46 protein-coding genes and 1 other annotated feature (1 of these 47 only partly in view) are annotated in these 57,335 nt (G+C 54.9%); of the genes, 34 read left to right on the top strand and 12 right to left on the bottom strand.

What is annotated here, in order from left to right:
• Positions 1-16: 16 nt before the first annotated feature.
• From KXG62_RS19880 to KXG62_RS19860, 5 genes are all read left to right on the top strand, one after another.
• Positions 17-889 (top strand): decaprenyl-phosphate phosphoribosyltransferase, encoded by an 873-nt coding sequence (locus tag KXG62_RS19880; protein WP_218093759.1) that lies wholly within the window; start codon positions 17-19, stop codon positions 887-889.
• Positions 890-895: 6 nt separating this feature from the next.
• Complete coding sequence (locus KXG62_RS19875; protein WP_218093750.1) at positions 896-1,252, top strand: SMR family transporter; 357 nt, start codon at positions 896-898, stop codon at positions 1,250-1,252.
• Between the two features lie 24 nt (positions 1,253-1,276).
• Positions 1,277-1,735 carry a divergent PAP2 family protein gene (locus tag KXG62_RS19870; protein ID WP_218093749.1) on the top strand — a complete coding sequence of 153 codons (459 nt, stop codon included), beginning with the start codon at positions 1,277-1,279 and terminating at the stop codon, positions 1,733-1,735.
• Positions 1,736-1,882: 147 nt separating this feature from the next.
• The gene (locus tag KXG62_RS19865; protein WP_218093748.1) at positions 1,883-3,571 is read left to right on the top strand and encodes a hypothetical protein; all 1,689 of its coding nucleotides are present in this window, start codon (positions 1,883-1,885) and stop codon (positions 3,569-3,571) included.
• Between the two features lie 10 nt (positions 3,572-3,581).
• A complete protein-coding gene (locus KXG62_RS19860) occupies positions 3,582-5,855 on the top strand; it encodes a hypothetical protein (RefSeq protein ID WP_218093747.1) in 2,274 nt (757 codons plus the stop codon).
• 2 nt (positions 5,856-5,857) lie between these two features.
• On the opposite strand, the gene KXG62_RS19855 is transcribed toward KXG62_RS19860, so the two are convergent.
• A complete protein-coding gene (locus tag KXG62_RS19855) occupies positions 5,858-6,778 on the bottom strand; it encodes a hypothetical protein (protein WP_218093746.1) in 921 nt (306 codons plus the stop codon).
• Positions 6,779-6,958: 180 nt separating this feature from the next.
• On the opposite strand from KXG62_RS19855, the gene KXG62_RS19850 reads away from it, so the two are divergent.
• The 6 genes from KXG62_RS19850 to KXG62_RS19825 all read left to right on the top strand — a co-directional run bounded on the left by KXG62_RS19850 (position 6,959) and on the right by KXG62_RS19825 (position 15,797).
• Positions 6,959-8,059: a glycoside hydrolase family 88/105 protein gene (locus KXG62_RS19850; RefSeq protein WP_218093758.1), complete on the top strand. Its 1,101-nt coding sequence runs from the start codon at positions 6,959-6,961 to the stop codon at positions 8,057-8,059.
• A gap of 131 nt (positions 8,060-8,190) precedes the next feature.
• The gene (locus KXG62_RS19845) at positions 8,191-10,509 is read left to right on the top strand and encodes a helix-turn-helix domain-containing protein (protein WP_218093745.1); all 2,319 of its coding nucleotides are present in this window, start codon (positions 8,191-8,193) and stop codon (positions 10,507-10,509) included.
• Positions 10,510-10,967: 458 nt separating this feature from the next.
• Complete coding sequence (locus KXG62_RS19840; protein ID WP_246627543.1) at positions 10,968-11,861, top strand: ABC transporter permease; 894 nt, start codon at positions 10,968-10,970, stop codon at positions 11,859-11,861.
• A 117-nt stretch (positions 11,862-11,978) separates the two neighbouring features.
• Positions 11,979-12,851 carry a carbohydrate ABC transporter permease gene (locus KXG62_RS19835; protein WP_218093757.1) on the top strand — a complete coding sequence of 291 codons (873 nt, stop codon included), beginning with the start codon at positions 11,979-11,981 and terminating at the stop codon, positions 12,849-12,851.
• A 59-nt stretch (positions 12,852-12,910) separates the two neighbouring features.
• A complete protein-coding gene (locus KXG62_RS19830) occupies positions 12,911-14,422 on the top strand; it encodes an extracellular solute-binding protein (protein WP_218093743.1) in 1,512 nt (503 codons plus the stop codon).
• 64 nt (positions 14,423-14,486) lie between these two features.
• Entirely contained in the window at positions 14,487-15,797 is a 1,311-nt protein-coding gene (locus KXG62_RS19825) for a Gfo/Idh/MocA family protein (protein WP_218093742.1), read from the top strand.
• 441 nt (positions 15,798-16,238) lie between these two features.
• Here the strand turns inward: KXG62_RS19825 and KXG62_RS19820 are convergent, their stop codons facing one another.
• Positions 16,239-16,739, bottom strand: coding sequence for a CBO0543 family protein (locus tag KXG62_RS19820; RefSeq protein WP_218093741.1), 501 nt, complete (start codon positions 16,737-16,739; stop codon positions 16,239-16,241).
• A 146-nt stretch (positions 16,740-16,885) separates the two neighbouring features.
• On the bottom strand, positions 16,886-18,337 hold the full coding sequence (locus KXG62_RS19815; protein ID WP_218093740.1) for a CapA family protein: 1,452 nt from the start codon (positions 18,335-18,337) through the stop codon (positions 16,886-16,888).
• Positions 18,338-18,434: 97 nt separating this feature from the next.
• On the opposite strand from KXG62_RS19815, the gene KXG62_RS19810 reads away from it, so the two are divergent.
• Positions 18,435-18,998 (top strand): hypothetical protein, encoded by a 564-nt coding sequence (locus KXG62_RS19810; RefSeq protein ID WP_246627539.1) that lies wholly within the window; start codon positions 18,435-18,437, stop codon positions 18,996-18,998.
• A 208-nt stretch (positions 18,999-19,206) separates the two neighbouring features.
• Here KXG62_RS19810 and KXG62_RS19805 read toward each other — a convergent pair whose 3' ends face one another.
• The 3 genes from KXG62_RS19805 to KXG62_RS19795 all read right to left on the bottom strand — a co-directional run bounded on the left by KXG62_RS19805 (position 19,207) and on the right by KXG62_RS19795 (position 22,386).
• Positions 19,207-20,157, bottom strand: a complete 951-nt coding sequence (locus tag KXG62_RS19805; protein WP_218093739.1) for an aldose 1-epimerase — start codon at positions 20,155-20,157, stop codon at positions 19,207-19,209.
• Positions 20,158-20,282: 125 nt separating this feature from the next.
• Positions 20,283-21,221 (bottom strand): TIGR03943 family putative permease subunit, encoded by a 939-nt coding sequence (locus tag KXG62_RS19800; protein ID WP_218093738.1) that lies wholly within the window; start codon positions 21,219-21,221, stop codon positions 20,283-20,285.
• A gap of 22 nt (positions 21,222-21,243) precedes the next feature.
• A complete protein-coding gene (locus tag KXG62_RS19795) occupies positions 21,244-22,386 on the bottom strand; it encodes a permease (RefSeq protein ID WP_425517362.1) in 1,143 nt (380 codons plus the stop codon).
• Positions 22,387-22,566: 180 nt separating this feature from the next.
• Positions 22,567-22,823, top strand: a binding site (T-box leader).
• Positions 22,824-22,901: 78 nt separating this feature from the next.
• Between KXG62_RS19795 and trpS the strand changes: the two genes are divergently transcribed.
• On the top strand, positions 22,902-23,891 hold the full coding sequence (trpS, locus tag KXG62_RS19790; RefSeq protein WP_218093736.1) for a tryptophan--tRNA ligase: 990 nt from the start codon (positions 22,902-22,904) through the stop codon (positions 23,889-23,891).
• 226 nt (positions 23,892-24,117) lie between these two features.
• Here the strand turns inward: trpS and KXG62_RS19785 are convergent, their stop codons facing one another.
• Positions 24,118-24,294 (bottom strand): DUF5325 family protein, encoded by a 177-nt coding sequence (locus tag KXG62_RS19785; RefSeq protein ID WP_218093735.1) that lies wholly within the window; start codon positions 24,292-24,294, stop codon positions 24,118-24,120.
• A 149-nt stretch (positions 24,295-24,443) separates the two neighbouring features.
• On the opposite strand from KXG62_RS19785, the gene KXG62_RS19780 reads away from it, so the two are divergent.
• Positions 24,444-24,671 (top strand): alpha/beta-type small acid-soluble spore protein, encoded by a 228-nt coding sequence (locus KXG62_RS19780; RefSeq protein ID WP_218093734.1) that lies wholly within the window; start codon positions 24,444-24,446, stop codon positions 24,669-24,671.
• Between the two features lie 211 nt (positions 24,672-24,882).
• On the opposite strand, the gene KXG62_RS19775 is transcribed toward KXG62_RS19780, so the two are convergent.
• Positions 24,883-25,866 (bottom strand): metal-dependent hydrolase, encoded by a 984-nt coding sequence (locus KXG62_RS19775; protein WP_218093733.1) that lies wholly within the window; start codon positions 25,864-25,866, stop codon positions 24,883-24,885.
• Here KXG62_RS19775 and KXG62_RS19770 point away from each other — a divergent pair.
• The 3 genes from KXG62_RS19770 (at position 25,859) to KXG62_RS19760 (ending at position 30,281) form a co-directional block, all read left to right on the top strand.
• Positions 25,859-26,266, top strand: coding sequence for a hypothetical protein (locus KXG62_RS19770; protein ID WP_218093732.1), 408 nt, complete (start codon positions 25,859-25,861; stop codon positions 26,264-26,266). The two genes, KXG62_RS19775 and KXG62_RS19770, sit on opposite strands and share 8 nt — an antisense overlap.
• Positions 26,267-26,358: 92 nt before the next feature.
• Positions 26,359-28,167: an ABC transporter ATP-binding protein gene (locus tag KXG62_RS19765; protein WP_218093731.1), complete on the top strand. Its 1,809-nt coding sequence runs from the start codon at positions 26,359-26,361 to the stop codon at positions 28,165-28,167.
• Positions 28,164-30,281: an ABC transporter ATP-binding protein gene (locus tag KXG62_RS19760; protein ID WP_218093730.1), complete on the top strand. Its 2,118-nt coding sequence runs from the start codon at positions 28,164-28,166 to the stop codon at positions 30,279-30,281. The genes KXG62_RS19765 and KXG62_RS19760 overlap by 4 nt, the downstream gene beginning before the upstream one ends.
• Before the next feature lie 621 nt (positions 30,282-30,902).
• On the opposite strand, the gene KXG62_RS19755 is transcribed toward KXG62_RS19760, so the two are convergent.
• A complete protein-coding gene (locus KXG62_RS19755; RefSeq protein WP_218093729.1) occupies positions 30,903-31,418 on the bottom strand; it encodes a GNAT family N-acetyltransferase in 516 nt (171 codons plus the stop codon).
• A gap of 10 nt (positions 31,419-31,428) precedes the next feature.
• Positions 31,429-31,599 (bottom strand): hypothetical protein, encoded by a 171-nt coding sequence (locus tag KXG62_RS19750; RefSeq protein ID WP_218093728.1) that lies wholly within the window; start codon positions 31,597-31,599, stop codon positions 31,429-31,431.
• 1,139 nt (positions 31,600-32,738) lie between these two features.
• Here KXG62_RS19750 and KXG62_RS19745 point away from each other — a divergent pair.
• Positions 32,739-36,317 carry an InlB B-repeat-containing protein gene (locus KXG62_RS19745; protein WP_218093727.1) on the top strand — a complete coding sequence of 1,193 codons (3,579 nt, stop codon included), beginning with the start codon at positions 32,739-32,741 and terminating at the stop codon, positions 36,315-36,317.
• A 676-nt stretch (positions 36,318-36,993) separates the two neighbouring features.
• Here the strand turns inward: KXG62_RS19745 and KXG62_RS19740 are convergent.
• Together KXG62_RS19740 and KXG62_RS19735 are read right to left on the bottom strand one after the other, a co-directional pair.
• On the bottom strand, positions 36,994-38,079 hold the full coding sequence (locus tag KXG62_RS19740) for a glycosyltransferase (RefSeq protein ID WP_218093726.1): 1,086 nt from the start codon (positions 38,077-38,079) through the stop codon (positions 36,994-36,996).
• A gap of 2 nt (positions 38,080-38,081) precedes the next feature.
• On the bottom strand, positions 38,082-39,215 hold the full coding sequence (locus tag KXG62_RS19735) for a glycosyltransferase family 4 protein (RefSeq protein ID WP_246627542.1): 1,134 nt from the start codon (positions 39,213-39,215) through the stop codon (positions 38,082-38,084).
• Between the two features lie 354 nt (positions 39,216-39,569).
• Between KXG62_RS19735 and KXG62_RS19730 the strand changes: the two genes are divergently transcribed.
• The 16 genes from KXG62_RS19730 to KXG62_RS19660 all read left to right on the top strand — a co-directional run.
• Positions 39,570-40,022, top strand: a complete 453-nt coding sequence (locus KXG62_RS19730) for a flavodoxin (RefSeq protein WP_218093724.1) — start codon at positions 39,570-39,572, stop codon at positions 40,020-40,022.
• Between the two features lie 540 nt (positions 40,023-40,562).
• A complete protein-coding gene (locus KXG62_RS19725; RefSeq protein WP_218093723.1) occupies positions 40,563-41,870 on the top strand; it encodes a sensor histidine kinase in 1,308 nt (435 codons plus the stop codon).
• On the top strand, positions 41,842-42,468 hold the full coding sequence (locus KXG62_RS19720) for a response regulator transcription factor (RefSeq protein ID WP_218093722.1): 627 nt from the start codon (positions 41,842-41,844) through the stop codon (positions 42,466-42,468). Before KXG62_RS19725 ends, KXG62_RS19720 begins: the two co-directional genes overlap by 29 nt.
• Positions 42,469-42,813: 345 nt before the next feature.
• Complete coding sequence (locus KXG62_RS19715; RefSeq protein ID WP_218093721.1) at positions 42,814-44,289, top strand: hypothetical protein; 1,476 nt, start codon at positions 42,814-42,816, stop codon at positions 44,287-44,289.
• A 202-nt stretch (positions 44,290-44,491) separates the two neighbouring features.
• Positions 44,492-44,869: a YbjN domain-containing protein gene (locus KXG62_RS19710; protein ID WP_218093720.1), complete on the top strand. Its 378-nt coding sequence runs from the start codon at positions 44,492-44,494 to the stop codon at positions 44,867-44,869.
• Between the two features lie 40 nt (positions 44,870-44,909).
• A complete protein-coding gene (locus tag KXG62_RS19705) occupies positions 44,910-47,126 on the top strand; it encodes an AAA family ATPase (RefSeq protein WP_218093719.1) in 2,217 nt (738 codons plus the stop codon).
• Between the two features lie 4 nt (positions 47,127-47,130).
• Complete coding sequence (locus tag KXG62_RS19700) at positions 47,131-47,694, top strand: Pvc16 family protein (protein WP_218093718.1); 564 nt, start codon at positions 47,131-47,133, stop codon at positions 47,692-47,694.
• A gap of 133 nt (positions 47,695-47,827) precedes the next feature.
• Complete coding sequence (locus KXG62_RS19695) at positions 47,828-49,513, top strand: phage tail sheath family protein (protein WP_218093755.1); 1,686 nt, start codon at positions 47,828-47,830, stop codon at positions 49,511-49,513.
• A gap of 40 nt (positions 49,514-49,553) precedes the next feature.
• Positions 49,554-49,991: a phage tail protein gene (locus tag KXG62_RS19690; protein WP_218093717.1), complete on the top strand. Its 438-nt coding sequence runs from the start codon at positions 49,554-49,556 to the stop codon at positions 49,989-49,991.
• Positions 49,992-50,086: 95 nt separating this feature from the next.
• Positions 50,087-50,464 (top strand): phage tail assembly protein, encoded by a 378-nt coding sequence (locus KXG62_RS19685; protein WP_218093716.1) that lies wholly within the window; start codon positions 50,087-50,089, stop codon positions 50,462-50,464.
• Positions 50,443-50,658, top strand: a complete 216-nt coding sequence (locus KXG62_RS34530) for a DUF6760 family protein (RefSeq protein WP_343223500.1) — start codon at positions 50,443-50,445, stop codon at positions 50,656-50,658. Before KXG62_RS19685 ends, KXG62_RS34530 begins: the two co-directional genes overlap by 22 nt.
• Before the next feature lie 5 nt (positions 50,659-50,663).
• The gene (locus KXG62_RS19680; protein WP_246627537.1) at positions 50,664-51,116 is read left to right on the top strand and encodes a phage tail protein; all 453 of its coding nucleotides are present in this window, start codon (positions 50,664-50,666) and stop codon (positions 51,114-51,116) included.
• 183 nt (positions 51,117-51,299) lie between these two features.
• Positions 51,300-55,253: a hypothetical protein gene (locus tag KXG62_RS19675; RefSeq protein WP_218093715.1), complete on the top strand. Its 3,954-nt coding sequence runs from the start codon at positions 51,300-51,302 to the stop codon at positions 55,251-55,253.
• 38 nt (positions 55,254-55,291) lie between these two features.
• Entirely contained in the window at positions 55,292-55,921 is a 630-nt protein-coding gene (locus KXG62_RS19670) for a CIS tube protein (protein ID WP_218093714.1), read from the top strand.
• 13 nt (positions 55,922-55,934) lie between these two features.
• A complete protein-coding gene (locus KXG62_RS19665) occupies positions 55,935-57,035 on the top strand; it encodes a phage late control D family protein (RefSeq protein ID WP_218093713.1) in 1,101 nt (366 codons plus the stop codon).
• Between the two features lie 2 nt (positions 57,036-57,037).
• Positions 57,038-57,335, top strand: the beginning of a protein-coding gene (locus KXG62_RS19660; RefSeq protein ID WP_246627536.1) for a phage baseplate assembly protein V. The gene runs 428 nt beyond the window's last position; 298 of the gene's 726 nt are visible here — the first part of the coding sequence; its start codon is at positions 57,038-57,040; its stop codon lies beyond the right edge, outside the window.

Below are 57,335 nucleotides of genomic sequence, written 5' to 3'. Positions count from 1 at the left end.
GTGGGAAGGGCGGGCGATGCCGATCCGCTATCTCGCTCTGATGCGACCGAGACAATGGACCAAAAACTTGCTGGTGTTCGCCGCGCTCATTTTTTCGGTCAAACAGGCCGAACCGGTGATGCTGCTGCAAGCCGCAATCGGCTTCGTGCTGTTCTGTCTCGTTTCCAGCTGCGTGTACATTTTGAACGATTACGTGGATCGGGAGCGGGACAGGCTGCATCCGGAGAAAAAACACCGGCCGCTCGCTTCCGGAGCGATTCACCCGCAAACGGCGCTGCTGTTCGGACTCGCGCTGCTTGCCGTCTGCCTGACGGCCGCTTTCCGCTTCCATGCGCTGTTCGGCGCGGTGCTTACCGCTTATTTTTGCATGAATGTGCTGTATTCGTTCCGATTGAAGCATGTCGTCATTATGGATTTGCTGGTGGTCGCGGCGGGCTTCGTGCTAAGGGCCGTCGGCGGAGGTCTGGTGATCGACCGGCCCGTAACGCCGTGGTTTTTGATCTGCACGCTGCTGCTGGCCTTGTTCCTTGCCATTGGCAAACGGCGTCACGAGCTGTTCTTGCTCCAGAGCGGCAAGGGCGCGCACCGGAAAGTGCTCGAATCGTATTCGATGGAGATGCTCAATCAGATGTCGGGTATTGTCACGACGGCGACGATGATGAGCTACGCGCTGTTTACCTTTACATCGGGGCACACGATTCATCTCATGTGGACGCTCATCTTCGTGCTCTATGGAATGTTCCGCTATTTGTACCTGATTCATATCGAAGGCAAGGGAGGCCGGCCGGAGAAGCTGCTGCTGGAGGACAAGCATATTTTGCTGACGGTCGTGCTGTACGGTTTTTCCGTCGTTTGTATTTTGCTGTTTACCGGCAATGGAGGAGCGTGAAGAGAGGTGTGGACGAAGTACATATGGCTCATCGCTTCGGTGCTGCTCGGCGCAGCCGGGCAAGTGCTAATGAAATGGGGCGTTAGTATGCCCCGGCCGGATGGCGCCGGCTTGTTCTCGTGGAAAGGGTTGACGACCGCCTGGCCGGTGACCGCGGGAATTGCGTGCTACGGCTTCAGCTCGATCTTTTGGCTGCTTGCACTCAAACAATTCCCGCTCAGCACCGCTTACCCGATGGTCAGTCTGGGATACATTCTCGTCATGGTGCTCGGCTACGCGTTGTTTCAAGAATCGCTTACGCTGCAAAAATGGTGCGGCGCCGCTTTTATTTCGGCCGGCGTGCTGCTCATTGCGCGAGCTTGACGGATCGAGAGGGGGATTGCATCCATGGAGTTAGTGGAGTGGGACTTGTATTCGGGCTTGCTGTATCCCGCTCTTCCTTTTATCGCCTGGCTCGTTTCCGGCACGTTGAAGTACGCCGTCAACCGGATCCGCCACGGCCGTGAGGCCCGGCGCTTGATCGGCAACGGCGGGTTTCCGAGCACGCATACGTCGGTCGTATCGTCGGTGGCGATGCTGATCGGCTTCGACCAGGGCTGGGTGACGCCGCTATTCGGCTTGGCCGTCGCTGTAACGTATATCGTGATCATCGATGCGCTCGGCATCCGCCGGGCGCTTGGCGAGCACGCGCGGCGCATTAACGCAATGCTCGAAGAAAGCGGAAACGGAAGCCGGAGCGAAGGCGGGCGGCTGCGGGAGCGTCAGGGCCACACCCGGGCGGAAGTGCTCGGCGGTCTGGCCGTGGGCACGCTGCTCGGCTGGGCGGCGTCCGTCGTGATGGGATAACAAGTAAGGGGATAAAAGCAGGCCGTCGGCTTCACGTTCACGGAACAGTGGACTGAACTGCGGACTGCGGACGAAGATCGTTCCGAGAAGAGATGGTTAACGAAAGAAAATATAAATGATGCAAATGATTCGGGGGAGAGACATGTGATGAGAAAACGTCTAGCTTCCATAAGTCAGGTTACCGGACTGATGCTGCTGATGACGGCGGTCGCCGCTTTCGCGGTTCCGTCGCTGTTCTTTGTGTTTGGGCTGCCGGTTCAAAAAGCTTGGTTCTGGATCGCGCTGCTGCTTGCGCTTGGAAGCGGCTGGCTCGCGTCACGGCGGGAAGAAGAGGAACGCCCTGTACGGCTGTTTGTGATTTCCGCTGCTTGCTCGGCGCTGGTCTTCGCCGTCAGCTTCCTGCTCAGCGGCTACTTTTACGACTTGTCCTACGACGGGCAGGCGTATCATCAGGAGACGATGATTCATTTGGCCGGCGGCTGGAATCCGGTGTATGACGAGCCGCTCTCCGTACCGACGGGGCACAGCCTATGGATGAATCACTATGCGCGCGCTTCGGAGATCGCCGCGACCGCTTTTTACAAGGCGACGGGACTGCTGGAGCACAGCAAGCTGTTCAATGCGCTGCTGCTCGTCGCTTCCGGCTGCTTGAGCTTCTCGGCCTTGTCGGCGCTGCGGCCCGGCAATTCGGCCGTCGTCTCGGCTGCGGTCGCCGTCTTGCTCGCGCTGAACCCGGTCAGCGTCTACCAGGTGTTCTCCTTCTACGTCGATGGGATGCTGGCTTCGCTGCTGCTGTGCCTGCTCGCGTTGGGCGCCCTGCTCTTCGTCCGGGGAGGCTGGCTGCCGGTAACGGCGTATACGCTCGCGCTCATGATGACGATCAATATCAAATTTACCGCGATCGGCTATGCCGGCGTACTGACGGCGGGGCTGATCGTGGCGCTGTACATGAGCGAGCAGTTCGGGAAGCTGAAACGCGTATTCACGGTCGCATTGGCGGGCACGATCATCGGCGTCGTCTTGATCGGCTATAACCCTTATGTGACGAACACGTTGCGTTTCGGCCATCCGTTCTATCCGGTGGCCGGGGAAGAGAAGATCGACGTCGTCAAAAATTTTACGCCGCGCAATCTGGAGCAGATGAACCCGCTGGAACAAATCGGGGCCTCTTATTTCGCGGTGACGACCGGCAACAGCACCGAGAAGAAGCCGACGAAATTCAAAATGCCGTTCACCTTCAGCGGGAACGAGCTGACCGCGTTCGCCGAGCCGGACGTCGCCGTCTCCGGCTTCGGGCCGCTGTTCAGCGGCGTGCTGCTGCTGTCGCTGATCGTGCTGGTGCTCGCCTTCCGCAGCCGCAGCGGACCTGCGCTGGCGGCCACCGCGGTGATCGCCCTGCTGATCGTGTCGGCGGTGATCAATCCGGCGGCCTGGTGGGCTCGCTACGTGCCGCAATTATGGGCGGTGCCGCTCATTTGCGTATGGCTGGCGCTCAGCCTGCAAGGCTATCGCATGCTCCGCGCGGCCGGCTGGACGCTGGCGGCGGTCATTGCCGTCAACAGCCTGCTGGTGACCGGCGTATACGCGGACAAGCAGGCCGGGTGGAGCAACGAGCTGCGGGCACAGCTGCAGCAGCTGCAAGCGATGGGGCAGCCGGTCGGCGCGGACTTCGGCTACAGCTGGTCGAACCGGGAGCGGCTGAAGTCGCTTGGCATCGCCTTCGAAGATATGAGCCCGGATGCATGCACCGGCGAGAAGCTGACATTAGTCAAGTCCGGCACGACCGTCTGCCTGAGCGGAAACGGTGCGCCGGGTCAGGCGACGGCATCCAAATAAGGGGGATCTTATGTACGTTACAATGAAGCGGCGAATGCTGCTCGGGCTTGCGGCGCTCGTGCTGCTCGGGGGAGCGGCGGTGTATTGGTCGCTGGGCGGCGGTGCGGGCTGGCTAAGCTCCGGCGCGCGAGAGCTTCCGCCTCCGGCGGTGCCGGTCTATACCGAGCAGGGGATCAAACAGACGACGGCGGTCAAGGACGGCCGTCTCCAGGTGTACGATGGGACGGGCTGGAAGCCGGAATTTTGGACCGGCGTCAATATGGGGGCGACGACGCCGGGTCATGCGCCCGGCGAGCTGGCGCCGACCCAAGCGGACTATCTTCGCTGGTTCGCGCAAATCAAGGACATGAACGCGGATGTGGTCCGCGTCTATACGATATTGCCGCCGTTTTTCTACGAGGCATTGGCCGAATTCAATGCCGGCCGGAAGGACCCGCTTTATATTTTGCAAGGCGTGTGGTCGCCGGAGGAGCATTTGATCGGCGCGGATGGCGGGGGGCAGGATGCGTTTCAGGAAGACGCCGTCGCCGTGTTTCAGCAGGAAATTCAAGACGCCGTCGGCGCGGTGCACGGGAAGCTGAAGCGCAAGGCAAAGGCCGGTCATGCTTCCGGCAAATATACGGCGGACGTATCGCCGTATGTGCTCGGCTGGGTCGTCGGCACGGAATGGGAGCCTTACGCGGTGCAGGCGACCAATGACGCGCACCCGGGCATGCCGCCGTTTCAAGGCGAATATTTCCAGGCGTCTGCGGGGGCATCGCCATTCGAAAGCTGGCTCGCGCAAATGCTCGATACGCTGGCCAAGGAAGAGAGCAAGCACGGCTGGCAGCACCCGGTTTCGTTTACGAACTGGGTTACGACCGATCCGCTTCGGCATCCGAACGAGCCGGCGGAGAATGAAGACCTGGTGTCCGTCGACCCGATGCATATCAAGCCGAAGGACAACTGGAAGGCGGGTTATTTTGCCTCCTACCATATTTATCCGTATTATCCCGATTTGCTGCGGTACGAGGAGAAGTATCAGACATACCGCGACAGCCGCGGCGAGGTGAACCCATATGCCGGCTACTTGCGCGACTTGCGGCAGCATCATCAAGGCATCCCGCTCATTGTGGCGGAATACGGCGTGCCCAGCTCGCGGGGGATGGCCCATTACGGCCCACTCGGCCGCAATCAAGGGCTGCATACCGAGCGGGAGCAGGGGGAGATCGATGCGGATTTGTACCGCAGCATTTATGACGAGAACTATGACGGCGCCATGCTGTTCGCTTGGCAGGACGAATGGTTCAAGATCACCTGGAACACGATGGAGCTCGATGCACCGATCGGCCGCCGGCCGTATTGGCGCAATATGCTGACGAACGAAGAGCATTTCGGCGTGCTCGCCGTCGAAGCGGGAGCGTCACCGGAGGACCAGATCGTGCTCGACGGCAAGACGGACGACTGGGAGCGCCGCAAGGGCACGAAGACGCAATCATACCCGGGCTTTGACATGACCGTCTCGCATGATGAAGCGTATGTATATTTGCTGCTGCGAAAGAAGGAAGGCGCGTGGAAGCCGGGGGATGAGACGGTGTACGTCGGCTTCGATACGCTGGAGGGAGGCAGCGCCAAGGCGGACCAGGCTCCCGGCGTCACGTTCGGCGGCGGACAGGAGTTCGTGCTGAAGCTGCAAGGGGAGGAGGATTCGGCGATCTACGTCAACAGCGCCTATGATATTCACACGTGGCAGTACGGCTTCATGGGCAAAATGATGCCATGGCAGGAGGCGTGGAAGCAGGCGGAGAACGGCTTGTTCCTGCCGTACCGGCTGCCGGTCAGCAAGCCGCAAGTGCTGCCGCAAACCGGAGAAAAGCTGCCGTTCGAGGACGTGGAGCTGGGCGCGCTGCATCACGGCACGACCGATCCGAACCGCGCCGATTTCAACAATTTGGCCGATTGGTACGCCTCCGGTCCGGTCATGGAAGTTCGCCTGCCGTGGATGCTGCTCGGCTTCACCGATCCGAGCACGAAGAAGGCGTGGCGATACCCGTACGAAGCGGGCGCGCTCAAGTCCGAGGAAGTGAAGGCGATCCGGGTCGAACCGCATGTGAGCGGCCCTGCGGCGGGCACGGGCGCTTCTGCGCCGATGGCCTACAAGTGGGACGCTTGGAACAAGCCCGCTTACCATGAGCGGCTGAAGCAAAGCTACCCGATCTTGCAGGAGGCGTTCGGCGAGCTGCAGAACCAGCCGCCCAAAGGAACGGCAGCCGGCGCAGACCGGCCCGCAGCCGGCAGCCCTTAAGTCTAACGCAGGCTGCGCCAGCCGCTGTAATCGTGGACGCAGATGCCCGCATACGACGAGCGAGCTTTCAAGAGCTTGTCGATGCGGGCTATTTCCCGTGTCAGCTCCATTTTGCCGGCGTCGTAGAACGAGATGAACGGCGTATCGGGGATCCGGTTCGTCTCCAGGCCGATCCACACTTGCTTCTCGTATTTGTCGCCAAGGTCAAGCTCCTCTTGAACGAGGCTCACCGCTTCTTCTCCGACGCTCCGGTACGACATCAGCGCCACTTCATCCAGCTTGCCGATCATCGCTTCCGCTAAAGAGTTCTCGCCATCTGCCGTCACGGCGTCCAGCCAGAACGGCAGCGCCGCGGAGGTTGCCAAGGCGGCCGACTGCTTCGTCTCGTCGTGGAAGTAGGCCATCGCCTCCAGCCAGTGCCGCGCCGTCGCCTCTTGATCCGTATTCCATGCAGGAAGGAGATAAGGCTCGACGTCGAGCTGGATGCCTGCAAAGCGCTCGTTCGGATCGACCGAACTGTTATAAGCGTTCACCCAACGGATCAAATCACCGATGCGCTGGCGATGCTCCGGCAAAGCCCATTCCGGCGCGCCGTCCAGCGCATAGATTTCCACATTGTAATCGGCCGCCGTAATGATGAAGCTGCGGTAGTCGCTTGGATCGATGTCCGTATCGATCTGCAGGAAGATGCGGGAAATCCGCTCGTCCGATACGAATTCGAAGATTTGATTGCGCCCGAAGCTAGTGCCGATCAGCGACGTATCCCACAGCCAGGTGGCTTTGGCTTTCGGCGGCTGCGGCGCCGCAGCCGAGGAGTCCCATGCGGCCGCTATCGTTCCTGTCAGCCATACGAATGCGGCGAGCAGCGCACCAGGCCATCTTTTGCGTAGATGATGTCCCTTTCCTTTGGAGTAAATTCCCATATCGCTTGGCCCCCTTCTCATGATGTCAGACGTTCGTTTTGCCGAAAATGATGCGTTTCCTATGAATTATGGTTTAGGCTCTATCGAAAAAGTTAAATCCGGACTATAGCCTGTAACCGGTTTATGCGCCATCATAGGCGGGTAGACCCTTCATGGAAAGGAAGATTAGACGTGAACACGATGGCAAACACCGCTCCGCTGACGGCATCGGATTCGCCGCTCGCCTGGGCGCGCCGCTCCTGCGACACGATCATGGCACGCTATGCGCCTTCGGAGCTTCCTCCTGCCGGACGCTGGCACTACCACCAAGGCGTATTTTTGCAAGGAATGGAAAAGCTGTGGCGAGCTACGGGCGAATCTGCCTATTACAACTATATTAAACATTATGTCGACTTGTACATCCCGGAGGACGGTCGCATTCAAGTGAAGGACCATCTGGACGATATCATGCCCGGCCAGCTGCTGCTCATGCTGCATGCGGCATCGGGGGATGCGAAGTATCACCGGGGCGCGGCGTTTTTGCGCGGCTTGCTGGATACATGGAAGACGACGCTGGACGGCGGCTTCTGGCATAAGGACATTTATCCGAATCAAATGTGGCTGGACGGCATTTATATGGAAGGGCCGTTCGCCGTCAAATATGCGCGGCAGTATGATGAGCCGGCGCTGTACGACGTGGTCGTGAAGCAGGCGCTGCTCATGTACAGCCGCATGAAGGACGAGCAGACGGGGCTGCTGTATCATGCGTGGGACGCCAGCGGCCAAGCCCCTTGGGCGAATCCTGTTACCGGGTGCTCGCCGGAATTTTGGGGCCGCTCGGTCGGCTGGTACGGCTTCGCGCTGTGCGAAATCATCGAATATTTGCCCGCCGATCATCCTGAGCGCGCAGCATTGATCCGCATCGTCGGTGAGCTGGCAGACAGCATCCGCCGGTTCCAGGACCCGGCGACAGGGCTGTGGTATCAGGTGGTCGACAAGGGAGAGCGGCCGGACAACTGGCTGGAGCTTTCCTGTTCGACGCTGTTCGTCTTCACGTTGTCCCGAGCGGCGCGAGAAGGCTATGCGGACCGTTCGCTGCTGGAGTCGGCGCGCAGAGGCTATGAAGGGGTCTTGACCCGCGTGAGCTTCGATGCGGCCGGCGGCATTGTCGTCCCCGATATTTGCATCGGCACCGGCGTTGGCGATTATGCGCATTATGCGGCACGGGAGCGCAAAACGAATGATCTGCACGGGATGGCGACGTTTGTCCATATGTGCATGGAGCTTGCGGAGCCGCGCTGACGGCAGGCTGCGGCTGCCCGGACTACTCCGCCCGGCATCCCATATTGCTCCAGTGGCTCAGGGCATGAAATGGGCCCTGACGTATGGTATGATGTATGGTGCAACATGTTACGAGGAGGGGAGTCATCCAGATGCCTAAGTACTTACAGCGCCTCTTATTGTTCAGCTTGCTGCTTGGAGCGATTCCCGTCATCTCACTCGGTGTCATTTCATACTACATCGCCAAGGGCGATATTGAAACGAAGGTCAAGGAAGGCAATATGCAGGTGCTGCTGCAGACGCAGATGCGCGTCGAGCAAGTGATGAAAACGCTTGAATTGACGTCCATCCAATATGTCAATTCGGCGCTTGTCACTTCTTCGATCGCTGAGCAGCTGACGATCGACGACTTTCCGAAAATTCGCGATTTGTCCAAAGGCTTATATAATTTGCAAACGGTTGCGGGAATTAGCGACGCGTATTTGATCAGCTTCGACAAAGACTGGGCCGTCAGCTTCAAGACGTTCGGCACGCTGACCGGCTCTGCCGAAGCGAGCACGTTCCAATCGTACGCCAAGCATCAGAACAGCTTGTTCTGGGTTACGAGCGGCGCGAACGCCAAGCCGTCCCCGGCCGAATCGACCGCTGCGGAGCCGGCTTCCGAGGAATCGCCGGTCACGCCCCAGAATACGACCCGGATGGTGTACAAAATACCGGTCGTGCCGACAACAAGCCAGCCGAAAGGGCTGCTCGTCGTCGAGATGCAAAATAACCAAATCAGCAATCTGCTGACGCAAAACAACAATCTCGGGGACAGCTATGTGCTGGACCGCAAAGGCAGCAACTTTTTGTCCAACGCTTCGGCGGACAAATACGGCGAGATCAACGCCATGGTGATGGAGCGCGTGAAGCAGGAGCCTCAATCGTCGGGTTTCTTCAACGCCTACGCCGGGAAAAAAGAGTTCGGCGTTACGTACAAGCAGGCGTACAACGGGTGGATGTACATCTCCGTCGTGTCGATCGGGGACATTACCGCCCAATCGCGCAAAATCGCATGGATTACGTTTATTGTGTGCAGCGTCATCTTCATCTTTGTCGGCTTGGCCGCCTTTTACGGGAGCCGCCGCATGTATTCGCCGATCAAACGGCTGTTCGAATTTACGAAGGACATTGAAGTGGAAGGCGCAAGCAGCAAGGATGAGTTCAGTTCGATCGAGCAGCGGTTCCGTACGCTGTTCAGCACGGAGAAGCAGCTCCAGCAGCAGGTCAAAGGGCATTTCGTGCAGCTCAAGGAATTTTTTATGCTCAAGCTGTTTACAGGGCAAGTCTCGGATGCGGAATTTGCGAGAAGGTCCGACATCTTCGGGTTCCCTTCCGAATGGAAGCATCTGGGCGTGCTGACGCTGCAGATCGACTCGCTGCACGGCACGCGCTACCGGGAGCACGACCGCGAGCTGCTGCTCTTCGCGATCAATAACATCGTCGGCGAGCTCATTCCGGCGGAACGCCGGTTCAGCCCGCTGCTGCACGATCAGTCGCAGGTTACGCTGTTGATCAGCGAGTCGGAGAGCGAGGCGGACGTGAAGAGGGAGCTGTACGAAGCGGCGGAGAGCATCAAGCGGAAAGTATACGAATTTCTGCAGCTGCCCGTCAGCCTTGGCATCAGCCGGCCGTTCGCGAAGCTCGGAGAAGCCGTTCGCGCGCACGGCGAAGGGCTGGAAGCGCTCAAGAGCCGGATTAACCTCGGCAGCGAAATTATCGTGCACTACGACGATATCGAGGCTGGGAAAAAAGGGCTGGAAGCGGCGGTGTACATGCAGCTCAAAATGCACGAAGACCAGGTTGTGGGCGCGATGAAGCTCGGCGATATGAACCGGGTGAACGAGCAGTTCGACAAATATATGGCCGCCATCGTCGCCAAAGAGGTGCACGCCAACGATTATCCGGTGCTGATGATGCAGCTCATCTCGAAAATCATGCAGCTGGTGCAGGAGCAGGGCGGCCAAGTGAAAACGGTGCTCGGCGACCGGGCGACGATGGAGCATTTCATGAAGCTGGGGACGATGGAAGACATTGCGGACTGGTTCCGCAATGATTTGTTCAAGCCGGTGAATGCGTTCCTGAACACCCAGGCGGAATCGCAGTATATCGATATCGCGGGCCAAATGGTCAAGCTGATTCACGAGCGCTTCGATCAGGACATTTCGCTGGAGTCTTGCGCGCAGACGCTGAACTTCCATCCGGTTTACTTGAGCCGCGTGTTCAAGAAAGAGATCGGCATCAATTTCAGCGAATATTTGGCCGATTACCGGATGAACACGGCGAAGCAGTGGCTGGAGAATACGAGCTGGAAAATTTCCGAAATCGCCGAGAAGCTCAGCTATACGAACACGACGGCGTTTATCCGGACGTTTCGTAAAATCGTCGGAACGACCCCCGGCCAATACCGGGAAGATCATAAGAGACAGTAGCGCTTGGGCATAGCGCAGAGAAGGGCAGGACACCGTTTCATGAGGCGGGTCCTGTTTTTTTGTGCATTCGCTCGGCTTTGGTCCGATCATTGCGAACTGCGCCGCCGAACCGTTCATTCGCCCCGCTAATCATTGGTCACCTTCATCATTTACCGCCTTAACCATCGTCTGCGGAGCAGGTTAAATTCAAGCGATGCCAAGTTAAATCGCGCGTATTGCGCCCGCAAAGCCGCGCCGCACAACGATTCGTGCGGGAACAAGTTGAAATCGGGCTATAGCTTGTTCCAGCGCGGCCGCTGATAATGAAGGCAACCAAGTTGATCGACGGCTGAGCATCTGCAGCCCGTTCAATGGATTCAAGAGAGGGTGGACGACAGCTTATGACGACGCAGACCGAGACGCAGACACTACAGTCCAAAGCGAAGCCCCGGGCATCGTTTCTTCGCCGGGAAGGGCTCATGAAAGATTTGATCCGCGACCGGTGGCTGTACTTGATGCTGCTGCCGGGTGTGCTTTATTTCGTAATTTTCAAATACGTGCCGATGTACGGGCTGGTGATGGCGTTTCAGGATTACAAGCCGCATCTGGGCATCATGAACAGTCCGTGGGTCGGACTGAAGCATTTCAACCGGTTTTTCACCGAGCCGCAGTTTTGGCAGCTGTTCAGCAATACAGCGCTGCTGGCTGTGTACAATCTGGTGTTTTTCTTCCCGCTGCCGATCGTGCTGGCGCTGATGATGAACGAGGTGCGCCGCGAAAGATTCAAGCGCTTCGTGCAGACGCTCGTCTATGTGCCGCACTTTGTATCCTGGGTTGTCGTCGTCGGTGTGTTCTATATGCTGTTTACGACCGAAGGCGGCGCCGTCAACGAGCTGTTGTACGCGCTTACCGGGCATAAAATCGCGTTCCTGCTCGAGCCGGAATGGTTCCGGACGATGATCGTCACGCAGTCCATCTGGAAGGAAGTCGGCTGGGGCACGATCATTTTCCTCGCCGCCTTGTCGGGTGTCGACCTCCAGCTCTACGAAGCCGCGCGCATGGACGGCGCGAACCGCTGGAGACAGCTGTGGCATATTACGCTGCCCGCGATTCGCAGCACCATTATCATCCTGCTCATTCTTCGCTTGGGGAACTTCCTGGACTCCGGCTTCGAGCATATCTTCCTGATGCTGACCCCGACGAACCGGGATGTCGGCGAAGTATTCGATACGTATGTGTACGTCAAAGGCTTGACGCAATCGCAATTCAGCTACAGCGCCGCTGTCGGTCTGTTCAAGTCGGCGGTCGGGCTCGTGCTGGTGCTTGGCTCGAATTGGCTGGCGAAGCGTTTCGGCCAGGAAGGCGTCTATTGATCCGCCGTGATTTGCTTTGACTCATGTTGATTCGCATTGATTTGCTTTGATCGTTATGACCTGCAGGCATTCATTATGTATTTCGAATCATGAACCGATAAGGAGGCCCCGATGGCCATGCATCAAGATAAAACGATCAGCAACAAAATTTTTGACGGCGTTAACTATACGCTGCTGACCCTCATCGCCGCGATCACCGTCATTCCGTTCATCTATATATTGGCCGTATCCTTTACGAGCCCGCATGAAGTCGCCAAAGGCGGATTCATCCTGTTCCCCAAAGAGTTTTCTTTGTCCGCTTACAAGTACATTTTATCGACCGGCACGCTGACGCACAGCTTGCTCGTCTCCATCTACGTCACGGCGATCGGCACGCTGATCAACCTGTTGTTCACCTCGCTGATGGCGTATCCGCTGGCCAAGGCGACGCTCCGCGGCCGCCAGACGATTCTGCTCGGCGTGCTGTTCACAATGCTGTTCAGCGGCGGAATGATTCCGACGTACTTCGTCGTCAAGGCGATGGGCCTCACGAATACACTCTGGTCGCTCATGATTCCAAGCGCGATCAGCGCTTTTAACCTGATCGTCCTGAAAAACTTTTTCCAGCAAATACCCGACGGACTCGAAGACTCGGCCAAAATCGATGGCTGCGGCGACGTAGGTGTGCTGTTCAAGATCGTGCTTCCGCTGTCCATGCCGGCGATGGCAACCTTCGGTTTGTTTTACGCGGTCGGGCATTGGAACCAATTTTTCAACGCCGTCATGTACATCAACGACAATACGAAGTGGCCGATTCAGGTGCTGCTGCGCGAAATCGTCATTTTGGCGCAAAGCCGCATCGGCGACACTGGCTTCGACGAGACGGAAATTCAGCCGCTCACGATCCGGATGGCGGCGATCGTGTTCGCAACCATCCCGATCCTGCTTGTTTATCCGTTCCTGCAAAAGCATTTTGCCAAAGGCGTCATGCTCGGCTCGGTGAAAGGGTAATCCAGATTCGCTCTATATAAAAAAAGAGAACCCATACGTAAATTAGGAGGAATTACATCATGGTCCCTAACAAAAAAACGACGGTTATATTGGCGGCAACGCTGGCCGCGGCGGCATCAGTTGCAGGCTGCGGCGCCAAACCGCAGGATTCGGCGACGGGCGGGGCGCAGTCCACCGGACCGCTCAACATAAGCATGGCGGTAACGCAGGTCGGCGATATTCCGGCGAAGGACAGCCCCGTTCAGCAAATGATCGAGAAATACACGAACGCGAAGCTCGACATTCAGTGGATTCCGAACTCGGCTTACAACGATAAGATCAACGTTATGATCGCCTCCAGCGACATGCCGAAAATGGTCAAGGTGCAGTACAACCCGAATATCGTCAGCTCGCTGCGTTCCGATCTGTTCTGGGAAGTTGGCCCGTACTTGAAGGAATTCAAAAACTTGTCTGCGCAAAACCCGATCTTCTTCAATAACATTTCCGTGGACGGCAAAATTTACGGGGTACCGAATTTCAGCGACATCGGGCGCGCGTCCGTCGTGTTCCGCAAGGACTGGCTGGACAGCCTCGGCCTGAAGCTGCCGACGACCGTCGACGAGTGGTACAACGTGACGAAGGCGATGACGCTGAACGATCCGGACAAGAACGGTAAAAACGATACGTACGGCTTGATGCTGTTCAAAAAATACAACGAAGGCCAATATTCGCTCACAACGCGTCTGGCTACGTCGCTCGGCGCTCCGAACAAATGGAGTGTCGACAAGGACGGCAACTTTACGCCGGAGTTTATGACCAAAGAGTACAGCGATACGCTCAAGCTGCTGAAGCGGTTGTACGACGAGAAGCTCATTAACCAGGATTTCGCCGTATTCGATTCAACCGAAGCGGAGAAAATGTTCGATTCCGGCCGCGCCGGCCTGAAAATCGCCGTCGCGCAAACGGGCAAAAGCCAGGCGGACCGCTTGTCCAAAAACGATCCGAAAGCGGTCGTCGATGTCGAGCCGCTCAAAGGACCGCAAGGCATTCGGGTTTCTGGCGAGCCGGGCAACAGCGGATTCTTCGTCTTCCCGAAATCGTCGGTCAAGAATGAAGCGGAGCTCAAGCAGTACCTCGGTTTCCTCAACAAGCTGATGGACCCCGAGATGGCTACACTGCTCATGCGCGGCGTCGAGAACACGCATTTCGCCAAAGCCGGGGACAAGGTTGAATTTAAGGATTTCTCCGCATTCCAGCGCGAAGTGAAGCCGTACCGCGACAACTTGCCGTATGTAGAAGGGTATAACGTCGCTCCGCTCAAGGATACGCCGATCGGCGAAAAGGGCGTCACGATCGCGAAGGAGAACATGAAATATGCCGTGCCGAATCCGGCGCTGACGCTGAATTCTCCGACGTATACGGAACGCGGCGCGGAGCTGGATCAGATGGTCGCGGATGCGCAAACGAAATACATTATGGGGAAACTCGATGACGCGGGCTTGCAGGCGGAATACGACCGGTGGAAAAAAGCCGGCGGCGGCAAAGTGATGAATGAGTATAAAGCGGACTATTTGAAAACGCAAAAGAAATAAGGGAAGTCTCGGACTGGAGCAATCCGTACATCAGGTGAAGCGAAGAGAGGAATGGGGAGCCCCTATGAAAAGAAAATACGCCGTATGCGGCGTCAGCAACCGGGCGATCGGCATGTTTATCGGACCGATGCTGGAGACGTTCGCAGGACAATGTGACATTGTCGGCCTGCTCGATATCGATGCGCGCCGGCACGAGGTTTGCAAGAGCCGCTATCCGCAGCTGGCGGACGTGCCGCAATACGGCGCGGACGACTTCGACCGGATGGTCGCCGAGACGAAGCCGGATGTCATTCTGGCGACCGGCCGCGACGACACGCATGCCGTGTACATCATCAAGGCGCTCGAGAAAGATCTCGACGTGCTGACGGAGAAGCCGATGGCGACAACGGGCGAGGATTGCCGCCGCATCATGGACGCCGAAGCGCGCAGCAAAGGGAAAGTGACGGTCACGTTCAACTATCGTTACGCTCCGATTCATACGAAAATCAAGGAAATGATTCTCGAGGGCAAGATCGGACGCGTCACTTCGATCGATCTGAACTGGTACATCGATACGTATCACGGCTCCAGCTATTTCAAACGCTGGAACCGGATTCGCGAAATATCCGGCGGGCTGTCCATCCATAAGAGCTCGCATCACTTCGATTTGGTCAACTGGTGGATCGGTCAGAAGCCGGTGGAAGCGTTCGCCTACGGCGCGCTCAACTATTACGGGCCGGAAGGGGAGCTCAATCCCCGCAAGGAAGACGGCAGGCACTGCGGCACCTGTGACGTGAAGCAGGACTGTGCGTACTATACACGCTGGTCGACGCGCAGCCGGGATATGGCCGTCAAGGACGATCATCTCGGCACGGTCAAAGGGGAAGGCGGCAAGGCGGATTATACGAGCTACCGCCCGGATGCCTGTATATACGACTCCGAGATCAACATCGAGGACACGTATGCAGCAACTGTTAAATATGACGGCGGCGCGCTGCTGAGCTACTCGGTCAACTTCTCGATGCCGTACGAAGGCTACCGTCTGGCCATTAACGGGACAAAGGGCCGCATCGAAACGATTGAGTATCATGCGCCGTCCCGGACGCCGTTCCCGACGGACGTGCAGACGATCGATTATTTCCCGCTGTTCGGCTCGAAGGAGACGATCCACGTCGTGCACCGCGAAGGCGGGCATGGCGGCGGCGACCCGGTGCTGCTCGAGGACCTGTTCCTCGGTCCGGACCCGGCGCGCGGCTACGAGATTTTGTCCGGCAGCGAAGACGGCGCCTACTCGATCGGCACCGGCGAAGCGGTGTGGCGCTCCGTGCTGGAGCACCGGCCCGTTCGCCTGGATGAGGTGCTCCGCGCCCCTACGGCCACGGCCGCCGCGCGATAATCGCGGCGAAGCGGGCGCTGAGGCAGCGCAGCGGGGTCAAAGCGGCCTGTGCGCTGGCATCGTGGGCTGATGAGGGGCATAGTAATATGCTGCGCGCGCTGCATGAGCTGACGCAGCAAGAGTGTATACTGCCTGCGCGCTCGCACGATGACCGATCCCAAAGTAGTTGGGCAAATCCAACTACTCGTTGGCCAAAACCAATTCATTTTGCCTGAAAATTTAAGAATGCACAGTATAGTGGGCCAAATCGAACAGTTCAAAGGATCACCCCTTTGAATAGTTTGATTTGGCCATTATTTGCGCGATAACGATACTTTTCGCAGAAAATTGCGGGGCTAGGGCTACTGTTAGTTCAGATTGACTTAATAATGTTAGTTTTGTCCACTACCGACTACACCAGCATCCTTTCAACGTCAACAAATCACGGACGAAGCGTATAGTCTATCGTACCGGTATATCGTAGAGATAAATATATGCAGCAGCAAGAAGAACCGATATTCCATAAGCTAACAGTGGTTTCTTATGGTGCAAACGAAGCATGGGGAACATCATGAGGCAAAAAAACAAGGAATCGACGAGTGACCATTCGTTCTTGTAAGCGAAAGTGCCTGTGCGAAGAAGAAGAGCTTCATTCGCAGTAAACAGCCCGATCCAGAAAAGGACCCATAGCCAGCCTCTGCCTACCCTATTCGGAAAACGTCCCAAATAAATAAGCATAGCACATGTGAAAACGACGAACTCGCCTAACAAAGCCATCAGTTCCGTTTGAAATGGAGGTTGGGGCATGATGGACCAGAGACGTTTATCGATCGAGATATAATAATACAGCGTATCGCCTAAGAGCATGTAGAGAATGGTTTCATGATATTTACGCCAGTTTCGCCAATCCCCCCACAACCAGCCCGCGATCAACCAACTGCTTACGCCAATCACTTCTGCCATATAATCCCCCAGTAGATTTGTGAGCCTATTGTCTCCTAACCTACGGTGATTCATGCAGTATACGTTAAAAGAGTTGCCACCTGATTGTCCGCTCGATGATGCGCGATGCCCACACCCCTCGCGGCATCGCGTTCCAGCTTGCGGCGCTAAGGCAGCGACAGCTCGGGCATGCGGCTGTGCATATGCGAGCGTATGCGCGAAAGCACGCGGCTTGGCTCAGGCATATCGCGCGTTGTCGCCTGTTCCAGTGGAATGACCCGGTAGCCCCGCCAGTCGGTGAAGCGAATGTAGGTCGGACGGAACCGCACAGGGCCCAGTGCGATTCTCGAATTCCCGTTATGGACCGTTTTCTTCACTACAACTTGCAAAATGCCGCCGATGCGGTTATATGGATCCTTTGATCTTTGCGCCGCCAAAAAATTGCCGAGCGAGTAGGCGACCAGCGTTTTGCCGCCCCGGTTGTTGTCGATCCATTGTATCGGCTGGAGCACGTGCGGATGATGGCCGATCACGATATCGGCTCCGGAAGCGGCGCACAGCTGCGCGAGCGACGTTTGCTCCGCATTCGGCGTACGCTCGTTTTCTTTGCCGAAATGAAGGCTGACGGCGACGGCATCCGCCTGTGTTCTGGCTGCGACGATATCCGAGGCGATAACGGCCCGGTCGATCCGCCGCACAAGATAAGGCTTTCCTTCCGGCGTCTGGATGCCGTTCGTATCGTACGTGTAGGCGAGAAATGCGAGCTTGATCCCGTTTCGTTCCATGATCCTCGGCCGGGCGCGATCCTCCTCGCTGGCATAAGCTCCGACGTACTCGATGCCGAGCTTGCTCCATTCCGCAATGGAGGCCCGGATCGCCTTCTCGCCGCGGTCCAGGACATGGTTGTTAGCCATGGATACAATGTCTACGCCGGCATCGCGCAGCGCTTCCGCGACTTCAAGCGGGCTGTTGAAGGCAGGGTAATCCGACAAACCGAGCGATTGTCCGCCGACGATGCTTTCCTGATTGGCAAAAGTGATGTCGGCCTCTTGAAGCCAGGGCTGTACCTTGGCGAACATCGGACGGAAGTCGAAGCGCTGCCGATCCGACGTCCGAGCGTCCTGATAAATAGTACGATGAATGAGCACATCGCCCACTGCGGCGAAGGTTAACTGAGATTCCCGCTGCTCCCCAGGAGAGTTAGTGTGCGGCATGGACTTTGCCGATGGGGCAAAAGGAGGGCCGATGAAAGCAGACGCATCGTCCGGTCTTGCCGGTGCGGCGCTGTCTCTCTTGGACGGCTCCGGCTGAAGGGACCTGGGATCACTGCCGAGCGCTCCCCAATCGGATGAACGGCCCCGTTCGCCTTGCATTTGTTCTGAAGGCAGCTGATGCCCCGAGGCATCCGGTCCGTGCGGCTCAGCCTGCTGCGGACTCCCGGCGTTGCCCGTACGCTGCGCTTGAGGCAGAGAACCGGCGTTATTCGCGGAGGGATGGTTTTTTCCGGCGCTGGAACAGGATGCAAGCAGCAGCAAAAGCACCAGCTTCAGCAAAATAATCCACGTGTTCAGCCATCTTGCACGAGAGCGGCGTTTCGGAGTATGTCGGCGTGCTGTCATCGTATTCACGCTCCTTAGCGCCGTCTGCCCTATACGGCAATGGGAATGTACATGTAATGTTTGCATGCCGGACCTCAATTATGAGGGGATGGGGCGATTGCAACTTTTTGCTATGCTGCGGCGTATGAAAGGTAACGAACAACGGGAAGGGGAGACGGATATGAAATCCGGCAAAGCGTATTTCCGGGACAATTTTTTCTCCAGCGGCGAGACGGACATTACCGACGAGAGGGAGTGGAAGGTCGGCTCGCTTGATTTGCATTCGATGTTCGGCTCCGGCATTACGGTGAGGGATGCATCGGGCAGGGCAGTGGTACAGGGGAAATTCAGAATTTTGTCCAATCGGTGGATCGTTTCCGATGGGACGGACAGGGAGATCGGCGTTTTAAGAGCCAAATTGACCTTCTTCGCCAAACGGTTCGTTTACGAAAGCGCGCGAGGCGGGGTGCTGTATATTGAATCGCCGGCGTTTTCCAACGAATACGAGATCAAGACGGAAGCGGGAACGACAGCCGCCCATTTTCGCAAAATCAGCGGCATGTTTTCGGCGGGGGCCTTCGAGCTGGACAACCGGTCGGAGCTTTCGATGGAGGAAATGATTGCCGTTGTCATGGGGGTTCATGCGATCCGCAAACGTCAGCAGAACTCCGCTGCGACGTGATCATCCGTCCGCGCTCCCAGACGAGACCGAGAACGCGTGCGAATCCCAAGCGCGCATTGCAGCGCTGCGCCGCGGTCGGGGAACTTCGCGATGGAGCATTCCGGATCGGGCCTGCTCAGCATTAAACGGACCACAACCGAACAGAAAAGAGCCTCCAGGATCACGCATCACGCGGAACCAGGAGGCTTGTTTATGTATAAGCCGCTATTTACTTGTGAATCACATCCAGCTTTACTTCAAGCTCCAGCGCTGCGCCCGGCTCGATGCCGCGAAGGCCGGTCACTTCCTCGGGAAGGTCGAGGTTCGGCGCATTCGTGACCCAGGTGTAGGGCTCCAGGCAGATGAAATCATGCGCTTCGCCTTTTGTGAAAATAACCCACTGCTTGAACACATCGGACCCGCTATAGCGAATTTCGACGCGCTCGTTGGACAATACCGCAAGGCAAGGATAATCGCCGATCTGGAACACGGTGTCGAGGTTATGACCTTCGAGACAGTCTCCCTTCAAAAGCCGCTCGAGCCGGCCGCTAAGCGGCGTAATGTTGCCGGTCGGAATGCATTTGTCGTCCAGCTCCCAGCTTCCGACTGCGGGCAATTGCAGCTTCCATTGCTCCGGCTGGCCGTCGAGCAGAAACCAGGTATGCAGCCCATATCCGAAAGGCGCCTTCGTCTCGCCGCGATTGGTTGCTTTCAGCAGATGGCGCAGCGTGCCGCCTTCCAGCTCGTATGTAAGCTCAAGCTCAAGCGCATGCGGATATTGACGCTGCACGTTGGCGTCTTCCGCAAGCCGGAGGATGGAGGTCAGGAACAGCTTGCCGTCTCTCTCGCCGGAAGCGGTGACCGTCCAGGGCTGGCTGCGAACCATGCCGTGAATATGGTTGCCGGTCGGATGATTGACGTCGAACCGGTAATCGCGTCCGTCGTAGCGGAACGTTCCCTCGCTGATCCGGTTCGGCGGCATCAGAACGGGCGTGCCGAACTGGATCGGCTGCTCGGCAAGCTCCTGCGGTCCGGCGGGAACGCGGAGCATTTCCCGATTCAATATTTTATCGTGAATGGAATAAGCATTGTTGCCGGCGGCCGGGCAAATACTGACGCGCAGCCGGTCGTTTTCCAGCGTATAGGCTGGCGTGCCTTGCCAATCAATTTGCTTGATCATAGCGATTGAAGCGCTCCTTTGCAACGGGGATTAGGACAAGTAAGGATTTCCATACTCCACTCCATTATAGCGTAAAAACAGGGAAGAGCACTCGCCAATTTCGGCCGGCTTCGCTTGCTCTGCGGTCAGGAGCCGAATTCATAATTTGGGTACACATACGGCGATTTGGCCGGTTCGGCTTTCGCGACGCTCTCCACTTTCAGCTTCAGCACTTCCATGTCGTTGAAGCTGCCTTTCTGGATCGTGCCGGTCACGGTAACCCAGCTGTCGGTTGCGAGCGTCTTCGCCCGGTCGTATTCGACCAGCACGCCGAACGGGGCGGCGTCGGCCGAGCAGCACTGCACGGTGAACCGTCCGACGACGAATTGATTGTCCTTCATCTCCTCCTGGCGGTAGACGAAGCCGGTGAGCTGCAGCTTTTTGCCGATGAACCGGTCCAAATACAAATCGATGGTCGTGAGCGTCTCCATGTACAGTTCTTCTTTGACTGGAATCACATTCGATTCGTACAACTGCTTGGCGTATTTCGCGTAATGCTTCGTGAATTTATCTGACGGAAACAGCTCGCCGTCCGAGGCTCCGGCCCCGGCCGACCCGCTGCCTGCCGAAGCGGCGCCGTTTTGCGGTGCTGAGGGCGAGCCTGAAGATCCGCCGCCGGAGGCGATGTCTTTTTTGACCGATGCGGCGCTGCTCAGGTTCATGCCCTTTTTGGCGGCAAGGCTGCTGCCCATCGAGCTGTCGGGCACAGTGACCCCGAGCAGGAGCGGCAGGAAGAACAGGCCGTAGATCACCGTGTTTTTCAAGACCGATCGGGAAGGGGTGTGATCGTGGTCGCAATCGCAATCGGGCTTGGTCTGTCCGCGGAACGTGCGGACCGTCAAGTACAGCTGGTAAGCGGCAATGGCATACAGCGCGATCGCCGACCATTTGACGTAATCGATCATTCGCGGCGCGATGTACAGCAGAATGTTGTCCGTCTTGACCAAGTAGGCGATATATACGGCAAAGCCCAGTAGAATGGCGCTTTTCAGCGCATGGTGAACCGTAAGCGTGCGCGAGCTCACAGGCAGTTCCCTCCTATACGGATTACGTCAAAAAAATACGTTCGTACAACAGCGATACGGCGAGCACAACGACAAGGACGAGAGCGGACAGCTGAAGCACGAACTTCGCGCGGAATGCGGACAGCAGCATCAGCGTGCTCTTGATATCCAGCATCGGGCCGAACACAAGGAACGTAAGCAGGGACCCGGTGGAGAACGTTGTTGCGAACGAGGACGCGACAAAGGCGTCGGACGTGGAGCAGAGCGACAGGACGTAGGCAAGCCCCATCATGAACAGGTGGGAGCTGACTTCCCCTTGGCCGATCGAGACCAAGCTCTCGCGGGCCACCGCCGTCTGGATGAGTGCGGTAAGAAAAGCGCCGAATATCAAATATTTGCCCATATCGAAAAATTCATCGGAAGCATGGCCTAGCAGCGAAAACAACCGATTGCCGCTGTGGCGGTGTTCGTGCTCGTGCGTGTGGGAGTGATTGTCGCGACGAGATGGCTGAAGCGAGCCATGCGCATGGCGGTCCCGATTGGGCGACCCTGGCAGTGGAGCATGCGAATGGCCGCTGCGGCCGGACGTTTGAGGCTCCTCTTGCTGGTGGCTATGGCCTTGCGCGTCATCATGATGTGCGTGATCATGATGTGCATGGTCATGATGCTCATGGCGATGCGGCAGCACGCCCGCTGCGAGCCGCAGCGGATTGTGGCGTACGAAGCGGTAAATGATCAGACCGATGATCAGCGCCGCGGCGAAGGCGAGGCCCATGCGGGCATAAGCGATCTCCGGACGGCTGCGAAAAGCCATATAGGTAGAAGCGTACACGACGGGATTAAGGATCGGGCCGGCCAAAATAAACACGACGGCGACATAAACCGGCATTCCTTTGCGCATCAGGCGGCGGATGACCGGGATCATGCCGCATTCGCATAACGGGAAAATAATGCCCATGACGCAGGCGAATCCAATGCCGAGCACCGGGTTTTTCGGCACGAGACGGCGAATCGTCTGTTCGGAGACGAACATTTGCAGCAGCGCCGACACGAGCACGCCGAGCAGCACGAACGGAAATGCCTCCAGAATGATGCTGATGAACAGCGTCTTGAAGCTTTGCAGGCTGTCCGACGTGAGGAAGGACAAATCCGGCTGCTCTTTTTGCGTATAGATGAGATACAGCATGACGAGACAGAGAACGGCCAGTATGTTCGTGCTCCATCGGAAAATAATGTTCTGCAAGGGACATTTCTCCTTGTTTTTCGTAATTATTATTATAGCGTATGCGCCTGTACTTGTGGATAGGACAAGATTTCGAAAAAGCCGGCCAAGTTGACAGGAGCGTCCGATCGGAGTAAGATGTCGGTAACAGCAATGACAGGAAGAAGTAAGCGGAGTGGCTGCTCCCAAGAGAGCCGGTGGATGGTGCGAACCGGCGGGCGGCGTCCGGCCGAATGGATCCTTGAGCTGAGGCTGAAACGTACGCTATCCGTTCTCGGAAGGCGGGCGGTAAGCTTGTCCGGTTCTCCCCGTTACAGGAGCAAAAGGCTCGTGTCTCCATCACTGTTCTAGTGGGCGGCATCGAGCGAATAAGGGTGGCACCACGGTCTCACGTCCCTTGCGGGCGGGAGGCCTTTTTTGCGTTCCCGGATAGGGAGGCGAACGGGACAACGATACATTTACAAGGGGGACAACATACCATGTCGAAATTAAGAGTATTGTCAGGAATGCAGCCCAGCGGTCAACCGACGCTCGGCAACTACATCGGCGCGTTGAAAAACTACGTCAAGCTTCAGCATACGCATGATTGTTACTTTATGGTGGTCGACATGCACGCCGTCACCGTGCCGCAGGATCCGGCCGCGCTGAAGGAGCAGACCGAATCGGTTACGGCGCTGTACTTGGCCGCCGGGCTTGACCCGAACGTGGCGACGGTGTTCCTGCAGTCAACTGTGCATGAGCATGCCGAGCTCGGCTGGCTCATGACGACGCTCACGAATATGGGCGAGCTGGAGCGCATGACGCAGTTCAAGGACAAGTCGGCCGGCAAAGATTCGGTCGGTGCGGGCCTGTTCACGTATCCTTCGCTGATGGTGGCCGACATCCTGCTGTACAACGCGGACCTAGTGCCGGTCGGTGACGACCAGAAGCAGCATCTGGAGCTGACCCGCGACTTGGCGCAGCGGTTCAACTCGCGCTTCGGCGACACGTTCACGATCCCGGAGCCGTACATTCCGAAGGTAGGCGCGCGCATCATGTCGCTCGACGACGCCTCCAAGAAGATGAGCAAGAGCAGTTCGAACGCGGGAAGCTATATCGCGATGCTCGACGCGCCGGACGTCATCCGCAAGAAGATCAGCCGCGCCGTCACCGATTCGGGCCGGGAAGTGAAGTTCGACCCGCAGCACAAGCCGGAGGTCAGCAACCTGATCAGCATTTATGCCGAGTGCTCGGACAAATCGATTGCCGAAATCGAAGCGCAGTACGAAGGCCAAGGCTACGGTCCGTTCAAAAAGGATTTGGCGGAAGCCGTTGTAGCTACGCTGGAGCCGATCCAGATCCGCTACAATGAAATTCGCCAATCCGGCGAGCTGTACGAGGTGCTGAAGCAGGGCAAAGAACGCGCGGCGGTGCAAGCGGACGCGATGCTGAAGCAGGTCAAAGAGAAGATGGGCTTTATCATATTATAGGGAAAAGACCGAAGAACGGACGGCATGGTTTCATGCAGCCCGCAGCTTCGGTCTTTTTTGTGTGAAGTACAGAAGTTCCGAATAAGAAGCGCGTCAACCGGGAGACATCCTCTGCGAATGCGGCATGCGCTTGTAACCTCGTTTACTCTTCTCCGGGGCAGCAGGTAAGCTACACACGAGAACGATTCGCTGCTGCTTGACCGCATGCCGGGTTACACTGAACGAGCTATCCGTTCTTTTTGCGCAGCTTCGCCTTAACGATAAAACCGGAGCCGATGAACAAAATCGAGACGAGGCCGGCCAGCATCGCCAGCCAAGGTCGCCCGGCCGCCATGAAATAGCTGACGCAAGCGAGCAGCGCCGTTCCGATAACGGCGTACAGCAAGCCTAACCCTTTACTCATAAGGAAATCCACCTGCCTTTCGCGGAACATTTGAAACTCATAAAGTTTTTTCAAAAGGATGTGTATAGTTTGAGGCATACGTCACATAATAAGCTTGCAAGCTTGCAAATACATCAAAGACATTCATTCACTTGAAAGGAGTGCTGAACATGGGTGCAGGTCAATCCCGCAGCAGCAACCAACTGGTCGTTCCGCAAGCAAACCAAGCTTTGGATCAATTAAAGTATGAGGTAGCTCAAGAGCTCGGAATTCAAATTCCGCAAGACGGCTACATGGGCTACATGGCTACTCGCGACACTGGCGCAATTGGTGGCCACATCACTCGCCGCCTTGTCCAAATCGCCGAGCAAGCTATTGCCGGCGGCCAAACTCGCTAACGACGAATCAGGCATCAAAAAGTATCATTGCAAGCTCAAGGAGCAATCCTTGGGCTTTTTCCTTTATACGGACAAGCCGCAGGCATGGTAAAGGGGTCTCCCTGCGTCCTTCACCACCGGATCGGGCGAACTACACAAAAAGACCCCGAGCCGGGCATCGTATCGGCGATTCCGGCGCAGGCGCTGCGTTTGAAACGAAAGGGGAGTCCGTTTAGTACAAATCCAGGCGGAGCTTCTTCTCCAGCCGCGAATGGCTGAGCCAGCCGACATACGAATCGATCGGCCTATAGCGCTGATCCATCAACACCATGGCAACGAACGGGTATTGCTTGCGATGGCGGTATCTTACGTCGACCCACCGCACTTCATAGCCCCAGGCATGCTCCCGCACATCCGCACAGGCATAGGAAGTAAAGTACAGAAACGAAGCGATATCCGGATGCGTCTTCGAAGCGTCCACGGCCGGGTGGACGTCGCAGGTGACGCAATCGACCCATTTCAGCCGGCGGTTCCGGTATTCGCCGAGCACGAACGAGCCGTTCTCCTTCTTTTTCAGCACCTGCCACTGATACAGATGCACCGTTGGGATAAAAATATACCGGTCGCCCGGTTCGTAAGCGAGATCCTGCTTGAAGACACGCGACTCCAGCAAGTAATGGTAGCCGGTCCGCCATATATAATACACGGCGATAACGCCGTATAATATAGGAAACAATAATTCCGGCCTGACCAGATGAAACGACCATAAGAAGATCGCAAGCAGATGCGATGTGAAAATAAACGGGTCGAAGATGTGAATCACATTCCACGCGATCCACCGTTCCGAGAACGGCCGGACCGCCTGCGTACCGTAGGTGTTGAACAAATCGGTGAACACATGGAACGCCACGGCGATAAACACCCACATGACCACGTGAGCCATCGGCAAGTCTCCGAAAAAAAGCCAAAGAAACCCGGAGATGAGCGCAGTCCATATGAACAAAGCCGGCAAAGAGTGGGACGCTCCCCGGTGATTCTTAATATAAGTCGCGTTATCCTTGAGCCTGAGCAGCGTATCCGCATCCGGCGCTTGGGAGCCGACGACCGTGCCGATCAAAACCGCAGTGGAAACCGCCCCGTCCGATGCAACGACCGGATCGACATAGGCCAGGCCCGCCAATCCGAGTCCGATCACAAGGTGTGTTCCAGTGTCCATGGACTCTCCTCCTGAAACTTCTTTTTCCTTAGTCTATTGCAGCCCATTATTATTAGTGTATCATTTTCTTGATCAAAATAAAGCAAAGGTCGTGAAAAAAATGTGTATCGTTTTTGTTGAATACAAAATCGGCGCGGAGCATCGAGAGGCTTATGTTTCGTGGATGCGCGGCATGCAGGCGGCGCATCCGCAGATGGAGTGGTACGAAGGCACGGAGCAGCCGGGGCTTTTTGTGGAAATATGGCATGGACTCCGCGGCGAGCCATACCGGGCGATGCAGGCTGCACGGCGGGGGGAGGAGGTCCGACAGCCGGAGTGGCAGGGCTGGGATGCCATGGTTCCCTGGGTCCCTGGGGGGAAGGACAAGATTCACATTTGGCAGTTTGAAAAAGTAAAATAGTCCATAATTTGAGGCAAGGAAATCCATGGTTTCTTCTGTGCAATCGCGGTAACCTTACAATAGTCTTCAAAAACCGCGCGGGAGGAAACAGGATGCACAGGAAAGACATCTTTTGGTCCCACATCAAGGAACACCGATTGCCGTACGTTATGGGGTTTGCATTATTGTCCATATCATCCGTACTCCAGCTGCTCATTCCGTGGCTTCTCGGCCGATTTACCGACAGCTTGCAAGTAGGCGGACTGACCTACGACCAGGCGGTCCGCTATGCCGTGTGGATGATCGTCGCCGGCGTTGGAATCGCCTTCTTCCGGTCCACGTCGCGCATTTATTTGTTCCGCTTGTCCCGTCAACTGGAAATGCGGGTGCGGGGCGATCTGTTCGCGCATTGGGAGAAGCTGTCGTCCCAATACTTCAACAACCAGCGGATCGGCGACCTGATGTCGCATGCGATCAGCGACGTAGGGGTCATACGCGAAGTGACGATGCAGGGCTATTTTAACGTCATGGAAGCGGTGTTCCTGATCGTCGTCTCCGTCGTGGCGATGGTCGGCTCGGTCAACCCGTGGCTGACGCTCGTGACGATGCTGCCGCTGCCGCTGCTCAGCATTATCGCCTACCGGTTCAACAAGCGCATCATGCAGCAGTCGACGGACATGCAGGCGGCGATCTCGGATTTGACCAGCCGGGTGCAGGAGTTTACGGCCGGCATTCGCGTCGTCAAAGCGTTCATTCAGGAGAAGCCGGAGCGGGAGCTGTTCACCAAAGACAATCAGCGGGCGGTCGACATGAACCGGCGCTTCGTGAAGTCGAACTCGCTGTTCGGGGCGCTCAGCTCGGGTATCGTCGGATTCAGCTTTCTCGTCTCCGTCGTCATGGGCGGCGTCATGGTGCTTAAAAATATCATTACGCTCGGGGAGTTCGTCGCGTTCAACACGTATCTTTCGCTGCTGATGGGGCCGATCGAAAACTTGGGGAAGGTCGTCAATCAACTGCAGCGCGGCAAAGCGTCGGAGCAGCGCTTGCTTGAAATTTTCAATACGCAGCCCGATATCGTAGACGATGAGATGGCCAAGCCGGACATTCAAGATCTGGAAGGCGGCATCGAGATTCGCAACCTGAATTTCTCGTACCCGGAAGCGACGCGGCTGTCGCTGCATAACATTTCGCTGAAAGTGCCGAAGGGCTCGAGTCTGGCGATCGTCGGCCGGGTCGGCAGCGGCAAGAGCACGCTGGTGCACTTGCTCGTCCGGCTGTATAACCCGCCGAAGGGGACCGTCTTCATCGACGGGCATGATATTCACGAAATTCCGCTGCGGACGCTGCGCGGCCAGATCGGCATCGTGCCGCAGGACCAGTTCCTGTTCTCGTCGACGATCCGCGATAACATCGGCTTCGATCCGAAGCCTTACAGCGACGAGCAGGTCGAGGAAGCGGCCAAGGTCGCGCAAGTGTACGATAATATCGTCGAGTTCCCGAACCAGTTCGATACCGCGCTCGGCGAACGGGGCATCTCGCTGTCCGGCGGCCAGCGCCAGAGGGTCAGCATTGCGCGCGCGATCATCAAGAAGCCGGCGGTGCTCATCTTCGACGACAGCCTGTCCGCCGTCGATACGATTACGGAGGACCGGATTCTGGAAGGGCTGAAGTCGGTCATGAATAAGCGGACGACGATCATTATCGGCCACCGCATCTCCTCGGTTCAGCATGCCGACCAAATCATCGTCATGGATGAAGGGCGCATCGTCGAGCGCGGCAATCACCAGCAGTTGCTTGCCTTGAACGGGATTTATGCAGATATGCACGATAAGCAGTTGCTCGATCAAGAAGCCGAAAGGCAGGACGGGCAGGAGCCTAGGAACGTTTCATCGAGACTGCTTCAGGGGGGAGCCGGCGCATGAACGACATCCATATCGAGAAGGAAGTCAAGAAATTCAAAGACTCGCAGCTGTTATCCCGGCTGCTTTCGTATGCCAAGCCTTATTGGAAAATGATTTTGCTGTGCATTACGCTGGCGTTTCTGATCGTCGTATCCGATCTCGCCCGGCCTTACCTCATTAAGGTGGCCATCGACGGTCATATTAATGGTCTGAACAAACCGATGGTCGCCATGGATGCGGCGGACAGCGCTAAACTGAAGCCATACGGAGATGTTACGGTGTGGAACGGCAAGGCGTATGCCCGTCTCGATGCGGAAGCCGCGGCTTCGCTCTCGCTTCCGGCCGGCGCGTCGAAGGCGCAGATCGTGCAAGCCGGCGGCAGTCCGTGGCTTGCCTCGGAGTGGATCCCGCCCGGGCAGCTCGAGCAAGTGGTCGCCGCAGACGGCGGCTTGAAGCTGCCCGCTTCGCAAGGCGGCCGAGTCGTCGCTGCTGAGCCGCTTGAGGGGCCTGCGCTCGACGCGTTCCGCAAGCAGGACTACATGGGCTTTGCGAAGCTGGGCGCGATCTTCCTGATCGCCGTCGTCGGTTCGGCGATCTTAAGCTATCTACAGAGCAACCTGCTGCAGTATACCGGGCAGACGATCATCTTCAACATCCGGCAGCAGTTGTTTCATCATTTGAGCCGTATGTCGATGTCGTACTTCGACCGCAACCCGGTCGGCCGGCTCGTCGTTCGCGTGACGCAGGATACGGAGTCGCTCAACCAGCTGTATTCGCAGGTGGTCGTGAACCTGATTAAGGACATGATCGTGCTTATCGGCATTGTGGCGGTCATGCTGCAGATGAACGTGAAGCTCGCTCTGCTGTCCCTCGCGGTGCTGCCGTTTCTAGCGGTGCTGACGTTCTGGTATCGGTCCGTCATTCGCGAGGCGCAGCGTCTCTCGCGCATTATTCTCTCGCGCCTGAATTCGTTTCTTGCGGAGAACTTGTCCGGCATCCGCATTACGCAGCTGTTCATCCGCGAGCAGCGGCAGCGGGAGCAATTCGACCATCATAACACGGCATATTACAAAGCCGGGATGCGCGGCACGGTCATTAACTCGATCTTCCAGCCGGCGATCGGCTTTCTCGGCAACCTGGCTATCGCCCTGCTGCTCTGGTACGGCGGCGCCAGCGTCATCGAGGGCGGCATCACGTTCGGTATCGTATATGCGTTCACGCACTATGTCCGGCAGTTTTTCCAGCCGCTCATGAGCTTGGCGGAGAAGTACAACCAGATTCAGACCGCCATGGTCGGGGCGGAGCGCATCTTCGATATGCTCGACGAAAAACCGGCGATCGTCGACGTGAAGGAGCCGAAGCGGCTTCCGGCGCATGTCCGCGGCGAAATCAAGTTCGAGAACGTATGGTTCGCTTACAATGAAGAAGAGTGGGTACTGAAGGACGTCAGCTTCACGATTCAACCGGGGCAAACCGTCGCCTTCGTCGGCGCGACCGGCGCAGGCAAAAGCTCGATCATCCAACTGATCAACCGGTTCTACGATATCCAGAAGGGCAGCATCAAGCTGGACGGCGTCGATATCCGCGAGATCGCGCTGGACGATTTGCGCCGGTATATCAGCATCGTGCAGCAGGATGTGTTCTTGTTCACCGGCAATATCGCTTCGAATATTCGCCTGAACAATCAGGACATCACCGACGAGCAAATCCGCGAAGCGGCACGCATGGTACATATGGACGACTATGTGCGCAGCTTGCCGGACGGCTATCAGACGCTGCTTGGGGAGCGGGGGGTCAATCTGTCGCTCGGCCAGCGCCAGCTGTTGTCGTTCGCCCGCGCCATCGCCTTCAAGCCGCAAATCTTGATCCTCGATGAAGCGACGTCGAATATCGATACCGAGACTGAGCTTGTCGTGCAGAATGCGCTTCAAAATATTTCCGCCGGCCGCACGACGCTGATCGTGGCGCACCGGTTGTCCACGATCCAGCACGCCGACCAGATCATCGTCATGCACAAAGGAAAAATTCGCGAGGTCGGCAACCACTACTCCTTGCTCGCGCAGCGCGGGTATTACTACCGGCTGTATGAACTGCAGTACAAGGAGCAGAAGGAGACAATGCAAGAGGCCAGGTAGCGCAATATCGGCACATCTATTGGTGTGTGCATAATTATCGGAATACTCGCATGAAACTTGAGGAAAAGTATCGGATTTAGTGAGAAACAAACAGTGATATACATGTTGAGGAATAAGCTTGCCTGAGACGTACTGAACGAATTCGTTCAGTACGTCATATTTTTTATTTTGTTACAAGTTGTCTCGGAAATCAAAAAACAACCGGTATGGGCACCGATTGTTTTTATAAAATAAGTTATCTTTATAAGTCGATGGGCATGACGGCGAAGTCACCACGCAGCTCCCGCTCCCGCTTTTCCGGAGAACCGGTTGACTTTAAAACGAACGGCCAGTATGCATTCGACTTAGGCGCATAAATCCATTATTTCTCTGCATGGGTGGGTTGCTATTATACGATCCCACCGATGCACCGGTGGGGTATGGGAGGATATAAAAATGTTTAATATGGGAGATGAAGAGCATCATCGCTTTGAAGACGCCCCGAACAAGATCAGTCCTGCTCCGAATCTGAAAATACAGACCAATGAATCGCGGGCTGTATGGCGGCTGCTTACCAATCGCACGCTGCTGCCCCGGCATCTGGGGCGGCGGGCAGAGAAAAGCGCCTTAATGAGGGGCCATTTATTCTTCGAGTTCGTCCAGTTTGAGCACCATGTTATAAAGTTCACCTTTGCCTGGCTGTCGGGATCTGACCTTGAACCCATACTTCTGATAAAATTCAACGGCGTTTGGTAACGCTTCAATTGTTAGAAAATTACACCCGCTTATTTTGGCGATATCTTCCACCAACTCTACAACCTCACCGAGCAAATATTCTCCATATCGTTTTCCTCTATGTCGGACATCCACGCCGAGGTAATGCAGCTTAACCGCCGGAAACAAATCTAGCCCATCCGGAAGATTCCACCCGTGTTTCGTCATCTGATTCGAAAACACATGAACATGGTCGTTATATAACGCAAAATACCCGACTAAGTTTTGATTTACATCAAAATATAGCCGGGTAACCGCTGATCTTAATTGATGCAGTTTTAAGGCTTGCTCTTTCAGAAAGAACTCAACACTGATTTCATCTGAACAGTCGAATCCATCAATGAGCTCCTTAATTTCCGAGGATATATTGTTAAACGTAAGCATGCTCCAGGAATTACTTCCTTTCCGGTGCTCGTTTATGAGTTTTCATCAATTTACGTAACCGATCCAATCCGGGATCCGCAGTTTTCTTCTTGCTGGTCGCATAACTGATGAAGTTCTGCATTTCCGCTTCGGTCTCAAACTCCAAGTGTGTAGGACGAATTGGTTTAATAGCCGTAGTCATCTTATGGCGACCTCCTTTCGAGTCATTACGCTCTGTCATACCGGATCACTCCCTTTCTTGGTACAAGCTTGTCCAATAGAAGGTATTGTTAATCCTTATAAAATATGACCGCTATAATGTAGTGTTCCTGAGTGGTTCTGAATGGACCTGAATGGACCTGAATGGACCTGAATGGACCTAGCTACATCATACCATCATCGTGTTTTTCTGTCGATAGGTCCGCTCTATTTGCCCCTTATTTAACCCCATCCGTTGATCCCAATAGGCTCATGGTCGCTTCAAAATCTGAATTTTCATCATCTCCTAATCGAATCATTTTCCCATCTATAATAATCCTGCCGCCGAGAACATCCACCGAACCGAATTCAGAGAACTGGCATCAACCAAGTATCAATGATAGTAACATGGTTTTTATTAACAGACCGTGACCATCTGACATACCAGGATACCCCTTGTTGGAGGCAATAGATTACCGTACCCAATTTGAGGCAGGTCTTTGTCTAAGTGCGAATCATAACGGAGTTGTCTTTTTTGCTTTCCTTACGATGTAGGGTACAAAATGCAAGGAGCATGCCGGCGGACCGTACTGTCGCATGCGAAGAAAATGGTGGTAGATGTAATACCCTATTTTGTCATTGCCGATCGAGGTTATGACATGAACAACATCCTCGAACCAGCGAAAGTGTGATTGGTGGCTCTACAAATAACGCCATCTCGTGGAATGGTTATTCAACATACTCAAACATTATCGCAGGCTGGCTTAAAAAACAACCAGTGTGGATCAAATACAACCGCCAAAATATTACATTTTTTATAGACACCCGAACCGTTCTTTCAATAGAGCGATTTTTGCATGAAATGTATATTCATGGTAAGTTGTTGAGTAATTGTTGAGTATCCACATTGTAAAATGGAGGAAATTTTTGTCGATTGGAGAGACTGCGGTATTGCTGTTCTTTATCGCGCACAGAGAAGTTGCTGACGAGGAGTTTCATAGTCAGGCTAATCTAGGCGGGAGGTATGATAGGTAGCAAATGCCGTACCCAATTCATAGTTTCAAAGGTCGGCAGCCGCAAGCTGTCGATCAAGAAGCAAGAGCATTCAGGGAGTCGAGATATGAGTTACAAGGAGAGAAGATAATGTCGATGATGAGACGCAGCCCGGCTAATACTAGAGCGGTTGCCGTATGGATGAGCTTTTTGCTAGTCATTCTTTCGTTAGTACCCTTCGCGGCCTTTGGGAGCAAGGCTTACGCCGGTACGGTACTATACACACCCGTTCCAGAGGTAACACCGGGTTATACCGGTCCTTTGACCTGGACGAACTATACACCACCGATTGCACCGGGTTCCATTCCGGGAATGACAGAGTTTTATCAGCCGTACTTCTTGGACATTGACGATGAGGATAATGTCTACGTGACGAAAACCATGATAGGCCTTACCTCAAAAGGTAAAGTAGAGAAAATTTCGAGCAACGGCCAGGAATCCACCGATATTTCCTACGATGCTAATCTCAAAAATCCGATAGGTATCGCCGTGGATAAAGACGGGAACGTATACGTGTCCGATAATAGCCAGGTTGGAGGAGTCTCTACCAACAAGGGCAGAATTTTAAAGCTGCCTCATGGAAAGACCTCATGGGTGGATATAACTCATGGCGAAACGTTTAAGTATGCTCTAGGCGTTGCGGTAGATAAACAAGGCAATGTGTACGCCGTTGACAGCAGGCCTTCCTCTTCTCCTCCGGCGGGAACTGAGCGTATTCTGAAGCTTCCTAGCGGAAAGTCGTCTTGGGCAAATATTACAACTACACCTACACCATTCTCTAATCCTATCGACATTGCAGTAGATGGCGAAGGAAATGTATTTGTCAGTGATTTGTCGACCGGCAGCGGGAAAATTTTCAAAAGGCCGGTCAACGGTACAACTTGGACGAACGTTGCGCCAACGAATGTATCAGGCGGCCTTCCTTTCTTAATTTACGGTATCAACGTCGATAAATTCGAAAACGTGTATGCGATGGGCCTAGCTAACAGTAAAGCTATGAAGCTGGGTTATAATGGAGGGCCGAGTGGCTGGACCGTTGTTGACGTCATGTCCAATCATTTCTCCCCGATAAGCAATTTCGATGTTGCCGCAGACAGCTCCGGATATTTATATACAACGAATTTCATTACAGGCAACGTGGTCACACTGATGGCGGCTATCATTTACGACGGCAACGGTGGGACAGGAATCCCTCCTGTTGACAATACCGGATACAGGCTGAACGAAACGGCTACCGTATATGGGAATACAAGTAATCTGGTGAAACAAGGTTATGTGTTTAACGGCTGGAATACGAAAGCCGACGGCACGGGTACGACTTACGCTCCTGGCGAAACTATCTCTTCCATAACGCAAAGTATGACACTATATGCGATTTGGTCGCAGGGTTATACGATGACTTATATCGGCAACGGAGATACGGGTGGCAGCGTTCCGGTTGACAACAATCAGTATCCTCCGGATGTAACGGCTACCGTAAAAGGAAACACCGGCGGACTTGTAAAAGCAGGGCATACGTTCGGAGGCTGGAACACGAAAGCCGACGGCACGGGTATAACATACGCTCCTGGCGATACGATTACTGCCATAACGCCAAGCATGAAACTATATGCGATCTGGTCGCAGGATTTTACGATGACTTATAGCGGCAATGGTAATACAGGTGGCAGCGTTCCATCTGACAACAACCCGTATCCTTCGGGTGCAACGGCTTCCGTAAAAGGAAACACCGGCGGACTTGTAAAAGCAGGGTATACGTTCGTCGGCTGGAACACGAAAGCTGACGGCACGGGTATTACATACGCTCCTGGTGATACGATCACGTCCATCACGCAAAATATGACACTTTATGCGGTCTGGTCGCAGGATTATACGATGACTTATAACGGCAATGGCAATACGGGTGGCAGCGTTCCGGTTGACAACAATCCGTATCCTCCGGGTGTAACGGCTACCGTAAATGGAAACACCGGCGGACTTGTAAAAGCAGGGTATACGTTCGGCGGCTGGAACACGAAAGCCGACGGCACGGGTATTACATACGCTCCTGGCGAAACAATCTCTTCCCTAACGGAAAGTATGACACTATATGCGATCTGGCCGCAGGTTTTACCGGATGTGACGAATGCCACTTATTCGGCCACGCCAACAAGCATCACCTTGAACTGGAACAATCCTTTGGCGGCAATGAACGGAATTAAAATTGTAGATGGAAAAGGGGCTGTCACGACATCTGTGACAACCCATACGTATACTTTTACAGGATTGACGCCCAATACGCCATACAGCTACAAGATTATCGTACTGGATGCTTGGAATATGGAATCGATAGGCGTGACGGTCCATGCGTCAACGACAGCCGCACCTTTACCGATTCTAACAGGTCTATCGGTTACCCCTGGACAAGCTAGCTTGAAGATTGGCGAAATCACGGCTTCGGTCGTAACGGCTACGTATTCTGATCTTACAAGTGCTGTAGTTACGCCGCTTGTGGCATGGAATACGGACAATCCTAATGTCGCTTCCGTTTCCGCTAGCGGTGTCATCACGGCCAAAGCCTCGGGTTCCGCTACCATCACAGGGGTACTCGGTAATTATACGGTTACCGTAGCGGTCACGGTATCGCCTGCCCCAGTGCCGGTCATCATAACTTCGTTGTCCGTTGACCCGGACAGCGCCCAGATGGAGCAAGGCGAGCAACAGCAGTTGAAGGTCACAGCAGCTTACAGCAATCATACGACAGCTGATGTTACCGCATCGTCCGGTTACGTAACCACCGACGAGAATATCGCCGTTGTGAATGCAGCCGGCATCCTTACGGCCGTAGGATATGGAACTGCTGAGGTTTTCGTTTCGTTCGAGGGGCAATCCCGAACGGTCGCGGTCAACGTCGTCATGCCAAATGAGGATAGCGCCGGCAGCCCAGGCACTTCCGCTCCATCGGCTCCTGCCGCCGAAACAGAAGAGCCCGCGAAGCCGACATCCAGCCCGCCGGTCTCCCCGCCGGCCGAGAACGTGTTTAGAAGCGAGGCTGTACAGTCGGATGGCAATGTTGTAGATAACATTCGATCAAGGATTGAAAAAGCGCAAAATTCTGGGGGTACCGTACCGTTTACCGATATCAATCAGCATTGGGCTGCAAAGACGATCGATACATTCGTTCGGCTGAATGTTATCGAAGGATATGAGGATGGTAAATTCAAACCGGATGGAAACATCACCCGCGCCGAGTTTGCAGCGATTATTGATCGGGTGTTTCAGATCAGCGCCGGTGCACGCGATTCATTGGTTGTCATGAACGATATTGATAACCACTGGGCTAAAGATGTCATTGAGAAGCTCACAACTGCGGGGATCTTGAACGGGTACGGCGAAGAATTCCGTCCTGACCATACGATCACCCGGGCTGAGATGGTCGCTATTATTAGCCGGATTGTGAATATGAACGTTGTAAAGCAAAGTGATGCAGTTGGCACATTTACGGATATTAGCCATTCGTTTGCTGCCACACAAATTCAAGACGCCGCTAACACCGGCATTATTACGGGGAAAAGCGGGGATGAATTCGAGCCGGAAGCTCCTTCTACCAGGGCGGAAGCGCTGACGATCATATTGAATACACTGAATTTAAACCCTGAGATCAAGACGCTGCTGGATGGGTCTAAGTGATAGGACTTGGCTTTAGGACCGAGGGGCTTGGACCTTCTAAAGCGGATACGGCCTAGCAGCCGCTAAATGACGCTTCGGCCTGTGATCTGCTATTTTGAATGGCAGGTCACAGGCTTTTTTAGCCGACCGCAGTAGAGAAGCCTCTCCCGTATCATATATGTATCAAAGCTTTGATTCAAAAGCTCGCCAATTGCATAGTTGCGCTGCTTATTGTAGTCTTCGTCAGTATCTACGCGAAAGATACGTCTGAATTTAACTTGTCTTGGGGAGGACTGTTTTTATTCGGGCTGCTATTCTTGCTACCCGCCTACTTCTCTTTGCTTCATCCATATCGCAGTTACGCTTATTTGCTCCCAATCCCTTTATTAGGCTATCTATTTTGCATATTGGAATGGGTCAACACCCCGAACGTGAGTTTTTCAGGAATGGGCGTACTGCTCGTCTGTTTTCTAATATCAGTCATAACCTATGCGATATTTGGAGTAGGTGTAGTAATCTTATGGTTTACCGGTAAAAGATCACTCCGAAAAAACAGCTGATGAATGAACAGGAGGATAATCCCGATGAACGTCGTGATGAGGCAATCATGCATCCTGTTAACTTTCGGCAGGTGCAAGTCTGCAATCGGATTGCTTAGACACAAGAAAAATAGCCCGGAATATGGGCTATGAGTGGGCTATCGTCTCTTGATAGCTTTCCTGTATAGTCGTTCCACCTTATGAACCTGTTTCTTAATGTTATGCTCTCTAGCCACGTAAGCGCGGGCGGCTCTCGTCATGCGCCTCCATTGGTTCCTTTTCTTCAGCATCCGCTTCATTTTCCTCGCTAAATCCTTTACACTGCCTTGCCTCGCCACAAAACCTGTCTTATTATGCCTTACCAGTTCCGGAATGCCGGAGTGATTGGTTGAGACGACAGGGAGCCCAGAGGCCATCGCTTCCACTAAGGAATTAGGGATTCCCTCCTGATCGCCGTCTTTAGCGGTTTTGCTGGCTAATACGAAGATGTGCGCCTTGCGAAGAAGCTTGCGGACGCGGCCATGCGATACTTTCCCCAGCAGCCGCACGGAGGAGGATAAACCGTGTTTCCGGATGGACCGCTTCAATTTGGAGCGCAGAGGCCCCTCTCCGACGATACTGAGGCGGGCTTTAGAATAACGGCGATGAACCTTGGCGAATGCTTTGACCAGTACATCCATCCCTTTTTTCGGAACTAACCGTCCGATGGAAAGAAACTTGATGCTTGCCTTTCGTTTTGGCGTCTTTCTCAGCTTGAAGGGGAATTTCCGCAGGTCAATCCCGGTTCGGATGACCCTAATTTTCCGCCGTGGACACCTAAGCGCAGCGACTTTCCTTTTCATGCGGCTTGAGACGACCAGGACGAAGGAGCTGTGTTTGAATACGGCGCGCAGCTTGCGTCTGTAGCTTTTTTTCCGTAACTTGGAGGATACGTCTTTTCCGTGAAAGGAAGTGATCATAGGAATTTTCGTTTTCCGTTTATAAGGAAGGATGCGAATGGCGGAAGTGCCGAAGTACGCATGAATGACGGATGTTTTTTTGCGTTTCATAAAGGAAGGCAGGTTCGATATTTTCCTTAACTTATAAATGCGGCGGAATGGAAACCGGGAGCGGTACTTCACCTTGTCGGCGAGAACGTACCCTTTGAAATGCTTAATATGTTTAATACGCTCGTATATAAAGGTTTCGGTCGGGTTCAAGTACGTGTTCTTTACGTGGGCTACGACTCTTTTTCGTTTGCTCATGCTTACCGCCTCCTGCTAACCTTGCGGTACACCCGGTTGATTTTGCGAATGACGCTGCTCCAAGAAAATCGGGCGACCGCCCGCCTGCGGCCGGCTGTTCCGAGTCTTCGCGCGAGCTTGCGGTTATTCAGCAATTTGTGGATATATTTTGCCATTCTTTTGGCATTCCGCGGGTTATTGACGAGATAACCGGTTTTCTTGTGGACAACCACCTCCGATATGCCGCCCCGCCTGGTTGACACAACCGGGAGCCCCGAAGCCATAGCCTCCAGATTGACACGGCCGAAAGGTTCTTTCCATACGGAAGGACAAACGAATACGTCGGCTACTGCATAATATTGCGCAACTCTTTTAGGCGAAACAAAACCTGTAAACCGCACATGTTTTTTTCCGAGCGCCCGCTTGGCTCTTCTTTCTATTTTTCTAAAATAGACGTTTTTCCAGCGTACGCCATGATCCATCCCCCCAACGATGATGACAAGCAGATTTTTATTTCTTTTCTTAGCGATCCGGGAGGCGCTGATTAACGTATTTAATCCTTTCTTTTTATGAATTTTCCCGACAAAGAGGACGACCTTCCTGCCCTTTACCTTCAATTTCCTTTTGAGTTGGTTCAGCCGCCGGGGGTTGCTCCACTTCATGATGAATTTGCCGGTGTCGATGCCCAGATGAACCGTTGTGATTTTGCTGCGTTTGACTTTACGAAACCGGCGAAGGGCGTCCCTTCTTGTAAAATTGCTGTTGGCGATAAAGAAATCCGTCTTCTTCATGCCTTTCCGCCAGCCGCGCCGCTTTCTCTCATCAAGCGTGTTATGAAGATTCAGCAAATACTTTGATCTCGGGGACACTTTATGAAGGCTCCGAATAAAATGGGGGCGGTTAAAGGTGTGGATAATCGGAAAATGCCTTCTTCTAACCTTTTTCCGTACGCGTTTAAGATAATTTTTCTTTTTGATTCGATAAACTTTGACCCTCCTGCCGTAAGGGTTCCGTTTGCCTCCGCCCCTGGGAGTGAAAAGGGTAATTTTATGCCTTTTGGACAAGCGGCGGACGACCTCGTCGATATACAGTTGTACCGCGCCTCCTCGAACCGGCGGTACGGGGCGGGTCTCAGGCGCTACGATGGCGATTTTCATCATATTCTCCTTTCCTAATATCACAGAGAGAACATCTACACAGATAACCATTAAAAGGATATTCAGAAAATGGGTGAACGGAATGGGCGAAAGCCAATGTTCGCGGATCATTTTTTGTATCTACGGCTCAAGATCGCTAGGTGAAGGCCGAAACAGGACGATGTTCTTGGCAAAAAAGCTTGGAATACCATGGACCTGTTCTATTATTTTATTTTAGTTGACAATGATAATCATTATCATTTAAAATTTGAGCAGTAACGCTTGTGAGCTGGTTGTCAGTCTTCCTTCCTACAAGCAGCAGGCTCTAGATGGATTCAACTGTATAGAACATGATGGAGACAGGAGAGAGTATCGATGGCAAACGTGATCTTGATTTATGCAAGCATGACGGGGAATACGGAGGAAATGGCCGATGCGATTGCTGACGGCATTCGCGAGGAAGGCGGAGAACTGACGATGAAATCCGTGTTGGATGCCAATGCTTCCGAGCTGGAGCAATACGACGGAATTGTGCTGGGCGCATACACGTGGGGAGACGGCGATTTGCCGGATGAGTTTCTGGATTTTTACGACGAAATGGATGACGTCGAGCTGTCGGATAAAAAAGCCGCCGTATTCGGGTCCTGCGATTCTTCTTATTCGGCATACGGAGCTGCTGTAGATACATTGATCGAAAAGCTGGAAGAACGGGGGGCTGAGGTCGTGCTGCCCGGGCTGAAGGTCGAATTGACGCCGACTTCGCAGCAAATCGAAGAGTGCAAAGCGTTCGGCAAACAGCTGGCGCGGCATGTGGCCGGCACCGCTTGATCTGTGCCTAAGCCATAATAAAAGATCAGAAAGCTGGATCTCCGGTTCAAACTTGTACTTTCTTATAAAAAAGAGGCTCCCGGCACAAGGAGCCTTCAAAGTATAAAGCGCAGATCCGAGGAGGATTGGCGCTGAAAAACCGAGATGATATCGGGAAATCGTTACAAGTTGATTATATTACAGCTTGCGGCCTGTGGACATGTTGAAAAGAAATGTACTGTATGACCATTATGAATACGTTTCGTGAGAATTCTTATCTGTATTCAATAAAATGAGCAAAGGCAGAGCGCCTCTTGCGAAAGGTACTAAGGTTTATCCTGGTGTCTTTCCGGAGGCGCTCGTCTGTTGTAGGCACGTCCCTGACCGAAGCCCAAGCAGCCCCGACTTCCGCAGCTGAAAAATAAGCCTCAAGGAGGATTACTGTCGGATTATGACGAATATATAGCACGATGGGGTTGGCGGAGAAAGGCAGGGGAATGGCGCATTTTAAACCTATTGTTCTTCTTCATGTTCATTGGTCTGACTGCGCAGGGCATTTATTTGAGATTGAAAAACAAAGAAAGTCCTTTAATCCTATGGACAACGTTGATCCTGATTTGCAGCGGATTGGCGGGGCTGCAGGTCATTCTGGAACGGGTCGCTATTCCTTATTTATACCGGAGCGCAAGTCCCTCCGTCGTGGATACCGCGACATTATGCGCGGGCATCCTCAATTTTGCCATCAGCACGTTTCCTTACTATGCCATATTGGTTGTGTTTCTTAGATTTAACGGTTTGTTTCTTTACAACAAATGGATGCATGTCTTGTTAAGCTTGCCGATCTGGTTAACGCTGTTCTTCTATACGGACCTGTGGGGGAATCGGGTGCAAAATTGGTTCGTTGCAGTATGGGGAGCGGGGTATATGCTTGCGGCGATCGGACTGGTTCTGCGGTCGGTCCTGACCGAGAAAAACCCGGAACGACGGCTGCATCACAGTATGATTGGACTCATTTTTATAGTGCCGGTCGCTATTGTGAACGCATATCAATTTGCGCCAGGCTCGAACAGCGAACTTTGGCTTCGGATCATCCCAATTATTTGCTTCGTCAGCATGGCGAGCGTCATCCTGTTGTACGTGCGGGGTTCATTTCTCGGAGTAAAACGTAGGTCCATTCAGTCCATTCATATCGGCACGTCGCTGATCCAGCATTCTTTGAAAAATACGATCGGGAAAATAAAGCTGAATGCGTTGAATATACAAAAGAGCCTGGATAAGCAGCAGTATACCGATATTGAGCGTTATGCCGACCAACTGCTCAAAACGTACGATGAGATGATGGGGACGATGGCCCGCATCTCGCAAGCGGTAAACGATACGGCAGTTGTCCAAATGAAGGAGCATAATGTGTCCGATATTGTGGAGGAGGTTGTCCGAAGCCTAAGCGTGTACCCCGGAATACGTGTGGAGAAACATTATGACGCCCTGCCGCTCATGGTAGACCGTGCGGTGTTCACCGACTGCCTGCACAATATAGTCAATAATGCGGTTGAGGCTATGAAGGAGGCCGGGACGATCCGGATTGCACTGGAATGCCGGAAGAAGACCGCGATGTTGTCGATCAGCGATACGGGGCCCGGCATGGATCCGCTGCAGTTGCAAAACGTGTTCGAACCGTTTCATTCAACAAAGTACAGGTCGGGGAAGCATTTCGGTCTGGGGATGTACCAGGTCAAGAAGGCGATGGACGCCCATAAAGGGAAAATCGAGATCCGGAGCAGGCTGCAGCATGGAACGACTGTCAGACTCATACTCAAGCGAAGTAGGGAGGGAGGTCACGATGGAAAAGCTGAAGGTGCTGTTCGTTGAAGACGATCCGGATTGGCAGGAAGGTATCAGGAATTACTTGGAGGGGAATAAGGAGATCGACTTGTTCTCCATAGCGTCAACCGCCGAGGAATGCTTTGCGGTGCTGCGCCAGGAGCGGGTGGACGTCGTATTGATGGATATTTTTCTTGGCGACCGGCAAGCAAATGGGCTGGACGTCACCTTGGACATCACGATTCAATTTCCGAATGTAAAGGTCATCATGCTGACTTCGCTCGATAAGGACGACGATATTTTTAACGAGGCGTTTATGAACGGGGCATATGAGTATATCTATAAGCATGAGTTCGAACTGCTGCCCGATACGATCGTGAGTGCCAAGAGGAACGGAACGCATAAAATCGGGGAACGGTTACGGAAGCTTGTGTATGAGAAGAAGAAAAGCTTGCTCAGCAAAGGAGACAGAGAGCTGCTTAAGCTCATTACGGCGGGAAAGACGCAAGCAGAAATTTCCGAAAGGCTCTGCATCAGCCTTGCCGGCGTCAAAAAGCATATCGGAAGATTGATGAAAAAATTTCAATGGAGAGGCACTAGTAAGGAACTGGCGGATAAATGCCGGAAATGGGGCTTGCTCGAGTAAAGAAGACATGTGTTCTGCGGAACCATGTCTTTTTTTTCTACTTTGAAGGACTCCGATAAGGAGTTTTTTTATTATCGTGGCTTTGATCGGGAAGTTTCCATTTGAAGCTGCCGCGAACAGGTGGACAAAAAAATGTACACTTATGCCCTTCAACTGAAATCCTTATAATTTCTGTATTAGTTTATAACGATGGCGGTAATACTGTTCGTCACCGAAAGCCGGCGGGACTTTTATTCAGGGATAACGATCAGCACGCTGCAATACAAACTTGAAACCAAACGTTTCCTGGCGTGTTCGTGACCGCCGGGGTCCGGCTACGGAAACGCAGAGGGGAAGTGATGCCTGTTGGTATGGAAATTGAAATCCCGAAGCACACAAGGTGCGCCGGAGGCGGAGGCGAAGCGGAACCTTCCCGTGTCGCGGGGAGCCTCGCCCGTGGATTATGCGAATCACGGAAACCGCCGGGCGCAGCAGCTTGTCAAGGAGCAGATGGCCGCCTCTAAGGAGCGAGCCCCCGAGAGGAACAAGGACCCTGAGGAAAGCGGCGCCTCCGAAACGCAGCTGACAAGGTCGCTGCGCAATCTTGGATACGGGGAAATATATCAGTGGCTTGTCTACAAGGCGAACCGGCAGGGGAAAGCACCGCTATTGGGCTTTTTTGACGGCTTGACCGTGCTCCAGCAGATCGAGGCGATCAAGAAAATGGCCGGAACGACAGGCAAGCCCTCGCTGGATGTGTTCACCGATAAAATGTCGACGCGAAACAATATGCTGTTCAAAAAAACGGTGGATTGGGATAAATTTTCAGTCGCCTGCCGGGAAGCGAAGAAGCTGAGGACAGACGATGTCACCGCGGACACGGCGGGCGATTATGCGGGATATGCCGCAACCGGCGGGTCGGTTGCCCTGTCAGCCGGGGACAAGCTGGCGAATATGGCCGTTGGAGCAGGGGATGTGACGAAAGGGCTTGCCCAGACAGGCGCAGGCCTCAGCGCCCTTGGAGCAGCGGTGCAGGCTTACCAGGCTTATGACCAGCACTCGTCGAGCCTCAGCGCCTTCGATGCCGTGCACAATATCGGAACCGAAGGTGTGGCCGGTATGGCGGATCTCACGCGGTACACGGCGCAGGCTGCTTCGCCCGGAAGCGCTGTGGGAGAGGCTGTCGCTTCTGGAGCAGCCACAGCGGTGGCCGGGGCTGCCGCGATCATCGGCGGTGCCGTTTATTTGGCCGGAGGCGTCGCCGGCTACAGGATGCATGACAAGCGGGAGAAAAATTTGTCCCTGCTCCAAACGGAAGCCGATGTGAAGGATGATCCGATGCTGTCGCGGGCCGCTTCCATCGGCGGGGAGACGCAAGCCCTTAACCGAACCAAGAGTGCGGCGACGGCGGCCAAAGGAGCGGCGATGATCGTAGGCGGGGCGCTGCTGCTTGCGGGCGGACCGGTTGGATGGATCATGATCGGGGTAGCGGGGGCTATCAGCGGCGCAGCTGCGATCTACAAGTTTCTTAAGAACCGCCAGCGCAGGGAAGAAGTGGTGGATCGTTATATCGATTTGAAGGGCCATATGATCGCGTCTGATTTTAAGGATAAGGACAAGCGCAGCGCATCCCGAGAAAAGCTGCTGGGGGAACACGGATTCAACAGTATTTCCCAATGCTACACGCAAATCATTGCGGAGCTTGCATTTGGCATATATGAAAAGGCCGTTAAAGGCGACGATCCCGAATATCGGACGCTGCTGGAGAATATCGGGCTTGTCGTGAACCGGAAGAAAGGCGAGCCGAAGCCGGAGCTGATCGCCAAGAAGCTTAGCGGATGATTCAACACATACTTTCAGGCGGGGAGGACTCCCGGTGAATTGTCGGAACGATATATTGATGTTATTACAGGCTTGTCAGCGGCTTTATGAGACGGTTGGCATCCCTGGCAGGTTGGCGGAATCGGCAGAGGATACTGCGTATTCATCGCTTGTACTGTCGTTCGACGCGATTGGGCGATTCAACAGGAGTGTAAAGACCGAATTGAATAGGATCCCCGGTCTGGAAGCGGAGCAGGAAGGGATCCATATACTGCAGATTTTTGCCAGCTCGCTTGACTTGAACCGGAATGACCGCGAGAGCGAGCCATCGTATCCACCGGATCTATACCGCACGGTGAATCGCCTGAATGTCAGCTTGCCGCTGGGGGCGTTCGGATTGATGGAGGATGAGGCGGTCTTATTTTATAAATTAAATGTCTTGCTGGACTTGAAACAAGATTTGGGATGGAACACACAGCTGATCGACCGCAATATCGGGCTGCTGCTGCATATCCATGACGTATTCATCGATACGCTTGAGGAGGTTGCGACGGGAAAGCTTTCGTACGATAGCGCCATAAGCCGTCTAAGACTACCGTAAAGAAGCATTGAATCTGGCTGCCGAATGGAGACATGCTGCCATGCGTTACTTGAGCTTCTCAAGAGAACCCTACGCTCACCCGATGGACCATCTGGCGGATGAATTGATTCGGCTCGACATGACGCTGGAACTTGAATTGCAGCGCATGAAGTCGGCGTTCCAAGGACTGGGAGGGTGTTCGCTATACAGGGTGCCTATGAGCGCGGAGGAAGCGGAGGCGCTGCTCGAGGACGATACGATGCCGCAGGAGCTTGCTTCCGAGCATCCAATGCTGCTGGAGCGGCTGGACCAAACCATCGCTTCCCGGCTATTCATCTCGGGAGAGCACGGTATGCAGCTCCCGCTTGTTCAACTGCAGCGCCGCTTTCGTCTAAGCGAGCTTGACATGCGGTTCCTGGTCGCCGCCGTCGCTCCGCATGCGCATCGCAAATATGGACTGCTGTTCGCATATATGCAGGGTGATGCGGCAAGCCAGTATGCAACTCTCGGCTTTATCATGGAGCTATGCGCCCGGAGCGGGCAAGAGCGCAGAGCGGTGCTGGAGCAAGTAACAGCTGCTTCGGGCCGTCTGCACATGCTTGTTGATAAGGAAGCGCTGACGGGACTGCCTGCATCTTCGCTTCTGATGACGCCGCTCCTGTTGGATCAGCGCGTCGTTCACTATATTCTGGGTCTGGATTGGGCGTATGAAGGCGCGTTATCGCAGATGCGTCTGTATTCGGACGAAGAGAACGCTCATTTGCCGCCCTCGCTGACAACGAGCGGGGCGCTCGAATATATGTGCCGTTATTCGGGGTCATATCAAGCCAAGTCATCCGCGCTGATCTGGATGCTGCACGGGCCGCCCGGGGCCGGCAAAACGTATCATGCCCGTCAAGTCTGCGCGGCGCTGCGACGCCCGCTGCTGGAATGGGACCTTAGCGGCGCTCCGACAGAGGCGCAGGCGTTCGCGAAGGCGGTTGACCGAATGCTGCTGGAAGCGAAGCTGCAGCATGCGATTCCCGCCTTCGACAAGCTGCACGAGCTGTCTTCGTCCGAGCCGCAAGATGGACAGGACAACCGGCGGTCAGCGCTATTGCGCCGCTTGGCTTCATGGGAGGGGATTGCTTTTCTTTGCGGGGAAACAAGCTGGAAGCTGCCTGAGCTGCCGGTCTCCACCATCTGGCTAGATATTCGGCTGGAACCGGCCGATTTGGAGGAAAGGCGGCAGCTGTGGAAGGCGGCAGCCGGCGACAAGCTTCCGATCACGGAAGAGGAAGCCGGATTGCTCGCCTGGAAATTTCGCTTCACGATCGGTCAAATGCTTCAAGCGGTCGGAGAGGCGCAGAAGCGGGAGGCATGGCGAGCCGTCTCCGAAAAGCCGGAGTCACAGGCACCCCGCCCCGCGAAGCAGCTTCATCAGGCGGCTTACCGGCTGATCAGCCACCGTTTGGAGGATAAAGCGGTGAAGCTGACGCCGGCCTTCGGCTGGGACGATCTTATACTGCCCGATGATACGGTGCAGCTGCTGCGGCAGGCATGCGGCAGAATACAGCTGGGGCATACCGTCATGACGAAATGGGGCTTCGATCGCAAGCTGGCCTACGGCAAGGGCGTCAGCATGCTTTTCACGGGTCCGCCGGGCACAGGCAAGACGATGTCCGCGATGGTCATGGCGCGGGAGATGGATGCGGAGCTGTATCGCGTAGATCTCTCCCGGGTGGTCAGCAAGTACATCGGCGAGACGGAGAAGCATTTGAGCGATATTTTTGACCAGGCCCGGTTGAGCGGAGCGATCCTGTTCTTCGACGAAGCGGACGCGCTGTTTGGCAAGCGCTCTGAGGTGAAGGACGCGCATGACAAATACGCCAATATGGAAACTTCGTATTTGCTGCAAAAGATGGAGGAGTACGACGGGATTACGATACTCGCCACGAATTTTGCGCAAAACCTTGACGAGGCGTTCACGCGCAGAATCCAGTTTATTATCAAATACCCGTTTCCTGACGCTGCCCAGCGCGAGCAGCTGTGGCGCTCGACCTTCCCTCCCCTGCTTCCCGTCGGCGACATCGATTACACCTTTCTCGCCCAAACGTTCGATCTGTCGGGAGGCTCGATCAAAAATATAGTCCTGACCGCCTCGTATTTGGCGGCAAGCGAAAGAGAGTCGGTATCGATGAAGCAGCTGATCGAGGGAACGATTCAGGAATACAAAAAGACCGGCAAGCAGCTGCTCAAGGATCGGCTTGGAGCGTATGCCGGGTATTGGAAAGGGTGACGCTATGGCATCGTACACCGTGCTAACGGATACGGGTCTGTCGCTGGCGAAGGTGCTAAAAGAGGCGCTTGTTCCCGAACTGGTCGCTCACCCCGACGGAGTCGGCCTTGCCCATCCGCAGGATCGGGGGGAGCTGAACCTGAGCCTGTACTTGTATGAGGTGAAAGAAAATACGGACTTTCGCAGTCATCATCTGATCGATCAAGGCGATTCCATACGTTATCCGCCGATCGCGCTCGATTTATCGTACTTGATTACGGCTCATTCCGCCTCCGATGTGCTTACGCGGGCGATGGATGAGCATAGGATGATCGGCAAAACGATCCAAGTCCTCTTCGATCATCCGGTATTGAGCGGAACGGATTTGGTCGGCTCGCTTGTCGGGTCGGGTGCTGCGATTCGAATCACGAAGGAGGAAATCCCTCTGGAGACGGCCGTCAGCCTATTTCCCAATGTTCCGTATAAGCTGTCTCTGAATTATAAGCTAGGACCTGTCTTTGTCGATTCCAATCGAACAAAGTCTGCTGCTCGCGTCAAGGAGCGTCATGTGAGCCTGCAGCGGAAATAACGATTTGTCCGACCCGTCGCATCGATCGGGCATTCATTGAACCGATCTTGCATAATTTCCAATTCCGAAAGGAGGAACCGAATTCGGCAGAGGTCCCATTGCGATGAGACCGGTCGAATATCGGGACATGACAATGGCCGAATATTTATCACCCGGCGTTTACGTTGAGGAGTTTGACAGTGCGGGACAGCCGCTATCCGGCGTAAGCACGAGTACTGCCGGCTTCATCGGTATGGCGGAGCGGGGGCCGGTTGAAGGCTTGCCGGTGCTTGTGACAAGCATGAACGAATTCAAAAGAACATTCGGAGGGTATTTGTCCGAGAATCAGTTCGGCGCACATCGCTATTTGGCTTATGCGGCAGACCAATTTTTCATGAACGGGGGCTCGCGTGCCTACATTATGCGAGTTGCGCCTTCCGATGCCGCCGTCGCCGCGAGCAGCGGATATTTTTTTGAAATATCGGCCAAAAACCCGGGTGCCTGGGCGAACGAAATTCGAATTCACGGCGAGCCTTCCAGCAAGGCAAAGACGCAAATTTATGAGGATCTGGGTGAAGGTAAATATCGCGTGAAAAACAGCTCGGGCTTTCATGAAGGCGATACGGTTGTCTTTACACATGGCGCGTCCCGCATCATGAGCAAGGTCGTACATGCCCGAGATCGAATGATCGAGCTGGACCATCCGCTGGGGGGAGACGTCGTCGACAATAGCTTGCTTCCGCTGAAGACGCTGGCGACGGTTGAATTTAACTTGCATGTTGTATACGGCGAGGAGACGGAAACATTCGAGCACTGCTCCTTCAACCCGTCTGCGGCCAATTATGTCGATAACGCCGCTTCGCGCTCGGCCCTGGTTCACATCCGGGCGGTACAAGATGCCGAGGTGACAGAACTGCTCGGCGAAGAAAGCACATTCAGCATATCACTTGCCGGCGGCTCGGACGGTTCGTCCGGCGGAATCAGCCCAGATCAATATATCGGCGAGGATCGCGGACCCGGGAAGCGAACGGGCATCCAGGCGTTCGTCGATAACGATCAAGTCAGCATTATGGCGGTTCCCGGCGTTACCGATCCGAACGTACAGCTTGCGCTTGTGGCGCATTGCGAAAATCTGGGCAGCCGATTCGCCATTCTCGATATACCGCGGGAGAAGACGAAGGTGCCCGATGTGCTCACGCATCGCGATATGTTCGATTCCAGCTATGCCGCGATGTATAATCCGTGGCTGCAAGTGTTCGATCCCTTGGAAAAACGCAATATTTTCATTCCTCCCTCGGGCTCCGTAGCCGGCATTTACGCGCGCAGCGACAGCACACGCGGGGTGGAGAAGGCGCCAGCGAATGAAGTCGTGCGCGGCGTAACCGGGCTGGAGGTACAGTATAACAAAGGCGAGCAGGATGTTTTGAACCCGAAAGGCGTGAACCTGATTCGCAGCTTCTCCGGGCAGGGCATCCGCATTTGGGGAGCGAGAACGACGTCCTCGAATGCCCTATGGAAGTACATTAACATTCGCCGCCTCTTTATCTTCGTCGAAGAATCGATCAAGGCCGGAACGAATTGGGTTGTATTCGAGCCCAATGACGAGCGGTTATGGGCGCGCGTGCAGCGCACGATTGATGCATTTTTGACCCGTGTGTGGCGAGGCGGCGCCTTGATGGGGTCCTCCCCGTCGGAAGCGTTCTATATTGATATTAGCCGCAACACGATGACCCAGGACGATATTGACAATGGCCGCCTTATTTGCGTGGTTGGCATTGCGCCTGTGAAACCGGCCGAATTCGTCATATTCCGTATTACGCAGAAAACGAACGAGCAGTAATGCGCGTTACCCATAAAAAGAAGGGAAGGAAGTATAGCACATGGCAGGCGAACGCAATGATCCGTATCGCAAGTTCCGATTTCGCGTAGAGGTGGAAGGAATTGAGCAGGCTGGCTTCAGCGAGGTATCCGGATTTGATGCCTCCCTCGATGTAGTGGAGTACAGGGAAGGCACAGATGTAATAACGCCAAGGAAGCTGCCCGGGCTCGCCAAGTACGGCAACATCACCTTGAAATGGGGCGCCACCGAATCGTTGGATTTATTCGAGTGGGTTCAAGAGTGCATTGTCGAAGGATCGGTTGAAAGGAAGACCGTCACGATTATCGCTATCGATGAAGGCGGTGAAGATGTGGCGACATGGCAAGTCATCGAAGCGTGGCCGACGAAATATACGGCTCCGGATTTTAATGCTTCGGCTTCCGAGGTTGCCATTGAACTGCTGGAGCTGGCGCATGAAGGTATGCTTCGCACACAATAATGAACGAACAAGGATAGGGGACAGCGGAATATGCGTTGTTCCTCCATCTTTCTTCTTTGTTTTCACTCGCTTTAGACACCACAAGGAGGGTTATGATGTCATTTCGTACGGAATATGAGTTTGTGCTGCCCAGAGGTTATGTGGACGAGAACGGAACGCTCCACCGGTCCGGAACAATGCGGCTCGCGACGGCAGCCGACGAAATTTTGCCGATGCGCGACCAGCGCGTGCAGCAAAATCCCGGTTATTTGAGCATTATTTTATTGTCCCGCGTGATTACGGAGCTCGGCGATGTTCGCGCGGTCGATACGAAGACGATCGAGAAGCTGTTCACGGCGGACTTGGCCTTTTTGCAAAACTTTTATCGGGAAATTAACGATACGGACAAGCTGACCGTGCGCGCGATTTGTCCCAAGTGCGAGCATGAGCATGAGGTTGACATTTCTTTTTTATCCGAAGCGGAAGGGGCTTAAGCGTATTTCCTGAGGATCAGCTCTATGAGGAAACAGGCTTTATCGCTTACTACTTCCATTGGTCCCACGATGAGATTATGAATATGGAGCATCGGGAGCGCCGCAGATGGTGCGAGGAAATATCCAAAATGAACCGTAAAATAAGCGACGAGCCGGAAAAACACAATCCTTTCGATGTGTTCAAAAAGAGGTGACAAAGGTGCTGCGCAAATGGTTTTCGATCCGTCCTTATGTGGTAGGCGTATACCGCTTCAGGGTAGAGCTTGACGGGATGCTGGTGGCGGGTTTTTCCGAAGTGAGCGGACTTACAGCGGTAACAGAGCTGCAAGAGGTGCCGGAGGGCGGATTGAATCAATATGTGCACCGTCTTCCCGTACGAACGAAGCTCGAACCGATTGTTCTCAAACGCGGCATGACATTGACCAACGAGCTGTGGAATTGGTACGCGGATGTGAGGGAAGGCCGTATCGTCCGCAAGAGCGGAGCGATTATATTGTACAACGAGTATGACCTGGAATTCCGCCGCTGGAATTTTTACGATGCTTACCCGACCAAATGGTCCGGCCCTGAATTGAACGCTTCCAGCAGCGACATAGCGGTAGAGGCGATCGAATTGACGCATAACGGATTCAAGGTTGCGAGCTGGTTTTGATGCAAGTGGGTGTCGGATGCGGCAGGCAACGGAAAACACAAGCTGGAGGGCACAGCCATGGGTGGGTCGGATCATCGACAACGGAATAACGGTATACGCCATCTAACCGTCCGTCATGTGCTCAGGGGGCAGGCTGCGAGTGTTGAGCAGTTGACGGATCAGCGGGGACGACAAGGAGCTGTTATGTCTTCTTATGGCGTCGGCCCCGGACTGTCGCGTTCGATTCGCTTTTCGGACGGGGGGTTCGCCGGACGAATCGCGGGCAAATATGGCTGGACCGTTGGGCATAAGGGGAGGCGAGGCCAGCTGGTTCACCGGCTGGGGTCAAAGGGAGGGAGCGATGATGCGACCCTGTCCTTCTCCATCGCGCTGCACCTGCGGCATCTTCGACTGCTATCGAACGTACGCCAGTCGAGCCGTGAGGCGCATTACGAGCGGTTTGCCGGTGGGCGCAGCACGCCCTCTGCGGAGCTGAAGTCTCCCCGCGCTGTAGCAGCGCAGCTTGTGCGCTCAGCCGCTGTCGCCCACTCTGAGATGGTGCGGTTCCAAGGTACGGAGAGGGCACAGCCGTCCGCTGTGACGGAGACGAATCTGGATACAAGCCCTGCCATGGCTTATCTCGCCCTTGGCACGAAGGCCGTGTATCGCCGGGGTCAAGCCCCGGGCGGAGAGGCGGCATACTCTGCTCCTCAAGCAGCGGTATCGCGTCTTTATCCGGTGTACAGCTTGCCAATAACGACACAATCGTCAGCGGACCTCCGCTTGTATACCGGACGAGGTCCTTTCTTTGATATAAAGGGGCTTGTCAGCCCGATTTACTTCTATGCCGGACAGGTCGTAATGGCTGCCCGGTCGGAGAAATATGCTGACCTTTCTTTGTTTAAGCAAGGGAATGGCAAGCGGCAAGCGAGCATAATATCTTGGCTTGCTGCAACGGCACAGGAGCTATCCGAGCCGGCGCGACAGCCTCGATATGGAGCGAGGGCGCAGGCCCGCCTTGTACAGCGCTCGAACGCAGCGAATAGGTCAGGCGTTGCTGCCGCAGGCGCGATAGCGGTGTGGGAGCGGCTCCGCTTATGGCATCGGGTTAGTATGATCACACGGACTTTGACCGCAATGCAGCCCGCCACTGTGGAGAACCAACGAAAGAGTAGCTCTTCCCGTCCGGAAGGCGCAGCGCGTGTCGGTTTCTATGATCAGACCGGATGGCGGCGGGCTCCGATGGCAGAGGCAGACGAAGCCCTCCGAAGCCCGAAGGCGCACTTACCGCTGCAAGAGGGACGGTTTCTCCAAGCCAGCGGTGTGCGGCATAAGCATGCAGACGCACCGGTTGCATATATCGGTCCACAGCCGCTTCGATTCCGTTTCATCCATAGGGATGTACGGCAATTCGCCGTCTTATGGCCGATAACGGACGAGACGTTAGATGTTTATGCGAAGCGGCTCATGCGTCGTAAGGCATGGCAGCCGGTGCTTCAGCCTCAGCGTTTCTATACCCTCGGTCCAAACGAGGGGCTGCCAGCTGCGCGCAGGCCACACGGAATGGTGCCGTGGGAAGCGCCGGTAGCGAAGCTTCGCCACAGCATAACGACGTGTAAAGCCGGGGCAGTGCTCGGGCATGGTGATCACGTGCCAATACGAACTCGTGGTATGGCGCTGCGGCAAAGTGAACTGACTGTAAGAGAGGCCCGTGTAACACGATATCATAGCGATCTGGCGGTAAGAGAGGGCCGCATAATGCGTCAGCGTAGCGAACTGACGCTGGCGGAGACGTGTGCAGCGCGTCTTCTTAGCGGACAGACGCTAACGGATGCCCGTGTAGCGCCGCGTTGGTCAAGCGAACTACCGCTGGTGGAGATTCGCGCAACGCGCCGACCTCGCGTTCAGACGTTAACGGGTGCTCAGATAATGGCACATCGGCAAAGCGAACCGGCGCGGATGGAGATTCGTGCAACGCGCCAGCCCATCGGAATTGCGCATGGTTCGAATGCAATTCGGATCCGTGCTATGGTTATGCATGCGAACAGCGAGCTTAATCGTAGATTGCGGCATCCTGCTGCCATCAAAGGTAACGATGCGATCACGCCGTTCGTACGACAGATGAAGCTTTTAGGCTTTGTCACAAGTCATACCGGCGTTTTTCCATATCGTGCTGACGCCGTATCGGCGGCGAATATGTATTTGACGGGACAGACAGTCGGTCGGGCAGAGCAAGAAAAGGACCGCTGGCTGCTCAGAATGCCGTCACGCACAGTGCGGCAAAAGACGCCTGTCCCGCAAGCCGATGATTTCTTTCAATATAAACATATGGATTATTCGTCTGCCCGGTTGGACAGTATGCTGCCGCGTACACAAGCAGCATTAAAGCAAACCGTGAGTGAAATCAATACAAGCGATGTCGTAAGGGGTCATTTGCAAATCAGGGGCCATGAGCTCTTTGCTAGGCGCTTGTCAGTACAAACGGCGCTGGAAACGGCAATGATCAACAGTCGTCTGTTGGGGCGGAGAAATTCCCCATTGCCGAAGCTGCCCTACAATTTGCTTCAGGAAGCAGGAAATTCGCGTCCTCATGACCGGGGTGTGCGGCTTGTTATGCCGGTACGCCGCCTATCCGGCGATGCAGCGCCGACGCCGATCCGCATCGAGGAAAGCCGCCTGCGAATGGGCGGGGCGCCTCCAACAGTCAGCGGAAGCTTGCGACTTGCAGCCGGCTGGAGGCAGCGAGCGGCACCGGAGTGGGCAAGCGGGACATCGCCGTTCACATCGCCGAAGCGGTCTGGCACACTCGCAGAGGTGCGGATAGCCGCCAAGCCGCTTCAAGGAAGCGTCGGCCGTTTGGCAATCATCCATCCGGTGGAACAGGGATCTCCTGCTGCGGTATCAGGCGCGGGCACGGCTCGCCCAGGCGTGAGAGGGGACCTGTCGCTGCTGCAAAGGCCGGTCAGCCGGCGAGCCGAACTCTCTCAGAGCAGGCATGCGGAAGCAGCAGCCGAGCGGAGTGCACGGACGATCCAGACAGCTCTGGCGATCCGTCCGACCAGAAGGGACACCGTCAGCGCGCCGTTCATCGCCAGAAACCGGCGAATTGCAGATGCTGCGGGAGTTGAGGCCGGCAGGGCAGGGAAGCCCATATCACGCCACCCCCGCCTGCATGTCCGCCTGAAGGCGAACCTGTCCAATGCAGCGGCGCACGAACATCAAGATACGCTGCTGTATCGGACGAGAGCAGCGTACCAGGCCAGCAGGAACGCCCCGGTATCGATAGGCCCGCAATCCATCGATACAAGAGCTCACGGAGCCTCGCAGCGGCTTGGCGCCTGGCGCGAAGCGGACCGATCAATGCGTTGGCGGCATTCGGCGTGGGGCCGAGCCGAACGCCCCGCAGCGTCGAAGCGAGCGCTTGAGATGATGGACACGGCCCGACATCTTACAAGGCGATCGCAAGCGAAAGCGTCGCGGCCTAACACAAGCAGCGCGTACGGGCCTAGCGTGATTCGCCGGCATTTCGAACGGCCGCCGCTCGATGCGCGCGCATTCGTTTCGGCGGAGCAAACGGCCCGATTGTCTCGCGCGGGCATGAACGCATCCCCGCCGCGACCGTCGCAATGGCCTTCTGCGTCTGCCGCTTCGGTGCTTGCCAGCGGCGGCCAGCTTGTAACGGACCTGACGCCAGCATTGCGGACTGTGATCGGGGGACGTAGTACGCCCGGCCTAAACCGTCCGCAGCCTGCGAGGATGGATCGAATCGGCGCGACGGCGGGAGCGGAGCCTGCCGGGAGCGGTGCCTGGGCGGGCATCGCGCCGCAACATCGGGTATCCCCCGCCGCTCCCGCCGCCACTACCTCGCATGCTGTCAAGCGTAGAGGAACGAGCGCGGCGGGACATGAGGATGAACGCCGGGAACCGCAAAGACATGCTGCCCGCATGGAGATAGCGGCAAGAAAGGCATCGAGCCAACCTGCTTCGGGGCCGGCGCTTCAAATGATGGAGCACGCGATTCAAGCCATAGAACGCGATCTGAAGCACGCCAAAGAGCTGTGGTCCAACCCGCCGATCGATACGAGGCGGCTTGCCGATCAGATGATCAAGGAAATGGATCAACGGATGCGGACGATGCGGCAGCGGCGGGGAATGTAGACGGTATACGATATTGACAACAACCGGGGTGAACGGATTTGGCGTTGAAAAAAGCAATGATTGTTGTATTCCGGGGTCCTCATACCGAGCGTGTGGACGTGCTGTTTAATCCGAGCGAATATGCTTTGAATGCGTCCAACCAATACGCATGGCAAAGAATCCCCGGATTAAACCAGCCGATTGCCCAATTCGTCAGCGGAGAGGCGACAACGTTGTCGATGGAGCTTTTTTTCGATACCTACGAGGTGCAAAGGGATGTGCGCAGCCATACCTCGCTCATTACCGGTTTGCTTGAAGTGGACAAGGACCTGCACGCGCCGCCCCAGTGCAAATTCGTCTGGGGCACGCTGCAGTTCAAGGGGATCGTCGAAAGCGTCTCCCAGCGGTATACGATGTTTCTGGAATCGGGCATTCCGGTAAGAGCTACGCTGAATGTGACATTTAAGGCTGTGCAGAGCATTAAGGAGCAGTTTACGCACATCCCGCGGCAATCCGCCGACCGCACGAAGCAGCGCACCGTCAAGCAGGGAGAACAGCTGTGGCAAATCGCCGCTGAGGAATACGAAGATCCCGGTCTGTGGAGAGAAATCGCCCGCGCGAATGCCGGACTCAATCCGAAACGGCTGGAGCCCGGTACGATGATCAAAATTCCGCGTTTGTACGGGTAAGGCAGGTGAACCGATGTCCGAAGTGCAGTTGGGAACAGATCAACACATGTTCGATGACCTTGAAAAGAAATACAGGAACTTCGTCGCGCCGGCGTTCAAGCTGCTGATCGACCATCAGGATGCGGTCAGAGAGGGGATGGCCGTAACGAATCTTACAGTGGAGCTGACGACATCGCAGGAGGCCGACTCGGTTACCTTCACGGTCGGCAACGCGTATAATCCGGTCACCCGCGACTTCGAATGGCTGGAGCGGATGTTGACGCTTGGCCGGACGCTGGAGGTGCATATGGGCTACACCGACAGGCTGACCCCGATTTTTTTCGGGTACATTACGGCTGTGAATATCCGGTTTCCGGCTGGCGGCACCCCGCAGCTTACGGTAACGGGGATGGATCTTTCCTTCAAAATGATGCGGGGGCGAAGCGCCAAATCATGGGCCAACAAAAAAATTACCGATATTGTGAAGGAAGTCGGACAGCAGTACGGCGCGAACAGCTTCGTGATCGACGCGACGACGAGCGCCCCGGAGAGCTTCCCCAAAAAGCCGGACAATGATTACCAGTTTCTGCATTCACTGGCGCAGTCGCTTAATTACGAGTTTTTCATTGTGGGCAAAACGTTGTATTTTCGCAAAAAAAACCAAAACAAGGCACCCTTGATGACATTATCGTGGGGGAAGCATTTGATGAGCTTCAATGTCGAGCAAAATATTGCCGAGCAAGTGACTAAAGTGATTGTGCGAAGCTGGGACGCGGATAACCGCAAGGTGATCGAGTCTTCCGCCGATTCGGTGAACAAAATAGGAACCAACTCCAAAACGGGCGCCGATCTGCTGAAAACGCTCGGTTCGTTCGAGGAATATTTGTACTTGAATGTGGAGGATGCGCAGGACGCTGCGGCAAAGGCCGAAGCCGCCATGAACGAGCGCGCCATGAGGCTGATAACAGGAGATGCGGAATGCATCGGGCTGCCCGAAATAAGAGCCGGCCGCTATATTATGCTGGATGGACTCGGCAAGCGCTTGAACCAGCCGTATTACATCAAAGGCGCGACGCATACGATCAATGAATCGGGCTATTTGACTCAATTCCAAGTGCAGGGAAATGCGGTGTAGCGATGAACGGAATGTTTGACTCCCTTTACGCTTCCGACAGCAGCACGAACGGCCTTGTTCAGGGCGTGTATGTCGGATTGGTAACCGATAATAAGGACCCCGAGAAGCTGGGGCGCGTAAAGATTGAAATTCCGATTTTTGACGACAAGAATGCTCTCGATTGGGCGAGAGTGACGTCCCTTATGGCCGGAAAAAGCCGCGGCATGCTGTTCGTGCCGGAAGTGGGCGATGAAGTGCTGGTGGCTTTTGAGCTTGGAGACATCCGCAAGCCGATCGTCATCGGATGCTTATGGAGCAAGA

This window comes from Paenibacillus solanacearum, assembly GCF_910593845.1.
Taxonomy (GTDB): domain Bacteria; phylum Bacillota; class Bacilli; order Paenibacillales; family NBRC-103111; genus Paenibacillus_G; species Paenibacillus_G solanacearum.
Note: the sequence above shows the minus strand (reverse complement) of the source record. Positions and strands in the feature narration are given on the sequence as shown.

Excerpts from the sequence above, each read along its gene's own strand:
- KXG62_RS19880 (WP_218093759.1), top strand. The coding sequence starts at position 17 with ATGCCGATCCGCTATCTCGCTCTGATGCGACCGAGACAATGGACCAAA.
- KXG62_RS19870 (WP_218093749.1), top strand. The coding sequence starts at position 1,277 with ATGGAGTTAGTGGAGTGGGACTTGTATTCGGGCTTGCTGTATCCCGCT.
- KXG62_RS19865 (WP_218093748.1), top strand. The coding sequence starts at position 1,883 with ATGAGAAAACGTCTAGCTTCCATAAGTCAGGTTACCGGACTGATGCTG.
- KXG62_RS19860 (WP_218093747.1), top strand. The coding sequence starts at position 3,582 with ATGTACGTTACAATGAAGCGGCGAATGCTGCTCGGGCTTGCGGCGCTC.
- KXG62_RS19855 (WP_218093746.1), bottom strand. The coding sequence starts at position 6,778 with ATGGGAATTTACTCCAAAGGAAAGGGACATCATCTACGCAAAAGATGG.
- KXG62_RS19850 (WP_218093758.1), top strand. The coding sequence starts at position 6,959 with ATGGCAAACACCGCTCCGCTGACGGCATCGGATTCGCCGCTCGCCTGG.
- KXG62_RS19845 (WP_218093745.1), top strand. The coding sequence starts at position 8,191 with ATGCCTAAGTACTTACAGCGCCTCTTATTGTTCAGCTTGCTGCTTGGA.
- KXG62_RS19840 (WP_246627543.1), top strand. The coding sequence starts at position 10,968 with ATGAAAGATTTGATCCGCGACCGGTGGCTGTACTTGATGCTGCTGCCG.
- KXG62_RS19835 (WP_218093757.1), top strand. The coding sequence starts at position 11,979 with ATGCATCAAGATAAAACGATCAGCAACAAAATTTTTGACGGCGTTAAC.
- KXG62_RS19830 (WP_218093743.1), top strand. The coding sequence starts at position 12,911 with ATGGTCCCTAACAAAAAAACGACGGTTATATTGGCGGCAACGCTGGCC.
- KXG62_RS19825 (WP_218093742.1), top strand. The coding sequence starts at position 14,487 with ATGAAAAGAAAATACGCCGTATGCGGCGTCAGCAACCGGGCGATCGGC.
- KXG62_RS19820 (WP_218093741.1), bottom strand. The coding sequence starts at position 16,739 with ATGGCAGAAGTGATTGGCGTAAGCAGTTGGTTGATCGCGGGCTGGTTG.
- KXG62_RS19815 (WP_218093740.1), bottom strand. The coding sequence starts at position 18,337 with ATGACAGCACGCCGACATACTCCGAAACGCCGCTCTCGTGCAAGATGG.
- KXG62_RS19805 (WP_218093739.1), bottom strand. The coding sequence starts at position 20,157 with ATGATCAAGCAAATTGATTGGCAAGGCACGCCAGCCTATACGCTGGAA.
- KXG62_RS19795 (WP_425517362.1), bottom strand. The coding sequence starts at position 22,386 with ATGCTGTATCTCATCTATACGCAAAAAGAGCAGCCGGATTTGTCCTTC.
- trpS (WP_218093736.1), top strand. The coding sequence starts at position 22,902 with ATGTCGAAATTAAGAGTATTGTCAGGAATGCAGCCCAGCGGTCAACCG.
- KXG62_RS19785 (WP_218093735.1), bottom strand. The coding sequence starts at position 24,294 with ATGAGTAAAGGGTTAGGCTTGCTGTACGCCGTTATCGGAACGGCGCTG.
- KXG62_RS19780 (WP_218093734.1), top strand. The coding sequence starts at position 24,444 with ATGGGTGCAGGTCAATCCCGCAGCAGCAACCAACTGGTCGTTCCGCAA.
- KXG62_RS19775 (WP_218093733.1), bottom strand. The coding sequence starts at position 25,866 with ATGGACACTGGAACACACCTTGTGATCGGACTCGGATTGGCGGGCCTG.
- KXG62_RS19765 (WP_218093731.1), top strand. The coding sequence starts at position 26,359 with ATGCACAGGAAAGACATCTTTTGGTCCCACATCAAGGAACACCGATTG.
- KXG62_RS19760 (WP_218093730.1), top strand. The coding sequence starts at position 28,164 with ATGAACGACATCCATATCGAGAAGGAAGTCAAGAAATTCAAAGACTCG.
- KXG62_RS19755 (WP_218093729.1), bottom strand. The coding sequence starts at position 31,418 with ATGCTTACGTTTAACAATATATCCTCGGAAATTAAGGAGCTCATTGAT.
- KXG62_RS19750 (WP_218093728.1), bottom strand. The coding sequence starts at position 31,599 with ATGACTACGGCTATTAAACCAATTCGTCCTACACACTTGGAGTTTGAG.
- KXG62_RS19745 (WP_218093727.1), top strand. The coding sequence starts at position 32,739 with ATGTCGATGATGAGACGCAGCCCGGCTAATACTAGAGCGGTTGCCGTA.
- KXG62_RS19740 (WP_218093726.1), bottom strand. The coding sequence starts at position 38,079 with ATGAGCAAACGAAAAAGAGTCGTAGCCCACGTAAAGAACACGTACTTG.
- KXG62_RS19735 (WP_246627542.1), bottom strand. The coding sequence starts at position 39,215 with ATGAAAATCGCCATCGTAGCGCCTGAGACCCGCCCCGTACCGCCGGTT.
- KXG62_RS19730 (WP_218093724.1), top strand. The coding sequence starts at position 39,570 with ATGGCAAACGTGATCTTGATTTATGCAAGCATGACGGGGAATACGGAG.
- KXG62_RS19720 (WP_218093722.1), top strand. The coding sequence starts at position 41,842 with ATGGAAAAGCTGAAGGTGCTGTTCGTTGAAGACGATCCGGATTGGCAG.
- KXG62_RS19705 (WP_218093719.1), top strand. The coding sequence starts at position 44,910 with ATGCGTTACTTGAGCTTCTCAAGAGAACCCTACGCTCACCCGATGGAC.
- KXG62_RS19700 (WP_218093718.1), top strand. The coding sequence starts at position 47,131 with ATGGCATCGTACACCGTGCTAACGGATACGGGTCTGTCGCTGGCGAAG.
- KXG62_RS19695 (WP_218093755.1), top strand. The coding sequence starts at position 47,828 with ATGGCCGAATATTTATCACCCGGCGTTTACGTTGAGGAGTTTGACAGT.
- KXG62_RS19690 (WP_218093717.1), top strand. The coding sequence starts at position 49,554 with ATGGCAGGCGAACGCAATGATCCGTATCGCAAGTTCCGATTTCGCGTA.
- KXG62_RS19685 (WP_218093716.1), top strand. The coding sequence starts at position 50,087 with ATGTCATTTCGTACGGAATATGAGTTTGTGCTGCCCAGAGGTTATGTG.
- KXG62_RS19675 (WP_218093715.1), top strand. The coding sequence starts at position 51,300 with ATGTCTTCTTATGGCGTCGGCCCCGGACTGTCGCGTTCGATTCGCTTT.
- KXG62_RS19665 (WP_218093713.1), top strand. The coding sequence starts at position 55,935 with ATGTCCGAAGTGCAGTTGGGAACAGATCAACACATGTTCGATGACCTT.